This window comes from Providencia sp. (genome assembly GCF_003533305.1).
Taxonomy (GTDB): domain Bacteria; phylum Pseudomonadota; class Gammaproteobacteria; order Enterobacterales; family Enterobacteriaceae; genus Providencia.
The window spans coordinates 1-56528 of the sequence record NZ_DOEH01000019.1; the positions used below are offsets into that span (position 1 = coordinate 1).

Sequence of the window (56528 nt, forward strand, 5' to 3'; positions counted from 1 at the left end):
TCATAGCCTAGAAAAGTATGCTTCATCATCTCCTTGACGCTCTCATCAGTGTGCTTGATGCCGTTATTGCATAAATGCTTGCTGATTTCGGCATACCAAACATGTGAAAGTGAATTCTGAGATAATGACCTGCGATTTTTCCAAGGCTTGATAATGATTCGGTGTGGTTGGTTTGTTGCTAGAACTTCTTTAAGGTGTTGCCATGCGGTATTTTTGGTTGATTCGTGGAAGAGAAAATCTGCTTCCAAGTTAACCTCCTTGCATTGCCCTTATCATTTCAACTAGGCACTTAGAGCCTTCTTTGGCTTCACGAATGAATTGTTTTTTTAATTCCCTGATTTGCTTTCTGGTTGGCTTAGCTTGGAACTTAAAGTGATCTTCATCGCCATGTGCTGATATTTTTAACATCCAAAACCTGCGATTCGTATTGAAGTTAACGTAATAGACCATTGCTTCTACTGGCTCACTCACTGCTAGCTCTCCTGTTCCATGCTGCTATGGCTGTTTGCCTTACCGAATCCCAATCAATAGCGTCTGATTCAGCCTCCGATTGTGGCTCTTCAACTCTCTCGCCAATTACAGTGCAGCTACAATCATCGTTTTTACACTGAACATACCAGCACAGGCGGTTATCTATTAATTCAGCCTCACCGCCGCAAAATGGGCATTTCTTGAGTTCGGTCATAATTTACCCTCGATAACCAAAACAGCGATAACCGCCGCTATTGGGTAAGTGATTATTTTGAAGTAGAAAATTAACATTTCTTTTTTTGTTGGTTTCTTGACTTGAAGTGCTCGCTCTTTCATCTGGCGACCGAGTAATTTTATATACTCGCTACTAATTGGCTTCATCATTCACCCTCTGGCATTGATTGGGGAGTACCACTCCGTTACATCACCCAATATTCTTCTTTTCCCGTTTCGGCTAAAATGAATAAATGTCGGGTTTTTCTCTTCATCGTGAATGAATATAGCTCTAACTATTGCGCCATTGTTCTTAGTGAGGACTACCATATAATCTTTAGGTAATCCCTCACTCACCTTAACCCAATTAGTTCCCTGCATTAGATGCTCCTTAGTCATAAAAATCAGCCTGTTTGCATAAAGTTAATAATCGAATGAATGTCTTACCGCGAGGATGTAATTTCTTTTTTTGATACCCACACTCCCAAAAGAAAGAATCTGTTGATATCCATCCCGCGCATCGATAAGTTCGCCAAGCTAAATTAGCCGCTTGCTTTTCGTAGGCCGCATTCAGCTCTGTTAACGTTGTTCCTTTCATCACTCAACACCTCGCTTAATTGACTGATTTAGCTCTTTAATTCGATTAGCGCACTCTTCCATTTTATCGAGTAATTCAAATACAAGTTTGAAGTCGATATTGTTCATCTAGAAGTCCTTATGATTTGGTGTGTTAAACGTCAGCGCCTTGGAATCGGCGTTGTTGAGGCTTGCTGCTTTGTAGGCAAGCATTAGCGGCTTCCATCTGGTCCACGTCCATAAAGTGTCCATTCTTAAATCGCTGGTATACGGTCCCTGTTTTGCCAAATCGGTTTTTGGTTACGATCACTTCAGCGTATGGGGCTGCTGATGAGTTTTCGTTGTAAACAGCATCACGATAAAGCATGACGATCAGGTCCGCATCTTGCTCAATGCTGCCTGAGTCTCTCAAGTCACCATTAGCGGGCCGCTTGTTAGGTCGCTTCTCAACTTCACGAGATAGCTGACTTAGTGAGATAACTGGCGTTAGTAACTCTTTAGCCATGCCCTTGAGGTTTGATGAGATGTAACCAATCGCCAAATCGTTACGCTCTGCTTTCGGTTTTTCTATCAGGCCCAAGTAATCGACTAGAATTAATGCCAGTGATGGGTATTGCTGCTTGTGACGTTTTGCTATGGCCCTGATTTGGTCCACATCCAATTTACTTGCATCGACAACCCAAACATCCAACTCTTGGACTTGCCCAATGCCGCGAGATACTCTGGCCCATCCTTCATCATCCATTTTTGCAGGGTTTCTCAGTGAAGAAACTGATAGGCCCGATGCTCCGGCAATTTGACGTTCCATAATTTGGCGAGAACTCATTTCCATTGAGAAAATCAGAACACCTTTTTTACGGCCCGTTTGCTTGTCGATTTGTGATGCTACCCCTTCGGTGATCCGCAGGGCCATTTCTGTTTTACCCATTGCCGGACGTGCAGCAATAATCACTAGGTCCACAGGGTTAATACCACCTGTAATCTCATCAAGCTCGTGAATGCCTGTTTTCAGCGTGTCGGATTCATCGCCGTTGGTTAGGCGCTGTTCTAACACTTCAGTAAAATCAGCTATCAGGTCCTTAGTGTGAACCGGTTTAATCTCATCGTTACCGGCCCGTAATTCATTGGCCTTTTTGATTAGTTGGTCCATTGCTTCGGCTGCGGCGTCAATCGTGCCCGATTCGATAACGTGACGGTGTTGGTCCATCAGCTTAATCATTTCACGGCGATTGTGGTTATCAGCAACCATCGTTGCGTAACCTTTCAAGTTTGCTGCGCTTGGGCAATCTTTAGCGGTTTGCATAATATCTGCGAAATGCTTGTCACCCATTGATTCGATGACCATCATTAAATCAATCATGCCGCGCGTCTTAGCTTGCTTTTGAATGACCTTGTAGGTTTCTCGGTAGAAATGGGATCCGAATGCTTCGGGCTTTAAAGTGGCGAGTACATCGGAGGCGTTGAGTGTTAATCCATCTTTCAGCAAGCCACCAATCACACTTGCTTCGATTTGTTGATTGACCATGACTATCTCCCTGTCAGGCTTGGTTTACCTTCGCGAACTGCTGTTAATGTATCTTCTTTGAGAAGGTGATCAATATCAGCGGTCCAGCCACTAGGATTGTCACCGAAATACCAAGGCTTAGCCATTCTCACAAATGCTCTAACGTAGGACCGCCAACCATCAACATTTGGCGTAGCCAGTTTAGATATGATTTTTTTAAATAAGCGCTTCCTTTTGTCATTCAGTACAGTTGCGTGAGGCAATCTATCCCCTACCTCTTCGTTGTAACTAATGAGATATTCATCGTAGTTAATTCTTTGAGATTTTCTCTTGGTAGGTTTAGCCAATTCTCCCCCTTTCACCTCTTGAGGGGTAAGGGGTGTATTATTGTCTTTATTCTCTTTTGTAATAGTGTCTATTGTGGTTAGCAACTTCTGCTTAGTTTCAATTGCAGGTTCTGCTAAGGTTTTCTTAGCAGGTTTAGCTAATGTTTTGCAGAATCCGTTATTTTTGGTTTCCCACTCAGAAAGGTTAGTGTTGATCCCCACTTTCCGACCTTGCTGGATAAGAACTTTTTTATTGATTAACAGGTTTTTAGCTGTTGAGCAGTGAGTGAGATGTTTACGTATCATGGTCTCTAATTGCTCATTGCTGATCCAGTCGACCTTTTTATTAAAGCCGTATGTTTTTCTCCACACAGCCATAATTATGCAAAGCTCTGTCTCACTTAATCCAGAGGCCATTGTGTACTCTAAAATCTCATCTGCTATTCTGGTGTAGCCGTTATCAAGGTCAGCCACTTTGCTCTCCGTGACCTCACTCTGAGGTCTAAAGTCATCAAGATATTTTACTTCTGCTAACATGCTGACCTCCTTGTTGCTTCTTAAACTCTTCGACAAATCGCTTGCCGAAATTCCTGTTATTTGCAGCTGCTACTAATAGTCCATCAGGGCTATCAGGATGCACTCTCTCTTCTTGATTTTGGTTGATAAATCTACGTTTCTTTGCCATAATTAACCTCATCAGTTGTTTTTAAATTAGTTCCAATTGAGCCTCATCGGTTGCAGCCTTTGAGGTTTTTCTTTTTAGCTTCCCGTTGTACTCGAGCATTTTGATAATCTGCTCTGCATAGTCACCTTCGATCACCACATTTCTAGTAGTCTCAGGCATTGATACCGCTTCTTCAGGCAGCCCGTAATGCGCTATAGCCTTACAAGCTAGTTTGAATATCCGATTCTTTTCTCGGCTTGATGCTGTTGGATGTATGCCCATTTCACTTGCAAATAAATTGTTACCCTCATCTAGAACTCTTTTGAAGAAGTAGCTCTCGAGCATTTCAGGCTTGCAGGTGATATTGATAGTTTTTGCGTAGTCCATAATTTATATTCCATTAAATAGTTACAGTTAGTCCGTTGCTCACGATCCTGTGAGTTAAGTTTTGCCGATTGAGGTCAAAGGGCGGAGGCTGATTTTTTAAAGAGCGGTTTGGTAGTTATGCAACTTCTAGTTCAGGCCAGATCTCATGCCAATCGTTAGGCCTTAAATCCTTACGTGTAACATTGCTGTTTGTAGCTATTTCAATTTCAACGCAACGTTTTGGAGAAATTGCGCTAATCCCTGACGCCATTTGAGAGAGGAAAGACTTAGAAACGCCGAGTTTATCGGCTAGCTCCTTAGCTCCTCCCCACTCAAGTGAGTCGATGTATTGCTTTAAATCCATAGTGTCGTACCTCCATTATTTTAAATGTGAGTTTACTAAACACTAAACTTATCGTCAAGCATTTGCTTGTTTAGTCATTACTAATCAAAATAAATAAAATGGACATAAAGAAGATCAGGCAGACCCGCCTAAAAGAATGGTTCAAAGATAAAACTTTGCCGACGAAAGAGAAAAGCTACCTATCTCAATTGATGGGCGGTAACTCTTCGTTTGGTGAAAAGGCAGCAAGAAGATTAGAACAAACATACGGGATGCCAGATGGATTCTTAGATCAAGATAATTCAGTAACATCAATTTCGGACAGTAAATATAAAGAATTAAGCAAAGAGCAAATCGAAATTCTTGAGCTGTATGACAGCCTCCCCAAAGAAGAGGCTCAGAGGTTCCTCAGAGAGATGAAGGCTAAGAAGGCACACTACGATGCAATATTCGAAGAGATGTTGCGTAAGCGTGGATTAGACGCATCTTAGCCAATAGCCTGACGACACGTTTTAGGGTGTGGTTGAGAAATTAGACTGTAACTATTGATATTTTTTAATATATAGGACGTTTAAATGACGGATAAAAGTATTAATGTTAGCCATGTGGTAGTTCATATACTGCATAAAGAGCAACATGAGTCACCATTAATTGAGCTTAGCCCAACCGAAACTAGCGTGACTAAATCATCAAAAAGGCTGATAAGCGATATTAGATCTAAATATTCTAGCCGCGCAAGCAAGGGGTATGGCTCATTTGTAGGTGATGTAGATAATTACCCAATGGAGTCAATGATAAATGACTATATAAATAATACTTTAGATTTCTATAAAACGACCTGTAGAATGATGGACCATCTATTATCACGAGCTGTAGATGAGCCGCTATCAACTGGTGGCTATGTTCTCTTTTCTCATGTTAATACTGATGAAAACGAATATATATTAGTTGCAATAGTAAACTCCAGAACTGGTTCAGCAATCAATGCTAGCTTCGATATTGAAGATAGCGTATATCTTGATATATCAAATTTAAAAGTAGCAGGAAGAATAGACTTAACATCACTAAATAATGGGTCAGATAGATACATTAGCTTTCTCAAGGGGCAGAGTAATATATCTAATTACTTTAAAAAATTCCTTGGCTGCAATGATGTAATGATCGCAAAAAGAGAAACAGAAAAGCTAAGTGATGCGTTAAAATCCTTTGCTGATGAAATGAAGTTAAGTAAAGAAGATAGAGATAGATTCTTTGAAAAATCACATGAGCATTTAAAAGACCTAAACCAAAAGCAGCTTCCAATAAATCTAGAATCTTTCGCAAATGCAGTATGGCCTGACGCACCAGAAAAATTAATTCATAAGCTAAGTGATGAAAATCTAGAGATTTCCGACGGGTTCATCCCTGACGCAGCAACTATCAAGGGATTAGTATCTTTCAAAGGAAAAACCAGCCACTGGGAAATTAAATTTGATAGAGCTGGACTATTGGATGATTCTATTGTCTTTAACGAAAAAAGAAATGAGCTTATACTAAGAAATATACCAGAGTCTCTGCGATTAGAACTCATAAAAGAGGTAAAAAGTGATTGATGATTTTGAGCGGCTAACAAGAATATATAAACAGATGAATTTTAACTATAATTCATCTGAAGTTTCTTTGTTGCTCAATAGCGAAAATGATTGTAATTTCATAAAAAAAATACTTGTATCGCCAAGAGAATACGGTATTGAACTGGCTGACTCCACTGAATCTATAAATGAAATAGTTCAATGTGGAGAATCTATCAATTTGTTAGTTTTCCCCCCAAGGATTGGCTTAGGTAGATTATACAATGGCTATTCTGATTTATTGCGCTCTACTGAAAACCTCTACAAGGAGCCAGTTAAATTTTTTATAAAAGAGAGTAAATTCTTTAATTGCGATACATTCGAGCCTGATTTCATCAAGAACTATAGAGCTATAATCAATTTTTTATCTCTGTTAAAAGATGCATCTGCATATTTTGATGAAAGCAATTGTGAATTGGTGTTTTTTGATCATGATTTATTCAAGATATCGATTCATTATAGTGACAACGATGTCCATAATCTAGATCTTAATGAACTAGAAATGTTATTTTCACTATTCAATGAAGATACGCATAAAGAACAAAAATTAAAGATATTAATAGAAAGTATAAAAACAATAACCGATGAAATACAGCCAGATCTAATACTTAGCTACACCATAAACAATATAAAACTTCTTAAATATCAGTTCGATAAAGGATATCGGATTTTTTCTTCCGCCTTCTCTTATGATAAAGTGATGGATAAGTTAAGAGCAGCTAAAGTTGAAGAGATTGGGAAAATACACAAAACTTTCGCTGATATACAAAACCAAATACTTGGTATCCCTGTGGCTACCATAGTAATAGCGACACAAATGAAGGAAGCAAATCAGTGGGGATACCAATCCATAGTTAACTCTGCTGTACTTTTTGGGTGCTTTATCTTTTCCTTTTTAGTAATTCTTATGCTATGCAACCAATTACAAACCCTGAAAGCCATCAAAGAAGAGCTAAAATATAAGAAAAAACAAGTTAAGAGAGAATATTCATTAATATCTGAAGACATTAATAGCGTTTTTGACAATATATCGACAAGATTAATGATACAAAAAATAGCATTCTATATTATAGGATGCGTTTTGATTATAGGCTTATTATCTACAATAATTATATACTTCTATCTAACAGAAACAGCATGGAATTACATCATAACATTTAGTTGTGATTGATAAGCCTATCCAGCCCTCCCCGCGAGGGCTTTTTTGTGTCCGCAATTCCCCGACAGTGTGATTTTCCTCGCAAGATAAATAATTTTTAAAAATAAATTGAGTTAAATTTCAATTATTTGTTCATCATTTACTAAATTATGTTTAGTAAACACTTGACGATAAGTTTAGTATTCAGTAACCTTTATCACATCAACGGCAAGCAAGACACACCAGCAAGCCATGCTCTTTAAAAATATAGCAGTACGGACAATGACATCTTGTCCAACATTTCACTGAGTGAGTTTTGGGATTGGTCATGAACTCTGTAGCCAAAGGCAAAACAGGAATAGTGGATAGAGCGCCACTGGCCAATCACCAAAACTTATTCAGAGGAGGCAGCATGACAACTTACTTTCAACCGTTAAAAACGTTACCTAAGCAATCAGGTGAGCAGAAAGCAGTAGAAGTTAAACATGTAAACAGTGATTCATATAAAGCGCGTCAATACGCTAGATATGCAGCTTTCAGGGCTAGAAAACTGGAAGCCGAAGAAATTGCTAAAGCTAACTCAGTGAAGGAAAAGAAAGTGCGCCCTGTTCTGTCTTTACGGGTGAAACGGGATCACGCAAGTTTAGATAATCGCTGCTTGAATGACGTGGCTATTTACTCAACCACAAAGTACAGAGAGCAGCCTAAAACAGAGTTTGGGATAACAGCGAGGGCATAACGTGAAATTCATCATCAACTGTCCGGTATGTCATAAAGATTTCGACACAAGAACGCCAGCCATGCATATCAGGCAGCATCATAAAGACGCTACTGACCATGAGCTAGTGAAGATTAGAAACGCTCGCAGGAATGCGATACACGCAAGCAACCACGGCTACGCAAGCCGATTATGAGTGATGGAAGTGTTACAGCAAGGGGATGAATATGCGTCAACCAGTTTATACAAGCACAACGGAGGTACATTTCACATTGTACCGCAAGCCAGAAAGCAATAAGCATGGCGACGAAAGAGGTCGCGTGTGGTTTCATCGATACAGCAACTTTGAAAGATGGTTCTTTAGAGCGCCAAAACTCATTAGAACAATACCTTTTAAATTAATATGAGTTAACTAATTACAGTCCATCAAGGTGGGCTGTGGTGAGTTGATTAATAGATAGGAGATAGAGATATGTGTGATTGCTTTACTAAATTAGGCGATGACATGGAAAGTCGCATCAAAGCAAAACTACCTGAAGGCGCAAGCCTACGGTCTTCTGGCTGGAAACAATCAGGCTTGTTTATGTCTGGTGGCGTCATGTCAGTTAATTATTTCATTGAATACAACGCCAGTTATCAGGAAGTCAAAAAGGACGGCACACCGAAAGCCCGCCTAACAAAGCAGGATTTTCCAGTTACGTTCTCATTCTGCCCTTTCTGTGGCGTGAAATGTGAAAGCAACTAGCATCGTGTTTAGTTAATAACGGAGGGAGTATGACAATGTTTGAAGTTCAGCTTTTTGCATACGGGCAACACTTTCATTTTATTTTCATTCAAGCTGAAGATATGGAAGATGCAGAAGAGCAAGTGAATATTCTAAATTCTATTGATAGTGATGTTAGCTTTCAATTAACAGGGCATTCGAAATAGTTTAGGAGGGAGTATGACAGATAAAACAGGCGGAGCAGCTTTTCCAATTCCAGCAACAGAATTGCATGGCACTGCCACAGGCATGAATTTACGTGATTATCTAGCTGCCAAATGTATGCAAGGTGATTGGGCTGCACAACAAGAAGAGAATGGATTCTTTTCTCATGAATGCACGGATGAGCATTTAGAAAAATTTGCAGCATTCTACTACCGCATGGCAGATGCAATGTTAAAGGCTAGGGGGTGATATGGATTTAAGCATAGTCCAGCGCCGTGGGTTGCAGCTGAATTCTTGGATGGATTTAACATTAAAGATGAGAAATACGGTAGGCACATTGCATTCACTCCGAAACAGAATAACGCCCATCTAATCGCAGCAGCACCTGAGTTATTATCCACACTGCAATTAATCATTAGTTATCACGACGATGGTAACGAAGGGTTGCATCGTGAAGATTTAGAGATGGCACGTAAAGCAATCGCAAAAGCCCTCGGTCAGCAGTAACTCACCACTTAATCATTCATATCGCTATTATATAGTGAGGAATACGCACATAAGGAATTAATTATGAAATTCACAGAAGCAGAAAGTAATCCAATTGCAAATAACAATAAACCAGTTCAAGCCGTAACTATCGGTAAGATAACGATTTCACAGTTTGGCGATGGACAGCTATGGATAGAAGAACCAAGCGGTGAGCATGGCGGCTCATTCAAAGAGTCCGATATCGCTAAATTACTTGAAGAATATCATGCCAAAAACTTCTAAACGCACATAAGGAATAGGAAATGGCAAATGAATTAGTCGTAATTGAGAAGTCGACAGCGCTTGAAGTATTTAAGTCATCGGATAGCGTCGAAGATATCATTCGTAAAGTAGAGCAAGAAGTTAACTCTTTTATTCCTGATGTCACCACTGTTAAAGGTCGCATCGGCTGCCCATGCTGTGGTCACAATGAATTTCACAAGGTTAAAAGCGGAGGTGAATGTGAGATTTGCAGCGGGACAGGCTCAGTTATAGATGCCGAGTTTGCTCAATACTGTAATGAATCCGATTTTGATGTTAACGAACATATTCATATAGCTATAGAAGTAAATAACAGATTTATATCCCTAGGCATCATCTAGCAGTAACCCACCGCACCAACACCAGAACACTTTCAATAACAATCGCTATCAATCGATACGTGAGGGATTTCTTATGCCAAAAATTAACGAATTGAAACGTCAGGAACTCAGCTATCGACTGAATAGCGAGAGCTTCAAGGATGAAGTTAAAAACAAAATTAAGTGGGATTGGATAGCTGTTGTTATCGCCCTACTCATTATTTTAACGCTGATATCGAGGTGACTTATGCCAGTGAATATCCTAACCGATGGCTATAAGCCAGATATAAGCCCTTACAAAAACCACTCGCTAACCATGGAAGGTTACGAACTAAAAAGCTTGCGTGGCGACACTAACGCGATATTTAGGGCAATGGAAAGCCCTTTTGAAGATGTCATTGAGTATGCAGCTAGCAAGGGAACGCTAGATGAACTCATTCAAATGGCAATCGAGAAAAAAGGTAAGGACGCAGCATGAGAATTTCAGAGTATGAAAATTTCGTCACCATTCCAGACCGTGAGCACCTAGCAAATCAGGATGATGAGCTAATAAATGCCACTACTGAATTAATTTGGAATGCCCTTCCCTCTTCAGTCAAAAAGAAAATGACTGAGCAAGAATCAGACGAAGCATGGAAAGCTTGGTTTGAGCTAGCCAAAAGCGAAAGGAGGCTATTGTGAGTACAGCAGTTCAAAAGGTATACGAAATTATTAACCCACTCAAAACGGAATTTGAGCAGGTATGCAGCGAGCCAAGCATAGCATTTAAAAGGGAGTCTGAATTTGCTATGCAGCTATTCGCAAATAACGATTATCTAGCAACTGTCGCTGTGAATAATGTTGTTTCAGTTCGAAGTGCTGTGATGAATATCGCAGCTATCGGTATTAGTTTGAATCCAGCACAAAAACTGGCTTATCTAGTTCCTCGCGATAAAAAAATATGCCTCGATATTAGTTACATGGGGTTGATGCACATCGCCCAGCAATCAGGTGCTATTGACTGGTGCCAATCTAGCATTGTTCGAAACAATGATAATTTCCAGCTCACATCAATAGATACAGCCCCTCGTCACGAATATAACGCCTTTGCTACTCAAGAACAGAGAGGCGAAATTGTTGGCGCTTATACGGTAGTTAAAACGAAAACAGGCGATTACTTAACTCACACAATGGCTATTGCAGATATATACGCAATCCGCGAAAGGTCATCAGCTTGGAAAGCTTGGATATCTAAAAAGGAAAAATGCCCTTGGGTTACAGATGAAGAGCAAATGATCCTGAAAACTGTTGTTAAGCAAGCCGCTAAATACTGGCCTCGCAGGGAGCGACTAGATCAAGCCATTGACTACGTTAACACTGAATCTGGCGAAGGCATCGACTTTAAAAGCGAACAGTCACAACCTCGCGATGTTACGCCAGCCAGTGAACAACAAATGGAAGATATCACAGAACTAATGATTAAGGTCAACGGTGAATGGAGCGACGCATTCATGACATTCATTAGTAAACGATTTAAGCGTCAAATATCACATCCAACTGAGATAACCGCTTTTGAGGCTAATGACATTATCGACATGCTAAGGAAAAAGGCAGAAGGAAAATGATTAACAATGACATCATTCTAAGCAAAACAGGCATCGATTTAACCAAAGTAGAGCAAGGAAGCGAAGAGTGGTTGTCAATAAGGCTAGGCGTTGTGACTTCCTCTGAGGCATGGAAAGTCATATCAAAACCAAGGTCTGGTACTAAATGGTCAGACACAAAGAAAACATATCTAAACACCCTTATTGGTGAAGTTTGCACGGGAGTTTACAAGGAAGTATCAGCAAGGACGCTGGAATGGGGTAAAAACTACGAATTAGAAGCAAGGATGACATTCGAATTTTACACCGGATTAACGGTAAAGGAAGTGCCAATAATATTCAAAGACGAGCAATTACGGATAGCTTGCTCACCAGACGGCATTTGTAGTGACGGCTCAGGATTAGAGCTTAAATGCCCGAATAACACGGACGTATTTATCGACTTAGCATTGAACGGAATCGATGCAATGAAAAAGGAATATGTGGCTCAAGTTCAATATTCCATGTGGGTTACAGGTAAGGATATCTGGCACTTTGCAAATTTTGACCCACGAATGCCAGCAGGGAAAGAAATCGCATATTTCCCTGTTGAGCGTGACGAAAACATGATGAAAGAGTTTGACGAATTAGTACCCGAGTTCATTGAAGTAATGGATCAGGGTTTAAATAAATTAGGTATTCAATTTGGCAACCAGTGGAGATCATATGTCAAACAAGAATCAATGTAGCTTTACAGGCCGCATAGGAAATGACTTGGAATTAAAATATTCAGCAAAAGGCGATGCGGTTTTAAGTATTAACCTTGCAGTATCTAAACAATATAAGGATTCACAAGGTAAAAAGCAGGAAAAAACCACTTGGGTTCGCTTGGTAGCATTTAGGCATCACGCAGATTTTCTTAAAAATTACGCGAAGAAAGGCTCATCGCTTCGAGTTGAGGCAGAATATATTGAGCGAAAATGGCAAGACCAAAATGGAGCAGATAGATATACGTCTGAGTTTTATATTACTGATGTAGAAATAACTAGCGGATGGGCTGAGCAGCAAAGTCAGCAAAATAACCAACAAACTGGATGGGGACAACCTCAGCAACCAGCTCAGCAAAACTTCGAGCCACCACAGGACCTTGAAGATATCCCCTTCTGACCTTTCCCTATGTGATTTAACCAAAGGATATAACCATGAAAACTCTACATGGACGCTGCATCCAACAATGGAAGCGGCGATTCAAGCATATTTGTGATTCGAAGGTTTCACCCTATTTCAGAAAGCGCGACTTAAATGGATTTTGCCGTGAATCTGGCGTCATTACTGCCGATATGATGATTTTAAATATGGCAGAAGGAAATGCCAAATTTGATTTTAGTGGAAAGCGACACGGATGGTCGTCTGAATTTTCAAAGTTCTTTGACGAGAACCGAGAAAAATATATGACCGAAGCTCGTTTGTTTCTCAATGAAGAAGCTACTAACGACGAAATAGACGACTTAATCGAAGAAGAGATTTCAAACTGGAATTAATTCAAGGATATATTTGCAAGGATGCAAACAGGAGATAGATATATGACAAGTAAACTCAAAAAAGAAATAAGCAGCATTATGGATAGAGCAGCAATGGGTAATGCGACCGTCTGTATATTAAATCGCTTCGCCAGCACTGTTCAGGTAGCTGCATTTTTAATTAGCAAAGGCAAAGCAAAAGAAGCTACTGACTGGCTATATGGCGCTTTGGAATGGGACTCCGAGGTTGATATTTTTGGCGACCTGAAAGATAGCGACGGCAATTCAGAAGATGTTCAGACTTGGTTTGACAAGCAAATGGAAGGCGAAATTAGCTTTGCAGAAGCAATTGAATTAATCCGCAAACATTACACCGAACTAGAAAAGCTACGGACAGCTTAATTTAACTCGCAGGGATGCAATGAATAAAAAAAGCCGACACAGGGAGCATCGGCGAGGACTACAAAAATAATTAGAAAGTTCAAATTAACTATAGATTATAAATTAAAAATAGTTATGAATTATTTTAATCCTAGCGATTAAATAGATGCAATGAAGAGGAGTGAATAATGGCAATAGTTCAGTTTTACATAGCTGACAGTAAAGACGAAAACCCATCAGAAATTACCAACAACCTACGCTATGAATTACCAGACGACCATAACTTCAGTGCTGATGATGACCTAGATTTATGCATTGAAGAATGCACTGGATATTATCACCATGACTGTGATGGATGGGAGAGCAGATTTCCATGTTTATTCATGCTCTGGATTGACGATGAATACCTAGGGATATTTGAGGTTGAGCGTGAATTTGAGCCAGTGTTTTCAGCTAAAAAGGTGGAGTGATGAATAAATCATTAACAGACCGTCAAATCGTAGATATAGCTAATGAACTGGCACGTGTTTACTATAAGCGTCTAGGTTATGAAGTGCCATTTGGTTATCGCTTTGACAAAGCCAGTCATCCGCAAGAGATTGCGTTATTCGATATGGCCTGCATTGCTTTTGATGTCCTGCGCGAAACTAGCGTTATGGATGCGTTGAGTAACTTTGAGGATGATGAGTGATGGATAAATCAAGGCAGCAATTTGAAGAGTTTATTAAGTTTCACATGGATGATGCAGAAATAAATAATAAATTCGAAACAGCAAATAAAGGAATGAATTACGCTGACCAACATGTAGATATTATGTGGATTAGCTGGCAAGAATCACGCGAGAGTTTAATTAATAACTTGCCAGAAAGTATTAAATGCCCTACAGCACCAGAATTAATATGGCTACAAGTTGACCCTGAACCAGAGGAGATAAATAAACCGGAGTTTCCAGTTAATTTACGTAGTGATGATGTAACTTGGTGTGCAGGCAGAATTCATCCAACTGACACGTTATATATTCGTGCTGATTTAATTTAAAAGTAAATAACCATGCAAATAATCGGATATGTATTACTCATGCTAATACAGGGTTCTGCTGTGCCTGTTACAGAGCAAATATACACACAGCAAGAATGCGAGACCCGTGCTATGCAGATAATGCAGGTGCGGGATGTTGAAATGGTTTGTGGAGAGGTGATTAGATAATGAAAATAACAATTGAATGTAAAGATAATGAGTATTTGTTTGCTCTTGAAGCAGCAAAAACAATTATCAGTAATAAACCAGATGTTAATGCGTTAGCTGTAGCTACTGGTGATGGAAAAACAGCGTATGGCAAAAAATCGCATGCAGGCAATTACAAAATAACTGTTAAGGATTAATAATGAAATTTAAAGTCGGCGATAAGGTTAAATATATAAACAACCCAAATAATTATACTGGGGTGTTTAATGTGGGCGATAGTCTAGAGATTATTAATATTATTAATATAGTTGGGGAAAAAGCGCCCTTATATGCATGCATTAAAGACAACCCAGAAATATATGAATGTTTTGATGCATACGAACTGGAGTTAATCAATGAAAATTAAATTACTTAATGATGGCGGCTATAGCGGTCATGAAGGATTCGCTTTTACTAAAAAGTTTCCCATTACTGCTAATCTAATGAGAATAGATGGAGGGATAAGTGATGGCCTTGCATACGTATCTGGTGAGGAGATGATTAACATTGGATGTGTGTGTGACCGTGAAGAAGTTTTTAATTCGCCATTTTCTTTTTATATAGGTTACGAATGCGAGATTATCAATGAATAAATACACAGAACTATCTGACTTCGAGATTAATAAAAAGGTTGCTATCTCCATTGGCTTTTCATGTTATTACGGAGACGGTAGTTATACAAGTGGCGGAGGGCTTCGCGCTGCAATTGTGAGAGGGAAAAATCACAATGGTAATTTTATGCTAGGAGGATTCGACCCATGCAACAACCCAGCCGATGCAATGCCGATTATTATTGAGAATAATATCGACCTATTAAATGGTGAAAATATGATGCCTGAATTATTTGGTCATCATAGCACATATACGCTGCATAATTTTAATACACCAATCGCGGCAGATTCACTAAAAGAAGATAAGACTATTTATAGATTGGGCATGGAAGCTTTCTTAATGAAAAAGGATGCGGAGAATGAATAATATAAACATCGGCGATAAAGTAATTCTTATTGATGATGGTCATTCTGATTATTGCGGATATATGGATGGTGATATTTTAACGGTAATTGAAATAAATCCGCTTGATGATTTTAAATATGTTTGCGGAGATGGAGTAAAACATAATTGCCGATTTAAAGAATCTGAAATAGAAAAATACAACCAAATAGCATAGGTGGTCTATGACACCACAAGAGCATGAAAACGGATTGCGAAGTGTGGCTAAAAGGTGCCACACAGAACTAAAGAAATACGACAAACTAACCACCGAATTATCCAAGCAAACAATAAGCAAATACCTTCCAGAATTCACAAACCTATTACCACCCGATAAGAAATTAAAATACACACCTAACATGTGGTTCAATCACTATGTTATGACTATTGATAAGGAGATTAATGATGGATAAATTTTCTCTGTCATTCAGTGAAGCATGCCTATTTATTGGAGTGTCCCCTCCGACGTTAAGAAATTGGATTAAAACAGGAAGATTAATCGCAGCTCAGAAAAACCCACTCAAAAAACAGTCACCCTACTTACTTACTCGGCAAAATTGCATTGCCGCACTAAACAATCCGATCAACACTATTAATGTGAGCGGAGTTGACGCTAAGGAAGGCAATCAATGTCAATATTCAAAAGGGGTTCCGGTTGGTACGCCGACATCACAATCCCGGGCGGTAAAAGAATTAAGCAGTCACTTGGAACGCAGGACAGAAGGCAAGCGCAGGAGTTGCACGACAAATTAAGAGCTGAACTATGGCGAGTTGATAAGTTGGGCGATTATCCAGACGTTATTTTTGAAGAGGCTTGCGTTAGATGGATTGAAGAGAAGTCAGATAAAAAATCATTAGATACAGATAAGAGTTTGATTGGTTTTTGGGTTATGCATTTTGCTGGATTAAATTTAAAGGTAATAACGGCCGCAAAAATTTATGCTGCCGTTAGTAAGATGCAAAATAGAAAGCACTTAGCAAATTGGGAAGCAAAAAAAGAAGCCTGCACTAGAAAAGGCAAGACAATCCCACCATACACCCCTAAACCTGCGTCACAATCAACAAAATCAAGTCATATGGCATTCATGAAATCCTTATTGCGTGCAGCAGAGAGAGAGTGGAAATGGCTAGATAAAGCACCAATAATAAAAGTTAATCAACCTAAAAATAAACGGATTAGATGGTTAGAACCCTACGAAGCACTTCGATTGATAAATGAATGCCCCGAACCATTAAAATCCGTTGTTCAATTTGCATTATCAACAGGGCTACGCAGATCAAACATAATAAATCTGGAATGGCAGCAAATAGACATGCAAAGAAAAGTTGCTTGGATTAATCCAGAAGATAGCAAATCAGGTAAAGCCATTGGAGTGGCGTTAAATGATACATCATGTCAGGTACTGCGTAACCAGATTGGCAACCATCATAAATGGGTGTTTGTACATAGAGAGGCTGCAAATAGAAATGACGGAACAATGACTCCGGAAATCAGAAAAATGAGAGTTGACAATAATCGCTCTTGGAACTCAGCATTAAAAAGAGCTGGAATTGAAGATTTAAGATTTCATGATTTAAGGCACACATGGGCAAGCTGGCTTGTTCAGTCTGGCGTTCCGTTATCAATACTTCAAGAAATGGGAGGGTGGGAGTCAATAGAGATGGTGCGTAGATATGCCCACTTAGCGCCGAATCATTTAACTGAACATGCAAAGCAAATTGACGTCATATTTGATACTTACGTCCCATCTACGTCCCATTTATCAATCAATGACATAGCTAGTGGAGGCTAACACATTGATTTAATTGGTGGGTCGTGGGGGGTTCGAACCCCCGACCAATTGATTAAGAGTCAACTGCTCTACCGACTGAGCTAACAACCCGATGGCAAATATTTAACGCCTATCATTTGGTACAGTCAATGTTATTCTGCTATTTTTATTGTGTAAGTTAATTTTAAGTTGCGAATGTTAAATATATATTTGCTACAGATTGATTTATAACCGCTTCGATTTTAGTAAGCTAACTTTTCCTTACTATAATTGAGATTTATGTCACAATATTTAACGCAAACATAACCACATAAATAAAAAAATATTGTGGCTAAACATCATAAATCACTACCGGATATTTTACTGTATGGAAGAAAATGCGACGTCAAACTCGACTCAGCCCTCAGCTGATCGTAACCAATTACAACGCAGTCTTAGTAACCGCCATATTCAACTAATTGCTATTGGCGGTGCAATTGGTACTGGCCTATTTATGGGCTCAGGTAAAACTATCTCACTCGCTGGGCCCTCTATCATATTCGTTTATATGATAATCGGCTTCATACTATTTTTTGTTATGCGGGCAATGGGAGAATTACTCCTCTCTAATCTCAACTATAAATCATTCAGTGATTTCTCGGCAGACTTAATCGGTCCATGGGCAGGTTTCTTTGTTGGCTGGACGTACTGGTTTTGCTGGGTTATCACCGGTATTGCTGACATTATTGCAATCACAGCCTATGTCAGCTTTTGGGCACCCGACTACCCTGAATGGATAACTTCATTCATCTGTGTCATCACCCTACTAACCTTAAACTTAGTTTCTGTCCGACTCTTTGGTGAAATGGAATTTTGGTTTGCTATGATCAAAATAATTGCCATTATTGCTTTAATTGCAGTCGGTGGGACTCTCATTGCAATAAACTTCCAATCACCGGCCGGTCATACTGCTTCATTAAGTAACATCTGGAATGATGGTGGTATGTTCCCTATGGGGATCAGCGGCTTTTTTGCCGGTTTCCAAATTGCTATATTTGCCTTTGTCGGAATTGAGCTAGTTGGTACTGCGGCAGCAGAAACGCGTGACCCAGAAAAATCACTTCCTAAAGCTATTAATGCCATACCTATTCGTATCATTGCATTTTATGTATTGTCTTTAATTGTCATTATGGCAGTTACGCCATGGCGCACAATTTTAGCCGACAAAAGCCCATTTGTAGAAATGTTTGTCCTAATCAGTTTACCTGCCGCGGCAAGTATCGTGAATTTTGTTGTACTAACCTCAGCAGCTTCATCAGCTAATAGCGGTGTTTTTTCAACTAGTCGTATGCTATTTGGCCTTTCCAAAGAAGGTGATGCGCCAAAACAGTTTAGCCAGTTATCGAAAAAAGCAGTTCCAGCAACTGGACTAATTTTTACCTGTATCTGTTTGAGTTTTGGTATCGTTCTAATCTATTTTATCCCCGATATCATGCATGCCTTTACATTGGTGACGACGGTATCTGCGATATTATTTATGTTTGTTTGGAGCATGATCTTATACAGCTATCTCAATTTCCGGAAAAGACGCCCTGAACTACATAAAGCTTCGCGTTACAAAATGCCAGCAGGTATCATAATGTCTTGGGTTAGCTTAGCCTTTTTTGCTTTTATGATTGTACTACTCGCATTCCAGCACGATACTCGGCAAGCGCTGATTGCTACGCCTGTTTGGTTTATTATCCTATTTGTTGGCTACCAAATTGTTAAAAGACGTAAAGTAAGTTAAGTTGATTGAATGAATGACAAAAAGGCCAGCGAGTTGAAAATAATTCGCTGGCCTTTTAAGTGATATATTCTGAATATGTTAACTTATCATCTATTTAACTTTATATTCAGCTTCCGCTTCATCAAAACGAGCCTGTGCAATAGCACTTGGCGCTTTAGTTATCATACTGACCACAACTATTGCAATCGCGGCAAATAAGAAGCCTGGAATAATTTCGTATAAATCAAACCACTTATACTTCATCCATACTAATACTGTAATGGCACCAACAAGCATTCCAGCCAAGGCACCAGTTCTGGTCATCCGTTTCCAAGTGACCGACAGTAAAACCACTGGACCAAAGGCAGCACCAAATCCAGCCCACGCATTACTCACTAAAGACAAAACCTTATTGTTAGGGTCGCGAGCAATATAAATCGCAATAGCAGCAACGAGCAATACCATGCAGCGTCCGACCCAAACTAACTCTTTTTGGCTAGCATTTTTACGAACAAAGGGCTTATATAAATCTTCTGTTAACGCACTTGCACAAACGAGTAATTGGCAACTCAACGTACTCATTACTGCGGCTAAAATTGCAGACAATAAAATACCCGCGATCCATGGATTAAACAGAATTCCAGCTAACTCCATAAAAATACGTTCATTATTTTTTATTACCGCGCCAGCTTGGCCCGGATTCATTTCAAAATAACCAATACCGAAGAAACCAACCGCAATTGTGCCGCCAAGACATAACACCATCCATGTCATACTAATACGCCTAGCTGAACGAATGGTACGATGTGAATCTGCGGCCATAAAACGCGCTAAAATATGTGGCTGCCCAAAATAACCTAAACCCCATCCTAATAATGAAAGAATGGCGATAAAGTTCATGCCTTTAAACATATCCAGATATTCAGGATTTTTTGCCTTAATAACTTCAATAGAAGTATCAATACCACCCATAGATAAAATGACCACAATCGGCGTCAATATCAGCGCGAAAATCATCAGTGACGCTTGAACAGTATCCGTCCAACTGACTGCAAGGAAACCACCTAAGAATGTATAGGCAATAGTTGCTAATGCACCAAGCCACATGGCTTTTTCATAACTGATGTTAAAGGTGCTTTCAAATAATAAGCCCCCTGCAACAACCCCTGAAGCGCAGTAAATCGTAAAGAAAACTAAAATAACGACCGCTGAAATAATACGCAGAATTTTACTATTATCTTCAAAACGGCTTGTAAAGTAGTCCGGCAATGTCAATGCATTGTTATTTTTTTCTGTTTGTACACGCAAACGACCCGCGACAAATAACCAATTCAAATAGGCGCCTAAACTCAAACCAATGGCTATCCAACTTTCAGAAATACCCGCAATAAAAATAGCGCCGGGTAACCCCATCAGTAACCAGCCACTCATATCAGAAGCTCCGGCAGAAAGTGCGGTAACAACACTTCCTAAACTGCGTCCTCCAAGAATGTAATCATCAAAGTTTTTTGTTGAACGATAAGCAAGGTAGCCTATCAGCAACATGCCAAAAATATATACGATGAACGTGATGATCATCGGAGTACTTACATTCATCCGTTGTCTCCATAGAATTACTTATTAGTGAGTTATCTTTATAAAAATCATTGATAACTTGTCACTATATGATGTGGCACATAATTGCACAGTTGCAATTTTTTCATGCTCATCATTTATGTTGTGATTGTTTGCGTTGCACTTATTTTATTAGCTTAACCAGCACATGCTAAACAAAGTCACATGTAATTAACAAGAAATTAACCGAATTTTATTCTATAAATAGAAGCCATATCACAAATGTTAAAGTTATAAGTTAAATTATCAATTAATTGATTAACTAATCCCTCAACCTTACAAAGGTTATAATTAACTGATATACATATATAATTATTATTTTAGGCTGATAAAAACAAGCGTTGTTTCACATTTTAGCTACAATCATGATTAACAATGTTGCACAAAGTTGCAACACTGAGATAATGTTGTGTAACTTTTCTATTTTAAATACTGATGAATTAGAGGAATTAAGATGAGTAGCACAACAACTATGGGTGTAAGACTTGATGAAGCAACTCGAGAACGCATTAAAGCGGCCGCTCAACGTCTTGATCGCACCTCACATTGGTTGATCAAACAAGCTATCTATACTTATTTAGAACAACTCGATAATGAACAATTTATGCCTGAGTTGTCAGCCAATATGGATGCTAAAGATAACCAATCGATTAATGAAGACTTAGCTGTAGAGACCCATTATCAGCCATTCTTAGATTTCGCAGAACATATTTTACCTCAATCTGTAAAACGCTCAGCCATCACTTCCGCATACCGTATTCCAGAAACCCAAGCCGTATCCATGCTATTGCAGCAAGCGCAACTCCCCCCAGAGCAAGCAGAAGCAGCGCATAAGCTGGCTTATTCCATCGCTGAAAAATTACGTAATCAAAAAAGCAGCACAGGTCGAGCTGGATTAGTACAAGGGCTATTACAAGAGTTCTCGCTTTCCTCTCAAGAAGGCGTGGCGCTAATGTGCCTCGCTGAAGCCCTGCTCCGTATTCCAGATAAAGCCACTCGTGATGCACTTATTCGTGATAAAATCAGTAATGGAAATTGGCAATCCCATTTAGGTCAAAGTAGCTCTATGTTTGTTAATGCAGCAACATGGGGATTACTGTTTACCGGCAAGCTAGTATCAACACATAATGAAGCCAAATTGTCTTCATCATTAAACCGTATTCTAAGTAAAAGTGGTGAACCCTTGGTACGCAAAGGCGTTGATATGGCGATGCGTTTGATGGGTGAGCAATTTGTTACTGGTGAGACTATCGCTCAAGCCTTAGCCAATGCGCGTAAATTAGAAGACAAAGGCTTCCGCTATTCTTATGACATGCTCGGTGAAGCGGCTTTAACCGAAAAAGATGCTCAAGATTATATGGTGTCTTATCAACAAGCTATCCATGCAATCGGCAAAGCATCTAACGGCCGCGGTATTTATGAAGGCCCGGGTATTTCAATCAAACTTTCAGCATTACACCCTCGCTATAGCCGTGCGCAATATGATCGTGTCATGGATGAACTCTATCCACGCTTATTGTCTTTGGTACTACAAGCCCATCAATATGATATTGGTATTAATATTGATGCGGAAGAAGCTGACCGTTTAGAGATTTCTTTAGATTTACTCGAAAAACTGTGCTTTGAGCCGCAGTTGGCAGGCTGGAATGGTATTGGTTTTGTCATTCAGGCGTATCAAAAACGCTGTCCATTTGTCATTGATTCTATTATTAATCTTGCACAGCGTAGCAACCGCCGCTTAATGATCCGTTTAGTTAAAGGTGCGTACTGGGATAGCGAAATTAAGCAGGCTCAAGTTGATGGGCTCGAAGGCTATCCAGTTTATACTCGTAAAGTGTATACTGACGTTTCCTATATTGCCTGCGCTCGTAAACTACTCTCTGCCCCTAACTTAATTTATCCTCAATTTGCAACTCATAACGCACATACGCTTTCGGCTATTTATCAATTAGCAGGTCAAAACTATTACCCAGGTCAATATGAATTCCAATGTTTGCATGGCATGGGTGAACCATTGTACGAACAAGTCGTGGGTAAAGTTGCTGATGGCAAGTTAAATCGCCCATGCCGTATTTATGCACCCGTTGGTACCCATGAAACACTATTAGCCTATTTAGTTCGTCGACTATTGGAAAATGGTGCCAATACATCCTTTGTTAACCGTATTGCAGATGGCACAATTCCTTTAGATGAGCTTGTAGCGGATCCGGTTAAAGATGTTATTGAACTGGCAAAAACAGAAGGCCAAATAGGTTTACCACATCCGAAAATAGCATTGCCTCGAGATTTATATGGAAAACGCCGAGTCAATTCAATGGGTCTTGACCTGTCGAATGAACACCGCTTAGCATCTTTATCCAGTGCACTATTGACTGCCGCAATGCAGGAAAAAATAGCCGCACCATTATTAGGTGCAGACTTCCAATCAGAGCAACCTACACCTGAAGCGATAGCTATCATCAACCCCGCTTGCCATCGTGATATTGTTGGTCATGTACGAGAAGCCACTGAGCAAGAAGCCAATCATGCATTAAATATTGCGAACGATGCGGGCGCAATTTGGTTTGCAACCCCACCATCTGAACGGGCAGCTATTTTATTGCGTGCAGCCGATCTTATGGAACAACAGTTGCAGCCACTTCTAGATGTGCTAGTTCGCGAAGCAGGAAAAACCTATGAGAATGCAATTTCAGAAATCAGAGAAGCAGTTGATTTCTTAAATTATTATGCAACTCAAGTTCGCGACGACTTTGATAACAATACCCATCGTCCTCTTGGCCCAGTGGTTTGCATTAGCCCTTGGAACTTCCCGCTAGCCATTTTTACGGGACAAATTGCAGCGGCGCTCGCAGCTGGTAACCCTGTACTTGCAAAGCCTGCGGAGCAAACACCACTGATTGGCGCAATTGCGGTTTCAATTTTACACCAAGCAGGTATTCCAACAGATGTGCTGCAATTCCTACCCGGAAAAGGCGAAACTATTGGTGCAAAACTGGTGGGTGACGAACGTGTTCGCGGCGTAATGTTTACGGGTTCAACAGAAGTTGCCGGACTATTACAGCGCAATATTGCAGGTAGACTTGATGCACAAGGTCGCCCGACCCCTCTCATCGCGGAAACGGGCGGGCTGAATGCGATGATAGTAGATTCATCAGCACTCACCGAACAGGTTGTCACTGATGTTGTTGCATCAGCATTTGATAGCGCAGGTCAACGTTGCTCAGCCTTGCGTATTCTTTGTATTCAAGATGACGTCGCCGAACGTACAATCCGTATGTTAAAAGGGGCGATGGAAGAGTGCAGAATGGGTAATCCAGAGCATCTTTCGACCGATATTGGCCCAGTTATTGATAAGGAAGCCAAAGAAAATATTGAACAGCATATTCAGCAAATGCGCAGCAAAGGCAAAATGGTATTCCAAGCTGCTTTTGAAAACAAAGATGATCAGCAAGAGCAAATGGAAGGAACCTTTGTTAAGCCAACATTGATTGAGCTTGATGATGTCAGTGAATTGAAAAAAGAAGTTTTTGGCCCTGTTCTACATGTCGTTCGCTACAAGCGTGAAGATCTCGAGTCAATTGTTAATCAAATCAATGCTACAGGTTATGGACTAACTTTAGGTGTTCATACCCGTATTGACGAAACAATCAATCAAGTTATTGCCATAGCTAAAGTCGGCAACTTATATGTTAACCGTAATATGGTCGGTGCTGTCGTTGGTGTGCAACCATTTGGTGGTGAAGGTTTATCGGGTACCGGACCAAAAGCAGGTGGTCCACTGTATCTATATCGCTTACTGAGTGAACGTCCAGAAAATGCAGTTTGTCACACGCTAGAAAGACAAGATAGTGAATTGCCAATGGATGCAAGTGCACGCTCCCAGTTACTAATGCCTTTTGATGAACTCTCTTTATGGGCACAAAAACACGATCAACTAATTGAACCTACGGTTATCGAACAATTTTCTCGTCTCACACAAGCGGGAACTTCTCGTTTATTACCGGGACCTACAGGTGAACGAAATACCTATACCCTACGCCCTCGCGGAACGATACTGTGTATTAGTGATAATGAAAAAGATTGTTTAGTCCAATTGGCAGCAGTATTAGCAAGTGGTTGCCAATCACTGTGGCCTGAAGATGAACTTCATCAGAAACTATTTAAGTCACTACCAGAAAAAGTGCGCAATACTATTGCATTGACAAAAAACTGGCAAGAATTTCAAGGGCAAATTGAAGGGGTTATTTATCACGGAGATAGCGACCAACTAAAAGACATTTGCCAAGCGGTTACAACACGTAAAGGACCAATAATTTCTGTTCAAGGTTTTGAGCGTGGAGAAACGAATTTACGTATAGAACGACTTGTTCATGAACGATCATTAAGCGTAAATACGGCAGCAGCAGGTGGAAATGCTAGCCTCATGACAATAGGTTAAAATGCAAAGACCTGAACCTATTTAATTAGGTTCAGGTCATACTTTATATTACTCACTCTCTCCCCTATTCATTCCAACGTATTAATCTCTTAATTTTAATTAATCATTCACCAATATTAAAAAAAATTTTATTTTTTAATAAAAAAAATAGCATGATTAAATCAAACAAAAAAATTAATTAAGGTTGAGAAAATTTGAGTGTACCTAAAACGGCAAAAGGTGTCCAAAGGACACCAATTTCATTATTAACAAGAAAAAATTAGATTAACCGCCTAATTTTTATTATGTTTTAATGTCTATTAGTTCTTTTCTGATTCCCAATATAAATACTGCTCATACTTACGTAAGGCAATATTATAATTACTGAATGCAGAATCAGTCATTTTTTCACTTAATTGCTCTTGAACCTTGCTTGCAGCAAATTCTTTCATCGAGAAATTAGATGAAGACAGCAGTTCGTCTAAACGGCGTAGACGGACAACATATTCACGAACGGTACTATGGCTCATCTCAGTCTGTAAGAACAAATACTGTTTAAATGACATAATATCAAAATAATCAGTATTGCTATTGCAGTAAATTTCACTACAAAAACGACAAAGTGCAGTAAATTTACCCTGCAGCTCTACCCACGCGCTCTCATCGACTAATTCAGTCATATCAGCGATAGCTTCTTTATTTAAGATGTCATCGTTGAATACTAAAGAAATACGATCAAGCGTCTTGTGACAATGTGCACAATGAGTTTGGCTGTGTTTAAAATCTTTGATGTAACGGCTCAGTGGCCGTTTCTTTACAATAGAAGCAGACATAATGGTAAAGCCCTGTGTGTAAGTCTAAATATAAAATTGTAACAATATAAATCTTGTTACATACATGTCATGCCCATAGCATTAATAAAATGTCTACTATGTTGCATAGTGATACGACCTAAGCCGCATCTATTTTTCTTACTTTCCCTTTAGGCGAATATTCATCCTGAGAATGTAATGTAAGAAATTTTATTTCCCTTTGTCTGACACATTCTAACTCGTCTATCACTCTTTGGCGAATTTCTACAACGAGTAAATTTTGATACGAATTTGATTTAGCGTCAACTAAGAAAAAATATTTATTGTTAATTATGTACACATAATTTTAACCTAAGATTCCGATTCTCGATCGGCCTAAGGGGGAAGACTTTACCTGATAATTCGAGTTTCGTACAAAGGAAATTTGATTTAAAAATCAATCTTATACTCATACAAAGGTTTAAATCGTAAATTTGTGATTCAGCTCACTTTTCTCTTCTATAATAGCATCTTAAATGTACAGCTTATAATTCTGACAATATTGAATAGGCAGACATATGCCGAATTACGTAAAAAATAATTTACACTTTTCATTTTTTATTCTGTATTTACTGCATATACAAAAAAGTTATAAATATGAGTGAAATTGTTATAACACTCTAAAATTTCAGTTTATATCTGAAATGCGCTCATAATATTTAGTTATTTTTACTTAGTGAACAGTTTGTTTGTCATATGGCAAAATAGTTAGAATACGTATCTACTACATAACAACGCCATAACTAAAATCAGATTGAAAAACAAAAAACCAACATACTGATAACGAGAAATAAGATAAAAGCTACTATTTAATATTTTTATAGAGTGATATTTTTATATTATGCCATTTAAGACACTATCACTAATAAAGTAATAGCTTAACTCATTGATTTAAAAGCCATTTAACACGAACAATAATACATGAAAATCATATCTTACTTTTAGGATTTGTTACAATTGATATTAAAAACTTCTCTTATATACTTTGTTTTGCAATATTTATAACTAAATAATTTAAAAGGTTGATTATGAAAAAGTTAATTTTAGCTTGTAGTATGGGGTTATTGGCACTGACAATCACTGCTTGTTCTGAAGAAGAAAAGAAAAGTGAAGTTGCTGGTGCAACTGAAACTTGTAATGCTTACTTCGCAGAAGTTGATAGTTTAATTGCAAAAGCTTCAGAAAATCCGCAAGCAAAAGCGCAGTTAGATGCGATGAAAGGTCAATTGGAAGAAGGCAAAAAACAAGTTGCAGCACTGCCTAAAGATCAACAAGACCAAGCCTGTCAGCAAGGTATTGATGCAATGAAACAAATGAAAACTGCTTTAGGTCTGTAATAAGCCGAATTCAGTTTAGTACACGAAAGAGTCATATTTTGGCTCTTTCTGTTTAAACCTATTCCTCTTTATGCATTGTTATACAATCCATTCTATAAATACCCATCTTATTATCTAATAAAAAATTAGTATCTAAAATAAAAAGTCATACATTATAACTCACTGATTTATTATCATTTATTTTATAATCAAAGACAAATAAATATGAAACATTAAGTCTAACTCGCTTATAATATCTAAATAGATTATCAATAATAAGCAGTAGAGACACGCATGTCCCTACTGCCTCATTTTTATTTTATAACCACGTTCCAAATCGTTTTATATAAAACTGTTTCATTAACTGAGCCACAACACAATAGCTTACTAATGTTAAAACAAGCCATGGGAAATACTCAATAGGTAAAGGCTGCAATCCAATCATTTCACCAAATGAAGAAAATGGAATATAAAGTCCTAACGCCATCACAATTCCGGTTGTTAATAATACAGGCAAGGCAGCTGTACTTTGAATAAATGGAATTTTTTGTGTTCGTAACATATGAACGACCAGTGTTTGCGATAACAGTCCTTCAACAAACCATCCTGATTGGAAAAGAGCCTCATGTGATATATTGTTAGCTTCAAATACATACCACATAAGCGCAAATGTTGTGATATCAAAAATAGAAGATGTTGGGCCAATCCAAATCATAAAGCGGCCGATATTTTTTGAATCCCATTTACGAGGACGTTTTAAAAATTCTTTATCCATTTTATCCCAAGGTAATGCTAATTGGGACATATCGTACAATAAGTTTTGAACCAATAAATGAATCGCTAACATCGGTAAGAAAGGAATAAATGCACTAGCAATTAAGACTGAAAATACATTCCCGAAGTTTGAGCTCGCCGTCATATTCAAATACTTAATAATATTACCGAACGTCTCTCTTCCTTTGATTACCCCCTGCTCTAAAACCATTAAATCCTTTTCAAGCAAAATAATATCCGCTGATTCTTTCGCAATATCGGTTGCTGTATCGACAGATATTCCCACATCAGCATCGCGCAAAGCGGGTGCATCATTGATACCATCACCTAAAAATCCAACTGTGTGCCCATTAGCTTGTAATCGTTTCAGTATTCTCGATTTTTGTAATGGTGTTAGCTTACAAAAAACAGAAACTTGCTCAACCCTTTGACTCAGCTCCTCGTCACTGAGCACCTCTACTTCGAGTCCACTCATAATTTCACTGACATTTAACCCAACATCATGGCAAATTTTTTCAGTAATAATCGCGTTATCACCAGTAAGTACTTTTACTGTCACCCCATTTTCACGTAATGCGGCAATGGCTTTTATAGCACTTTCCTTTGCAGGATCAAGAAACGTTAAAATACCTTGTAATTCAAGTTGTTGTTCTACCTTGGCAGATAAAGGTAAATGCGCTTCTGAATTATTCAGCACCCGAGTTGCAAGTAATAAAACACGAAAACCTTGTTTATTATAGTGACTAACAAGTTCTGTTATTTTCTCTCTTGCAGATCCATCTAAAGAGCATAACTCACCATTTTGTTGATAATATTGGCATGCAGCAAGCATCTCTTCTGCTGCACCCTTACAAATTAATAAGGCATCTCCTTCTGGAGTCATAACTGAAACCGATAGCTTGCGACGAATAAAATCAAAAGGAAGCTCATCAATTTTTTGATAGCCTTTTAATTGCTCAATCTTTTCGTTGCCTCTGCCACGACGAACAATAGCTTGATCCATCATGTTCTTAGCACCACTTTGATGGAAACTATTTAGCCATGCTAACTGCAAAACCTTATTATCGATTTGCCCATAGCTATCCAGATAGTGTTCTAAAATAATACGATCTTGCGTTAATGTGCCGGTTTTATCCGTGCATAGCACATCCATTGCCCCAAAGTTTTGAATTGCATTTAATCTTTTAACAATCACTTTGTGCTTAGACATTGCGATTGCACCCTTCGCAAGATTCGAACTCACGATCATAGGTAGCATTTCAGGCGTTAAACCAACAGCAACCGCCAATGAGAATAGCGTCGCTTCAAACCAATCTCCTTTCGTAAATCCATTGATTAATAAAACAATTGGAACCATGACTAGCATGAATCTTATTAACAACCAACTCACACTATTGACGCCACGATCAAACGCGGTCTGAGCCCGACTACCAACAATTGATTTAGCCAACGATCCTAAATACGTTTTTCCACCTGTAGCAACCACTATTCCTCTCGCTGTCCCACTTGTGACATTCGTTCCCATCAAACAAATATTAGAGATCTCTAATAATTCATTCTCTGAAGGAGAGATAGCATCACTACTTTTGGCAGTTATATCCCCAAGCGTGTCATATTTTTCAACTGGGATGGATTCTCCCGTTAAAATTGCTTGGCTAATAAATAAATCTCTTGATTCAACTAACTTGAGATCGGCAGGCACCATATCTCCGGCAGATAATAAAACAATATCACCAGAAACAAGGCATTTGATAGGCACTTCTTTACGCGTGGAGCGGCCAGTTTTACTATCTCGTCGAAAAACAGTTGCGGTAGTTCGAACTAAAGATTTCAATGCTTCTGCGGCTTTATTCGTTCTATACTCTTGCCAAAATCGTAATAAACCACTCAGAAGAACCATGGTGACGATAATAATAACGCCAGTTAAATCAGTTTCTTCTCCATGACGCTCTGGAATGAGAAAATCAGTAAAGAAACTCACCACAGCTAATATGATTAATACAAAAATAAAAGGATTTTTAAATGAGGAAATTAGTTGTTTCCAAGCTGGAGGGGCTTTTTCATGAGCAACTTCATTTTCACCTTCAGTCACCAAGCGATCTAAAGCTTCGTTTTCAGATAACCCAAGCATGTTAGTTTGATACTCATTGAGCACTTGCTCGATGCTTTTACTCGCTTGTTCGCCAACAATATATTTTTGACGTGCAGGCATTTTCACGCTTTTGCGTTGATGTCTTAATTCAGTCATAACATTATCTCGAATACAGCACTATGTGCTTTTTCAAATGCTATCTAACTGAAAAAGAATTATATTTTCAGCTAGATAGCGTCGTTTTATATCTCCATGACGGAGGGTGGTCGTCCATTTCGGCTCCTATAGTTAATTAACTTTCGGCATTCAAGCAGGTAGCTCTGATGCCACTTTCCAATTGATAGCACTAACACTTTGTTCAAGACTAATACGGCATACCAATGCTTCTATTTCTTTTTGCTCCGCTGGTGTCGCAAGGAATTCAGCGCAAACTTCTAATTGTTCCGGTTTTAAAGTATCAGCACTACTGAGAGATTGCAGGCGGATATGTAATCCATTAATTGCTTGTAAAATCAATGTTCTAACTAAAATCTCATCATTTTGATGACACATTACTCGCATTTTGTAACGCTGCTCTACATCAAGCGCTTGCTGCTGAGGTTGTCGATTAATACGTGATGCCGCTTCTCTTAACAAAATATTGGCGCAAAGGATTAACAACGTTGCCATCCATGCTAAGGAATATTGACCAAGGCCACATAAAACACCAATTCCAGCGGAACACCAAAGCGTTGCAGCTGTGTTCAAACCGCGAATATTCATTCCTTCACGCATGATCACTCCGGCCCCTAGAAAGCCAATACCCGACACTACTTGTGCCGCAATACGACCTGGGCTATCAGGTGATGTTGTCACTGAACTCAGAATAAAAACGGCCGCGCCTGTGGCAACTAACGCATTGGTTCGCAGACCAGCCATACGTTGGCGCCATTGACGTTCAGCCCCAATTAATGCCCCCATACACATAGCGGCAATTAGATTTAAAATATCAGGAGTAAAAAGCATAATTGCTCCTCCAAAAATGAATTGGATAGCGATATATATACTTAATTAAAAGCATATAGCCTAATTATTGAATAACAGCGTTATTCGAATACTATTAGCTATTGCCTGGAGGGAATAAAGAATAAAAATAGATCAACATAATACTCACCCAATACAGCCGTAGTGAATTACTCATAAAAATGAAATAATACTCATATAAATATTAGGGGTATGCGTGATAGGAATATCAGACACCGCCCGCCATAGTGGCAAGCAGTTAAAAGAAAAGACGATTAATTACTTGCCATACATTAAGTTTTTAGTACAACTCTGACTGTCCAATTAATAATCTCCGTAATAAAAGCTGAGCTGAGTATAGAGGCGTAATTTTTGTAAGTAAAGAATAAAATGTTAATAAATAGAATATTATTAATCTCTTTATTTATTCTTATTCATCTATTGGTGTAACAAAAATACCTTCAGTACTTTCTTTTTCATTAAAGAACCAAATACCACCTGGATATTCAGGTAATGAAATTAAATACATAACCCCTTCATTAAAAGGTTCAATCAATAGTATTGTCCCTTCGCGACGCGCTTGCCCATCAGTTTTAACATAAACGCGATCATTAATTTTCATAATATAAAAATCCTCCAATTTAAAGTTAACCTAAGACTGTCAATGTAGCGCATACGAAAAAGCCCGTCATTAAAAATGACGGGCTTTAGAAAATTAGTTACGTAATTTAGCTTAGATAGCGTTTACGTTAGCAGCTGCTGGACCTTTAGCACCATTTTCGATGGTGAATTCAACTTGCTGGCCTTCTGCCAGAGTTTTGAAACCAGCGCCTTGAATGGCTGAGAAGTGTACGAATACGTCTTTGCTACCATCAGCTGGAGTGATGAAACCGAAGCCTTTAGACTCGTTGAACCACTTAACTTGACCTTTCATTTTGTCGGACATTTGCACTTTTCCTATATAACATCAAAAAAACTTGCCTTTTGGCATAATATGGCCAGAGTCAGCTATTTAATAGGGAAGTACCAAGATATTGTGTCAGGATAAAAAATCATCAATAACAATAATGCTACTGACAACATTCTTCTTTATAACTCACTAACTTAGTCATCGTACATCAAATAGGACTGCTAAACAGGCCGACGTTTATTAACTCATGAGTAAAAGATAATAGCAACTATTTTATACCCACAAAGTATAATTTTTTGCTATTTTTTCGACTAGGTCACTTTTCACTTTTTTCATTAACAATGAATTTGCATTTTATTGATAATTTAAAGAATTTTTTAAATTTCACTGTGAAAAAAATCTAAAAATGTCAGTAAGAAAAATCTGATACAATGACAATCACATTAAATATTTTTTTTAACTGATATATAACAATTTCACCTACACATGATACCCTCATAGCATAGATGTTCTACTAGAGAGCTATCACATATGAATATTATCAAACAAATACTTATAGAAGATTTGCAAACCATCAACGAGAATGAAAAACGTGATGGAAAACCTTATTTCAATAGTCAATTTCTGATCGGTCATCCCTATTTATGTATTGGTATGGTTGCCGCTTACATTCCATTAGCTATTATCCTTTGGTACGCACCTTACTTTGGCCCCTATTGGACACTGGGTATCACCCTATTATTCTTAATATTAACGAGCGTATTATTATTTGATGTTAAGCCTGTTTACCATTTTGACGATATCGGTATTCTTGATTTACGCGTCTGCTATAATGGTGAGTGGTTTGTCACTGAACCCGTATCTGATAATGCCATTAGTAAAATACTTGATTCAAAAGAAGTTAATAGTTCAATCAAGCAAGAAATTTCTCGTTTATTAGCATTAAAAGGGACAATTTCGTTTTACGATATTTATCACATTGCTTTTCCTGAGGTTTCAGCACCCGAACAAGCAAAACTTGCTACTCAAAATTAAGTTATATCAATCAACTAGCGTAAAAATCAGTCATAATGAGCAACGAATAAGCATCTGAAATTTTTTTATGTTTTTATCGTTGACAGCCTGAGGCGATGTCGTTAATATCCGCCTCGTTCTCAGGAACAAAGTAATTCCTCCATAGTTCAGTCGGTAGAACGGCGGACTGTTAATCCGTATGTCGCTGGTTCAAGTCCAGCTGGAGGAGCCAAATTTAAGAAGCCTGCCTTGTGCGGGCTTTTTGTTGTCTATCGTTTGCATTACGATTTAAAAATACCGCCTCCCCTTGCTAGACGTGGATCTCTAGCTATTATATTTTCAACTTTGTTATTATTTCATTATTACGACTTAATTTTTCTTCTCAATCTTATAAGCCTGCTTTATAACTTCTACTTTTTCATCTCTTTGGCTCAATTTCTCTACTTAGCGCCACTGCATGCCATCACTCGTTATTCCTTTTTATTTAATAACTTCGGCGATTAAGGAATGTTCTCATCTATATTCATATCCATCTTCGAATAGATAACATCCTAATTGCTTACTTAACACCCACTTAGTCATTTTTTTTATTTTTATGCTTTACAAGTGAAAGCAGGATGGGTAATATGCGCCTCGTTCTCAGGAACAATGCAATTCCTCCATAGTTCAGTCGGTAGAACGGCGGACTGTTAATCCGTATGTCGCTGGTTCGAGTCCAGCTGGAGGAGCCAAATTTAAGAAGCCTGCCTTGTGCAGGCTTTTTGTTATTTGCAGTTTTTCGAAATAATATTGTTTGAAAAATTGCACGTAGCAAAACCCACGTAACAAACCAACAAATTTAATCTAGCTAAAGCGCCTCTCACGCTAAAATACCTCCGTCAACCTCCCCTCTGATTTTATTTTACCTACCTCTATTTATAATTTACCGTTAAACATCAGGTTGTTGTTTCCATTTTATTATCATTTTTATATTCCCATAATACTTTTCGATGAAACTTCCGACAATTCGAGCAGATAACAGGCAGTCAGTGCAATTTTGTTGTTTTCCCCTTTGACATTAAAGGTGGAGGACGCTAATATCCTCTACGTATTAAGGAGTTCCTCCATAGTTCAGTCGGTAGAACGGCGGACTGTTAATCCGTATGTCGCTGGTTCGAGTCCAGCTGGAGGAGCCAACTTAATATATCCTTTCTATTATTCTTACGTTATAAATCCTGTTGACTACCTTATTTAAAGTTCACCTCAACCAAAACAATAAATCTCACATACCCTTCAAAAATGATTAATTAACATAGCTATTTTTTTACTTTCGCTTTATCATTCTTTCCCGGCCTGAGCACTCGGTTTATAAGTTAAAATTTATAATCCAGCTCAAACTCATATCCTACCTTTACGGAGCCGGTTTAATGACAACTGTAACTACCCTAACGATCCGCCGCCCAGACGATTGGCATGTTCATTTTCGTGACGATGAAATGTTAAAGACTGTTGTGCCGTTTACGAGTCAGTTTTTTGGTCGAGCCATTGTCATGCCTAACCTTGTCCCACCCATCACCACGATTGAAGCCGCCAAAGCATACCGTGAGCGCATCATACAGGCAGTCCCTACGGGACACCAATTTACACCATTAATGACCTGCTACCTCACAGACAGCGCTGATGCTAACGAAATAATCAAAGGCTTTCATGAAGGCGTCTTTGCAGCTTGTAAACTCTATCCTGCGAATGCAACTACTAACTCTAGTCACGGCGTCTCTGATATCAAAAAAATATATCCTGTGCTCGCTGCTATGGAACAAGCTGGCATGCCATTGCTTATCCATGGAGAAGTCACCGCAAGTCACATTGATATTTTTGACCGAGAAGCGCTATTTATTGAGCAAGTCATGTTGCCACTAAGGGGCCAATTTCCGCAATTAAAAGTTGTTTTTGAACATATTACAACCAAGGAAGCCGCCCAGTATGTCTTAGAAGCTAATGAGTTCACTGCTGCGACGCTCACACCACAACATTTGATGTTTAACCGCAACCACTTGCTTGTTGGTGGTGTTAGGCCACACTTGTTCTGCTTGCCTATTTTAAAACGTAATATTCACCAAGTAGCACTACGTGAAGCAGTCGCTTCCGGTTGTGACCGTTTCTTCCTCGGAACGGATACCGCGCCACATATTCAATCACGTAAAGAGTCTTCTTGTGGCTGTGCGGGTGTATTTAACTCCCCGACTGCACTGCAAGCTTATGCAACAGTATTTGAAGAACTCGGTGCATTAGCCCACTTTGAAGCTTTCTGTTCATTGAATGGACCTAAATTCTACGGCCTCCCAGTTAATGAAGGCCATATCACGCTCACAAGAACCGAAAGTATCACTTGCGAGTCGATTCACTGTGATAATGATAAATTAATTCCATTCTTAGCAGGTGAAGACTCTCGTTGGTCTATCTCTATTACTAACGCATAATTTAATAGGGGGAGTTGAATAAGCTTCCCTTAATTTCTTTGAACGACATCACTTTATTTTTGCATTTACTGTCATTAATGTGAAAAATGATCTTTATTTGCTATCTTATTAGCCAAATCCTCTTATACTCAATATTGCTCGTTGTAAGCACTTTGCTCTTAGTCAGTTATAGATATTAATTATTTATCACGCCGTTTGATTAGGAGGTTTTCATGAATAGAAAAGATGATGTGATCCAAACCCACCCCGTTGTTGGCTGGGACATCAGTACTGTTGATGCATACGATGCAATGATGTTACGTCTGCATTATCTCCCAGAAAAAAATGAAAATATTGAGAGTGCCATTGTTGATAAAACAATGTGGTTAACAACAGATATCGCTAAACAACTTATTAATATTCTTCAAGCAGGTATTGATAAAATTGAATCTGGCGAATATATACAGCTTAATATCAAAAAACACTAGTTGCCTAAATAGGTATTTGGCTAAAATCAAATACCTAATTCCAATCAATACAACTAAAATATTCACCATAAAAATAGTAACATGAGATATTTACTGTTTTTATTAATATTTAATAATAATTAGCTAAGAATTAATTTAAAATAAAGACACTATTGATTATTTTTATTATTACTTAGTTGACTTCCATATCATTTTCAATTTATTGTAACACTCTTTCTGAACAAGGATGTTCCCTATGCGAATATTAGTTATTGATGAGTGTTATTACACCCGACTTGGTATTACTGAATATTTATCTTCTAATGAAAAATTAGAGTTTATTAGTACAGGGTGCATTGATGAAGCGATTACATTTATAAATGATATACCTCCAAGTATTGTGCTAGTTAATTTAACCTATTACTGTCATTATTCAAATTATTGTCCAACGTTAAAAAAATTATTAAATAATTCAGCAAATATTCGTTTCTATATCTATATAAATGCCACCTACCCATCAACCGATAGGCCATTGTTATTAAAAGATAATTTTTTCATTATGTCTAAAAACATTATTATTCAAACGCTCGATAAAGTCGTCAAAGATCCAGAACAAATAGAGCAAATAACCAAGCTTGCAAATAATATTGACTCATCTATATTCACAGCGAAAGAGCAAAATATTATTAACAACTGGATGAATGAAACGCCCAATCATATTATCTCTCGAAAGTTAGGCATTAGTAATAGTACGGTTTATTCACAAAAAAGACATATCACTTCTAAAGTTTTCGTGAAAAATAGAATTGAACTTTTTTTTATATACAATGTTTTTAAATATTTGTATTAAAAAAGCCCTTATAATAAGGGCTAAAATATAGATAAACTAAATCATTTATTATTATTTAATAAGCCATCGGATAAACGGTGGCGTGATTTATTAAAGATTTGGTTACTAACCTCACGTCCTGCACGACGAGCACGTTGTTGTTCTTCAGGCAACTTCATTTCTTCAGTGCAAGAAACACTACAACACCCTTCATATTTTTCAGCACAGCTTGGGCATTGAATAAACAATAAATGGCAACCATCATTGCTACAGTTCGTATGAGAGTCACATGGTTCACCGCATTGATGGCACTGTGCTAACATATCTTCTGTTATGCGTTCGCCCATACGGTTATCAAAAACAAAGTTTTTACCTTTAAATTTCAAGGGTAAACCTTGTTCTTTCGCTTTACGTGCGTACTCAATAATACCACCTTCAACGTGGTAAACATTTTTAAAACCATTATGTAGCATATAAGCACTGGCTTTCTCACAACGAATGCCGCCAGTACAATACATCACCACATTCTTGTCTTTTTGCTGCTGTAACATTTCAACAGCCATTGGAAGCTGTTCTCTGAAAGTATCTGATGGCACTTCAAGTGCATTTTCAAAATGGCCAACTTCATATTCGTAATGATTACGCATATCAACGAAGACCGTATTCGGATCATCAATCATGTCGTTGACTTGATGCGCTTTCAAATACTGCCCTGTATTGGATGGATCAAACGTCTCATCATCAATACCATCAGCAACAACACGGTCACGCACCTTCATGCGTAATACCCAAAATGATTTTCCATCATCATCAATTGCAATATTTAACCGTAAATTGTTTAAGACAGGGTCTGTACCATAAATCACTTCACGCAATGCATTCACATTGGATTCAGGTACACTGATTTGCGCATTAATACCCTCTTTCGCAATATATACACGACCAAAAACATTCAAACCTTTAAATTGCTGATACCAATTATTACGAAATGCAGCAGGATCTTGAATATTAAAATACTTATAAAAAGAGATAGTTGTACGTGGCTCACTTTCAGCCAACATGCGTTCTTTAAGAATTTTGTTTGAGACTTGATTATGTAACACTGGCATGGTGTTCTCATTTCCTTTATAACTTGATAATATTTAACGATTTAATATCAATGCGCCCATAAATTGTCCACATTTGATCATTCCTAATATTATCGCTGTAATTATGTTAATAAAAAACCTTTTTTTTGAAAGGTTATTGTTAGCAGAAATCATCATAGGTTAATTATAGGCGTGACTTATGAATCATGCCCTATCGCTGAACATGAACAAAAACTGTTTGTCATTTAATAGTGATATTTTTATACACTGATATATTTATTGCTCATCACTGTTATGTTATAACATGCTATCCCATGTGCAATTAACTAATGATAATGATTAAATTAACTTTTTTCCTTTTGATGCTTTTTTGTTTAACGTCGACAAAAACTATTGCTCATCCGCATAGTTTTATTGATATGAGAATAGCGATTGATACTCAGCAAGATAATTATTCAGGGATAACTTATATCTGGAAAATGGATCCGATGACTTCAGCCGATATAGCTTATGAACTCAAAGGGATAAAAAATGATGATCCGCGCTGGAAAAAACAAGAAGCCATCATTATGGCTAATATTTTGGTACAAAATTATTTCACGGATTTTTATTATCAAAATAAAAAAGTAAAATTTAAAACAATCCCAAATAGCTATCGTTTACAAAAAGACGGTTTTCAGCTGGTATTCACATTCAGTACCTCATTAGCACAACCTTTACCTATCGCTAATTCACTGGTTGAAATATTAACTTATGATCCAACGTTCTATGTCAGTATGACTTATCAAAACAAACAACAAATCGACGTTCCTTTAGAAATCGCAGCTCATTGTAATGTCATATTGAAAGAAGCAGAAATTACCGATGCTATGCGTAGTTACGCATTTTCTTTAGATACCGACCAATCTCCAGATGAAGATCTTGCGCTTGGTAAACAATTTGCTCAAAGGGTTAATATTCAATGTCCTTAACTTCTTCACAAGCAAAAAAATCAACTAAGTCTATCTATATCTATTTGATAATAATTGTTTTAATAGGTTACAGTGCTTGGGAAATTTATCAGTATTGGGGAGTTTGGTTGCAACAAAGTGTGATTTGGCAAAAAGAACTCAATCAAGGGTTAGCAACCTTATTACAAGCCACTTCAACCGACCCTCTATACGCAGGCAGTACACTCGTTGCCGTCAGTTTTTTATATGGTTTGCTACATGCACTGGGGCCAGGCCATGGGAAATTAATCATCACCACCTATATTGCAACGCAATCCACCTATTTAAAACAAAGCGTTATTATCAGTTTGCTCGCATCACTACTACAAGGTTTTGTTGCTATTTTACTGGTTTCATTTGTGCTAATTATATTTCAACTTTCAACACAACATTTAAATCTTGCCAGTCGATATGCTGAACAACTTAGCTATGCTTTTGTTATTATTTTAGGTCTTATTCTGTGTTTGACTGCGATACGTCAATGGTGGCGTGAAAGTAGAACAAAAACATACCGTTTTCATCATTTACAACCTATACCCTCTTCAAACAAGCCTATCTCACTAATCAACAGTCAAGTTTTATCAGTAAATTCAGTACAATGTGATTGTGGCCATAAACATGTTGTGCAAGAGGAAGATTTACAACAGAACCTAAAAGCAAAAATATTCATTATATTATCTATGGGACTGCGCCCCTGCTCTGGCGCCTTATTAGTCTTGCTGTTTTCTTATGTGATTGATGCTTATATCTGGGGAATTATTGCCGCTTTAGCTATGGCTGTAGGGACCGCGATCACTATTTGTGCCATTGCTATATTTGTTCATTTTATGCGCTACAGCGCCTTACGAGTTTCTCAGTCAAAAGGCATCTATTTGCATCCCTATTGGCGTATTGCACTCAGGCTAGTCGCAGGTATTATTTTTGTACTAATTGGTGTATTGATGTACCAAAGTTTGATGATGAGTGAAGTGGTTTCGCCTTTCCTTTCACCACGAACTTTCTGATAGTAGCGAAAAAAGGGAGGGCTCCCCCTCCCCGGCACTTGCCGAATTTACGATGCGGTAGCCACATCGTATTTGCGCAATGTCAACTGCTTAAAATAAGGGCTGCAACCGTCTATGGCTATGCAGGGCAATATAGGTAACAACCCTTTACTACTTCATTACTACTAACTAATAAGCTCAATACGTGCTGGCAAACCTTGTCTAACTGAAGCGCCCGATACCCAATCTAACCAAGTATTGGCGACCTCACGTGTTGGATCCGCAAAACCTAAATCATTTAAGTTGATACCTGAGCCATTTGCCTTATTCATTGGCATTGGATTACCATCTAAATAGTGCTGCTTAGCGCCCATTTCGGTATGTCCATAACCATGTTCAATAGCAAGCACACCAGGCATCACTCCATCCAATACACTGATTTGAGCTTCTCCATGACCACCTGGCGTCGTGATACGAACCCAATCACCGTGTTTAACCCCCATTTTAGCAGCATCATCTGGATGAATAGCCACTAAGTTTGTTGGTTTCACATGTCGTAAGCGCTCAATCATCGTCGTTGAGCTACTCATCACATGCGATTTAAATGACATCATTTTTAATGGCCACTCTTGCGGTGGGAACACTTTATTGACATCGTCACCGTTTGCCATACGTGGTGGGTAGTAGGTTGGACAGCCGCTGTAGCGTTCGCCAGTAATAGCATGACGGTTAATCGCGACAGTTGGATTCCAAATTTGTAGTCCTTTTTTCCATTGTGGGCCTGTTGCATCACCATCCCACGATTTCTCGTATGGTGCAAAACGACCACCACGGGTATAAATATAAGCAACGCGACGCACCTCTTCAGGTTTTAATGTACGCGTCATTTCAGGTAGAATTCGAGCTACACCACTAATTTGAATATCTTCTGTCGCCGCCTCTGGCGCGGGTTTTTCACCTAACCATGCCATATTTGCTGCAACACGCAGGTAATAGTCTTCTGCACTGTTTAATGGATATTTATTACCGTCCATGTCTTCAATTACGTCATCACCAAAACCGGGCAAATTCAGCGCTTTTGCGACTGCAATACAGAAAGTTTCCATCGAAACCGGCTGACCATCAGCAGTTTTAGCTGTACGTGATTCAACAATTGGCCAACGTGCAGTACTGGCTTTAACCTGAACACCTGCCCAAGGTGCGCTAAATCCCCAACTTTCAAAGTTATGAGTATCCGGCACAATGTAGTCCGCCAGTGCCGTCGTTTCATTCATGAAAGCATCAATACCAATAATCAATGGTAGATGTTTTGGATCTTTCAGTTTTTCTTCCATTACCTGACGAATACCTGCAATACCATATACAGGGTTAGTCATATTAGTAATCCACGCTTTGAGAGAATACGGATATCCCATCAATGCTGAAGCCAATTGCTCAGTAAGCTGACCTTTAGCAAACGGATACCAAGGTGCTTTCGCCGGATATGGCTGTTCACCTGCGGCAATGCGTGCTTTAAATTCATCTGATTTTTCATAGACTTCATTACTGCGCGATAATACGACACCTTTAGGTTTCACTTTACCTTGATAGCTGGCCATTTTGTAACGAGGACCATCATTTTCCCCGTTAAATTTGCCGCCACCTACTGAAACACCACCTTTAAGGTTTAAATTGCCAATTAATGCATTGAGCATAATAACTGACCATGCTGTGTAGAAGCCGTTGCCGCCCATCATTCCACCATGTGAAATAACGGCCGCTTTTCTATCATAAGAAGTAAGTGCTTTACCCAGTGATTCAATCGTTTTCACTGGAACTTGGCAGCGTTCGCTATATTCTTCAAGAGTCATGCGATTTGCTGCTTCTTTAAGGCACTGGAAGCTGGACTTTACTGTTACTTCACTACCATCGTGTAACGTTACAGAACGCGTCACAAACAGGTCTGCATTCGTCACATCATCAGCAAGTTTTAGTTCACCTGATGCGTCTTGGACTAAAAAGGCTTTCTCATCTTCACCTTCTCCAGTCATATATGATGAAATTAATAACTTACCTGCTAATGGATGCGCGTCATCGGTAATCACTAAGTGAGTTGAGTTAGTCCAACTTTTCTCACCTGCCTCTTCCATGGTTTTTTCACTTGGTACACTCAGATATTGCGCATTGTAACGTTCATTCTCGATAATCCAACGGATCATCCCCATCACTAACGCCGCATCGGTTCCCGGTTGAACAGGAACCCAGTGCCCATGATCATTTGCCAGCGTTGTCGTTAAAGGCAATGCTGGTGCGACAACCACATAATTAAATGAATCACGCAAACGTGCAGTCGCGAGTTGGCGGCCTTGACGCTTAAACGGGTTTCCTGACTGTGCTGGCGAAGTGCCAATAAATAAGGCAAAACGGACATGATCCCAATCTGGTTTAACGTGAGCATTTTTATCCAGATCATCCATTAATGCACCTGAGCCCGCACGATATGCAAGACCACAATAGGCACCATGAGCACCAAAATTTTTACTACCAAAACCATTTTGAGCGAAGCGACGAATAAAGCCATCGCGCCCATCGTCACCAGCATTGGTGACTAATAATTGATTCGCTTTTGGACCCAATTTAGGCTGCGTTGGATCTAAAGGCGTTTCAAGGTCACGGATAGCTCTTAGTCCATCCACATGACCTTCACCAAATAGATTTCCTCCCTCAACCACTTCTTTAATCAACTGCTCAAAGCTGATACGTTCCCATTTACCTTCTCCGCGTTTACCTACGCGTTTCATCGGCTCAAGGATACGTAGTGGGCTAGTTAAACCCTCCATCAAAGTGGCGCCGCGAGCACAGGCTGTCGAACGATGTTCGAGTCCACTCTCTCCGCTCATTTTTGTAAATGCAGTTTTCAGCGGCATTCCATAAGGAAAATGTTTTTCATGGGAAAGTGGATGATAAGGATTACCCGCTATCCGCAGCACTTCGTTTTTAGCGGTATCGACACGGGCACGAATACCACATTGAGTCCAACAACCAAAGCATTGAGTCATTGCGATGACTTGTTCAGGATTTTCCTGCCAGCCATTAGCTGCCTGTCCTTCCGGACGTAAAGAGTTACCGTTAATCCTATCAAGTGTGACTTTACCAGAAGTACCGTTAACTAAGCCATCCACTGCACGTTTGGCAACATCGCGGTAGCTCGCACCAAATAACGCGATACCACCGACAACTAAACCACCTTTAAGCCATTGACGTCTTGAGAATTTAGCCATGTTGTACTCTCCTTGCAAACCAACGAACACCTTCACGAACAATAATGATTAACGCTATCCACAAACCGAATGTCCCAATGATTGCCATCAATCCATCAGAGCCAAGCGGGAAATGATATGGGTTTGCAATAATGTTATATTTTGGTACCGCTTGAACTTCCATCAGGAAAATCCAACGTAATACCCAAGCCAATGCCATCGAAACTAGTGCAAGTACAGTAATGTAAGGTACTGAGCGAGTGGCTTTAACATTACAAACCGACATAACAAATGCCGCTGCCCATAATGCGCAAACGCCGATTAACATCCACCAGCCTGAGCTTGCAAGTGTTAATTGCTGACGTACCGCCATGCCGGAAATGGTATCGCCTGACAGCCACAACGCAAAACACACCACGAACAGAAGTAATGTAATCACTTGGAAACGCGCTAAGCGATTTTGATATTGAGGCTCACGACGTGCACCAAGGCTCACTAACGCAGGTAGCACTTGCAGCGCGCTAAGGAACATGAGAACGGGTATCCACCAGCTAAACCAAATTGGTCGTGCATTCAATACTGATGCTTCGCGTCCGGTATATAACAATAGTCCAATCGCAGAAAGTGCCGCTAATAACGCAATCCAACGGGTCGCCTTAAACTCTTTTTTCCAAACCAGTTTCACAATTAACGCGACAAAATATAATCCCATAAATGTGGTGAATAATGGCAGCAATACAGAGCCCCACCACATCCAAGACCAAAAAGTAGGATGCGCATAGAAATGCCAAACCCTGGCGGTTTGATGCAAATCTGCGGTTAATGCCAATGGTGCAGTAATCCCCATCGTGATAGCGATAAAAGCAGAAATCATTTCTAAACGGCCATTTTCACTTTTATTTTGCCAATGGAGATAACAAGCATAAAGCACCGCGCAAGACGCAATACCAATGAAGAAGAAATATTGTACTGCCCAAGGTAGCCAAAAGAATTCTTGTGGCTGAGCCATTATTTCTGAAATATAAGTCACTTGGCCATTCATCAGAACACCTCCTGCCATAATGCGGGTTGACCTTTATCTTCTAATGGCTGAACAAATGCGTCATCCAGACCGATATAAAAGACTTGTGGTAAGGTGCCACTTTCTGGTTTCAGCACTTTAATTTCAGCTTCATGCTCAGTGAGCATTTTACGAATAGTGCTATTAGGGTCTTTAAGATCACCGATAATACGTGCACCGCCCACACAAGATTCAACGCAAGCAGGCAATAATCCGACCTCTAAGCGATGGGCGCAAAATGTGCATTTATCTGCAGTTTGTGTTGAATGGTTGATAAAACGGGCATCGTAAGGGCAGGCTTGTACGCAATAGGCACAACCCACACAGCGTTCGTTATCAACGACGACAATGCCATCTTCACGCTGGAAGGTTGCTTGCACTGGGCAAACCGGTACACAAGGTGGATTATCACAATGATTACAAAGGCGCGGTAGCAGAACGTTAGTCAACCCTTCTTCGCCTTTCACTGCAACTTGATACTGGTTAACTGTCGTTCTAAATTGTCCTTGAGGTGTCTGGTTTTCAACTGAACAGCTCACGGTACAAGATTGGCAGCCAATGCAACGACGTAAGTCGATGAGCATTCCATAACGTTTATCTGGATTACCTTCTCGACGCGTTGGGGAAAGGCTAAAACCAGCTTCTGCAATCGGAATTAACGATGCACCAGCGGTTACAGCCCCTATTTGTTGTAGAAATTTTCGTTTACTCAGATCCATAATCGGCTCCAGTATTGACATTGCTAATGCAAAAATAAAAGTTAATTATCAATATGTTATTGGTTTTAAAAGTTTTATTGGCTATTGATGTAGCCTATTTTAGATAACCGTCGAAATTCTTATTTCTCTTTAAAGTCGGTGTGCTATCTTTGTTTCTCATAAACCCCAAATTATTCAAGATGCTTACTAGTATGCTGCTTGAAATATGATGGGAATGGCTTCATTGTAGGGAGAGACGAACGCCCCCCCTATTGTGGTTTACCACATACCTATCGCTAAATTGATCTAACGCAACGAATAACCTAAATATGTTAAAAAAATCATCTATGCCGTTGTATCACATACTAATAATAGTGCTGCTAATGTGGTCAATACCGACTATGGCTGCTCAATGGACAATTGGCGTGCTCGCCTTGCGTGGCCCAAGTTCAACCCAATTACATTGGCAGTCATTAATTGATACACTAAATGAATCCATTCCTGGTGAACGCTTCACGTTGCAACCGCTCAATCTTGATGAAATGAAAGACGCTATTTCTCATCAAAAAATTGATTTTTTACTGACGAATCCCGCACAATTTATTCAATTAGATAGTCGATATCATCTGCGTTGGTTACTTTCGTTGCGTTCAGATGTCGAGCCGAATAGCACTACTCGCAATGTGATTGGTAGCCTGATATTGGTGCGAGCAGATAGCGATATTAAAGATGTGAACCACTTGATAGGAAAAAAGGTCGGTGCAATTTCACCAGATGCTTTTGGTGGTTACTTGTTAGGTTACAAGGTATTACGCGATATGGGATATGATGCTGAGAAAGATTTCCGAATGCAATTTCTCGGTTTTCCTGCGGATGCCTTACTGTATGCTTTACGTGATAGTTCGCTGTCAGCCGCTATCGTTCCTGTTTGTTTGTTGGAGAACATGGATAGCGAAGGATTGATTGATAAACAGCAATTTCGCCCATTAATTCAACATTCAAGTTCACTCTCTTGCCTCACCAGCACAGAGTTATATCCTAATTGGTCCTTTGCGGCATTAAGTGGAGTCCCTGATAATCTGGTCGATAAGGTGACGAAAACGTTACTTTCCACAGATAATACGACAATGCGTTGGGGAGCACCCGCTTCAGTGACTCAAGTCGAAACCTTATTGCGTGATGTTAATCAACATCCACAGCAACGCCAAGTTTGGCAAGATATTGTCAGTTGGACGATACAACACCAAATCACTATTAGTATTATTGCGTTATTTTTTATTTTGTTAGGGATCAATCATGTCTGGATTGCTTTTCTAGTCAGGCGTCGCAGTCGCCAACTCGAAGTTGCCCACAACCGCCTGCGTCAGCAGGAAGCTAATTTACAAAAAGCTCAGCGTTTGAATATCTTAGGTGAAATGGCATCCGGCTTTGCCCATGAACTAAATCAGCCATTATCTGCCATTCGAAATTACGCTCAGGGCTGTATTTTACGTCTGAAAAAAGAATCTGATGACCACCCGCTTATTGGCGCGCTCACTAAAATTGATCATCAGGCGCAGCGTGGTGCGGATATCATTCGTAACTTACGCCTTTGGGCAGGAAAGCCAAATCATGATTCAAGCCAACAACTCAATCAGCAGTCAGTCAAACAAACCATCAACCATATTTGGCAACTATTGCAAGTTGAACAATATGGCTCAGGTACACAATTATTATTGCCTGATACTGATGATGTTATGCTTAAATTACCCGAGACATTGCTCGACCAGTTACTTTCCAATTTAATTAGCAATAGCCTACAAGCTGGTGCTAACACCTTAAGTTTTGAGTTCCATTTTGCTCAAGACCGCTTTTTATTAGTATTGCAAGATGATGCTGGTGGGATGCAATCTGAGCAATTAGAACAAGGCATTACCCCTTTTGCGACAACAAAAAAGGAAGGTTTAGGACTTGGGCTAGTTATTTGCCAGAGACTTATCCAAAGTCAAGGCGGTGACATTCGGATTGAAAATAATATCACTGATGACGGCCTTAATGGCTTAAGGGTGACGTTAATTTTCAGCTATCCTTAATTTTTCCGTCAATAGCGCATGTTTTGCCACACAATTGATAACATTCACCTTGGTGATGTGTGACAATCATAAGCTGAATATTTTCAATAATATGTGAAACCACACAATAATCGATAACATGACTCTGTGAGGTAATAATCAATGCCCGTTATTCATCTGGTGGATGACGACACCGATGTCACCGATGCCTGCCAATTTTTACTCGAAACACTTGGTTATTCGGTTACTGTTTGGAATGATAGCGAACAATTTATTCAGCAAGCATCACTTCATCAAGAAGGTATTGTCTTACTTGATATGAGAATGCCTAAACTTGATGGACGGCAAATTCATCATCTACTTAAAGAGCAACAAAGTACGCTTGCAGTTATTTTTCTTTCCGGTCATGGGGATATTCCTATGGCTGTCGAACAAGTCAAACTCGGGGCGATTGATTTTCTGCAAAAACCTATTGATAGCCAACAACTGGCTATAACACTTGAACATGCACATTTGCAGACCGCCAAAGCCACCGAGCGTTACCTAATTAAACAGCGTTATGAAACCCTGACGCCAAGAGAAAAAGATATCTGTAAATATGTTCTGCAAGGCTTAATCAATCGTGAAATTGCAGATATCGCTTGTGTCTCTGTTCGTACCGTTGAAGTACATCGTTCACGAGTTATGGACAAAATGGCAGTACGAAATTTAGCTGAATTAATGATCACCTTACAAACTGCTCATATTTTAAATGAATAATTTGTTATAATTACCACATTATCGATAACCTGCTATTGCTTTGATAGCAAACAACTCTATATCGGAATCTAATGATACAGGCACCAACGTTTAAACTCAGTTTTCTACACCCTCGTTACTGGCTCACTTGGTTTGGTACAGGTGTACTTTATGTCCTCGTGTTACTGCCTTACCCAGTTATTTACTGGATAGGGACACGTTTAGGTCGCCTATCCAAACATTTTCTAAAAAAACGTGCCTTAATTGCTAACCGTAATTTGCAATTGTGTTTTCCAGACATGAGCGAAGAAGAACGTCGCCAAATGGTCGATAAAAATTTTGAATCTGTCGGTATGGGCGTATTTGAAACGGGCATGGCTTGGTTTTGGCCTGACTGGCGTGCACGCCGCTGGTGCAAAATAGACGGCCTACAGAATATGAAGGAAGCGCAAAAAACCGGACGCGGCATTATCGTTGTGGGCATCCATTTCTTGACCCTCGAACTTGGTGGGCGAATGTTTGGTATGCATAACCCGGGAAATGGCGTTTACCGCCCGAATGATAATCCAGTCTACGACTGGCTTCAAACCAGAGGCCGCCGACGTTCTAACGATGTCATGATTGACCGCAAAGATCCTAAAAGTATGGTACGCATTTTACGACAAGGTAAAATTCTATGGTATGCCCCTGACCATGATTATGGGCCGCGTAACAGTGTTTTTGTACCATTTTTTGCCGTCAAAGATACTGCCACAACAACCGGTACATCAATATTAGTCCGAATGGCTAACCCGTTAATGATCCCTTTTACACTGCGTCGTATGCCTGCTGGTAAAGGTTATGAACTACTTATCCAGCCTGCTGTTGATGGTTTTCCTAAAGATGATGAAGTCGCAACCGCAGCCATGATGAATAAGCTCATTGAAAAAGAAATTTTAAGAGCACCTGAACAATATATGTGGCTACATCGTCGCTTCAAAACACGACCGGAAGGAGAGCCCTCCTTATATGGTGATTTGCATCATTAAATCGATGAAGCGGCCGTTAGTCATATAACCGCCGTTTCGTTCTTAAGGAATAAGTTAGGAGTCTATGCTTAACAGGAATACTTACTGGAAACGTAATTTGTATGTCGTATGGTTCGGTTGTTTTTTAACTGGCGCGGCATTTAGCCTGATCATGCCTTTTCTCCCCTTATATATTGAAGAACTCGGCGTAACTAACCACGCCTCATTAAGCCTATGGACTGGTGCAGTTTTTAGCATCACGTTTCTATTCTCTGCGATTGCAGCCCCATTTTGGGGGCGATTATCTGACCGAAAAGGTCGAAAACTCATGTTATTGCGCTCAGCCCTTGGTATGGCTATCGTCATGGTGCTCATCGGTTTTGCGCAAAATATCTGGCAACTACTCATCCTCAGAGCCATTTTAGGTCTTCTAGGGGGCTTTGTTCCCAATGCCAATGCGTTGATAGCAACTCAAATACCGATTAAAAAAAGCGGCTGGGCAATGGGCGTACTTGCCACAGGTGCAGTGAGTGGCGCATTGATAGGTCCATTGATTGGTGGCTTACTCGCTGACCAATATGGTCTGCGCCCGGTATTTTTCATCACCGCCAGCGTATTATTCATTTGCTTTTTTGTGACATTATTTTATGTTCGCGAACGTTTTACACCCGTTTCTCGTAAAGATGCCTTAACTGGCAAACAGGTTTTTGCTTCTTTACGTAATAAAAACTTAGTCATTAGTTTATTTTTTACCACCATGATTATTCAAGCAGCAATGGGATCAGTAAATCCGGTAGTCACCCTCTATGTTCGAGAACTCTCTGATTCCATCGAAAACTTGGCGTTTGTCAGTGGTATGATAGCTTCCATTCCTGGTGTTGCAGCACTGATAGCAGCCCCTATGCTAGGTAAGCTTAGCGATAGAATAGGACCTGAAAAGGTCTTGTTGGCAGTATTAGGCGCATCAATATTTGTTCTTTTCCCGATGGGACTCGTCAGTAATTATTGGGAACTTGGTGCTTTACGCTTTTTACTCGGTGCTTTAAATGCTGCACTGTTACCCGCGGTACAAACTTTAATTTTGTACAATATTTCCCATCAAGTTACTGGACGGATATTTAGCTATAACCAAGCACTACGAGACGTCGGTAATGTTACCGGACCGTTAATGGGATCTCTGGTCGCCGCGACTTATGGGTTTAGAGCTGTATTCTTTTTTAGTGCAATATTGGTACTCATTAATCTCATTTACTCATGGTCGGTTATCAGAAAACAATCTGATGGCCTTCGTGCTGAGCCCAGTGAATAATCGTTAAGTGAACAATAAATGAACTGATATTCTTTGCGTAAAACCCTAGCTATTTATAGGTATTACAGCATTTTATGCATAAGTCTATCTTTTATCTCTCTAGTGCATTGTTTTTATTATACTTAATCGATTCAAAATTCTTGCTTTTATTGTCAACTAAAATCCTGTATTGTCCCCTACCTTATAGTGAAAAATGAGAGTTACATCGAACTTTCACCTTAAAACTACATATATTGCAATAAATTTATTCTGCTTATAGATGATTCTATAATAATGTATGTTAAAAATATGTTTACACCCTGAAAGTTAACATATCTATATATTGACACCTAAGCACTTAGCTTGGTGTTTTTTATCAGACACACATCTCAAGAGATAATTTATCGGAGTTCTCAGATGAATAATTCTGCGACTAAAACAAAAACATTTTTCGGGCATCCGTACCCACTAAGTTCACTTTTCCTCACTGAAATGTGGGAAAGATTTTCTTTCTATGGCGTTCGTCCACTACTCATTCTGTTTATGAGTGCCGCATTACTTCAAGGCGGTATGGAGCTGCCTATTGAACAAGCCTCAGCGATTGTGGGTATCTTTGCAGGTGGCGTCTACATTACGTCATTACCGGGCGGCTGGTTAGCCGATAACTGGTTAGGTCAACGTAGAGCCGTTTGGTACGGTTCTCTCATCATTGCACTTGGTCACTTGTCTATTGCCATGTCTGCAATTTTAACCAACACCTTCTTCTTTGTGGGCCTTTTACTGATTGTGTTAGGTACAGGACTGTTTAAAACCTGTATCACCGTAATGGTTGGTACTTTGTATAAAAAAGAAGATACTCGCCGTGACGGTGGTTTCTCACTATTTTATATGGGTATTAATATGGGGTCATTTATTGCCCCTCTCATTATTGGCCCTTTGCATGAAAAATATGGCTGGCACATTGGCTTTGGTCTTGGTGGCCTAGGCATGTTAATTGCGCTGTTAGTCTTCCGTTTTTATGCAATCCCACAAATGCGCCGTTATGACAAAGAAGTTGGATTAGATTCAACGTGGAACCGCCCTACTGTACAACGTAAAAATGTCGGTAAATGGGTCTCTTTGGTGATGGTACTGCTCGCTGCATTAGTTATTTTAATCGACAATGGTACGATCCCATTTAATGCCTCAATGATAGCGAAGAGTTCGGCTTACATTATCTCAACATGTGTCGGTATCTATTTCGTATTTATGTTCTTCTTTGCAGGTTTAAATAGCAGTGAGCGCTCGCGTTTATTGGCCTGTTTAATCCTGTTAGTTGCCGCAGCATTCTTCTGGTCAGCATTCGAACAAAAACCGACTTCATTTAATATTTTTGCTCGCGATTATACTGATAGGCAAATGGGTGATTTCGAAATCCCAACGATCTGGTTCCAAGCGATTAATGCGCTGTTCATTATTATATTAGCTCCACTGTTCAGCTGGTTCTGGCCATCATTGGCTAAACGCAACATGAACCCGAGCAGTATGTCAAAATTTGTAGTCGGTATTTTATTTGCGGCGGGTGGCTTTGCGGTGATGATGGTGGCAGCAAACCACGTTCTCGCAACACAAACGGGCGTATCGCCATTTTGGTTAGTGGGTAGTATTTTATTACTGACTCTTGGTGAGTTGTGCCTTAGCCCGATTGGTTTGGCTACAATGACCTTATTAGCGCCACATAAAATGCGTGGACAAGTTATGGGGTTATGGTTCTGTGCCAGTGCGTTAGGTAATCTAGCGGCGGGGATCATGGGTGGAAATATCCGTAAAGATCAACTGGATTCAATGCCTGAGCTGTTCTCCCATGTCTCAATCGCATTAATCATCTGTGCGATTGTTTTGGCTATATTGATAATACCAGTTAGAAATATGCTTAAAAATGCGGATAAAAACGAAGCGAAAGCGAGCTAATCCACGTTAATATTCACTGCTCGATAACCTGTACTGGGCTATTGAGCAGTGTAATTCTATATTTATCATTTATATCTACGCTATAATCTTCCAATACATCAATGATGCCCAACCTCAAAGGATAGATTGTATGAGCGTATTTTCACTTCCTGTTTACTATGTTGACGCCTTCACTGATACCCTATTTCAAGGTAATCCAGCAGCCGTTGTTTTACTCGAAAAGTGGCTACCTGATGAACAACTTATTTCTATTGCGGCTGAAATCAACTTATCTGAAACCGCATTTTTAGTGGGCGTTCACATACGTTGGTTCACGCCGATTATGGAGGTCAAACTTTGTGGTCACGCTACTTTAGCTGCATCTTTTGTACTCACTAAGATTATGCACCATCCTGATAATCCAATTATTTTTCAATCAATTTCAGGTGAATTAACCGTCTCGGAAACTGAAAATACCTTTACTCTCGATTTTCCTATTCTTGAGTGTAAACTTGCAGAGAGTGCGCAATACCCTCAATTAACTAAAATTTTAGGTGTTGAAATTGAACAATTATGGTTGGCTAAAGACCGCTATATTTGTTTTTTATCTACCGTAGAACACGTTAAAAACTGCCAACCTGACATGCTGAAACTGTCACAACTTCCTTTACCAGGCTTAACAATTACCGCAAAAAGTGACAATAACAAAGTCGATTTTGTTTCGCGTTATTTTGCACCTGCAAAAGGCGTTAATGAAGATCCTGTCACAGGAACTTCCCATTGTGCAATTGCCCCACTTTGGGCTAAAAGGTTAAATAAAAACAGCTTAGTTGGCCATCAAATATCTGCTCGTGGTGGATTAGTCAAATGTGATATCGAAAATGAACGCGTAAAGCTAACAGGCAAAGCGACTTTATTTTTAAGTGGAACGATTCATATTTGATTAATTGCTGAATTTATTTGTGATGAGTATTACACTGACTCATCAATGTGAATAAGCTATATAATACATAAAATAATTTTAAGGTTTAAACATGTCTCCAGATGTTGAAGATACAATCGCACAAAAAATTGAACAATCTATCACCTGCGTATCGAAAGTTATTTTTCCAACGACAACCAATCATCATAGTACCCTCTTTGGAGGCACAGCTTTAGCTTGGATGGATGAAGTTTCTTTTATCACTGCCACTCGTTTTTCTCGCAAGCGCCTAGTGACCGTTTCTACAGAAAAAATTAATTTTACCCATCCAATTCCTTCTGGCACCATCGTGGAATTGATCGGCAAAGTCAGCCGAGTGGGTAGAACCAGCCTTGCAGTCAATGTCTCCATTTTTCTAGAAGACATGTATTCCGAGGGGCGCGAAGAGGTGATCCATGGCCAGTTTAACTTTGTAGCGGTTGATGATAACGGTAAACCAACACCATTGTTTGAATGATATATAAAAATGCAAAAAGTGTGTGCTAAATTAACTTGCACACACTTTTTTTGTTTTACGCTATCACGATAAATTCTCTTACATCATCAACGGTTAAGCGAAGGCCAAGAATGGTGAGATACATAATAAAATCCCAGTAAAAATAATTAGATATAAAGAGGCGCCTTTATACTTATGCAACATTGGGACTTTATAAACTAAATACGCTGGAATTAAACAACCGACCATCCCAAAAATTGGGCTACAGATTGAAGTAAAGCTCAGTACTGGTGCATTAAGAATAATCGCTCCCCATGCAAGTAGCACTGCAAATACCATAATACCATTTTTAACCCACTCATCTTTAATGCGTTCAACTGGCATCATTCGTTGTAAAATATTCATCACAATACCTTGGGTCGCCTCACGGAATCCGAGATAAACACCAAAGAATGCGGTCATTACAGCGAAAATATTCAGCATGACACTCACAACGGTGACCCAACCACCCGGAAAGAATTTAGCGGCAATGGCTAAAGCAGAAATATTTTGTTCGTAAGCTTTAACTGCCTCTTCATGCCCCATCGCTAAAGTAAAAGAAACCGCGTAGAAAAATACCGTGCAAAACAAGATACCAAATGCAATATTCATCGCACGCAGCGCTTTATAGCGCGCCACTTCTCTATTCGTATTTTGGCTGCGAAATGAAATAACCATTGGACTCAATGTTTGAATAAACAGTATTGAAGTCAGTGTAAACGGTAACGTAATAACCGCTTCTTTTAATAAACGCCCTACTGGTGGTAAAGAACCAGCATTATATAGATGCCACATTCCTATCATTGAAACACCCAATGCGGCGACAACAAACAATTTAGTCAATACCATAAAACTTGATAGCTTAAAGAGTAACTTTTCACCTCGAGATGAAATCGCCACTAAAATGCAGATTAGAACCAAACCATACCACGATGTTTCTGATAATAATCCTTCGGTCACACCAAAAGTCTGTAAATATGACGCACTGTCATTTGTAATCGCCGTAGAATAAACAAACATCCAAATGACGAGCATCACAAAATAAAGTGCGCCTAAAAGCATTCCCCAGTTTTTACCTAAATAACCACTAATCACACTTGGATAATCTTTACACTCAGGTGACTCAGCGAGTGTGTTAATAAATAAACGTTGAAACAAATACATTGCAGGATAGCCGACAACAGATGAAAGCAAAAACACCCATAACCCCATTAATCCGACTTGCACAGGCAGAAATACGATCCCTGCCCCAATTGCCATACCAATACTCATGATGACCCAACCTGCGTCAGTACCATCAAATTTAGTCGCTTCGCGCCATTGTTCTTGAGTCATACCTGCTCGAGATGCCGCTGTAGAGCCGTTTTTTCTTTCATTGTTATCTATCGTTGGGATCGTTGCCATAATTTTTCACTCAATATTTAAGTTTGTGATGAAAAGCTTTTTTTGATTTTAAAATACGGTTTAATAGTTATTTATATTAATAACCTTAGTTATTCGCAGGCTTTTATCATGTTCAAATCATAAAGGATATGTAGGAGAAAAAACGACTCTTTATTAGCCTGCAAAATGGGCTATTTATAGAAAATTTTTCTCTATTAAGTGAATTAAGACAAAAATATCTCTATCTAGAAGAGGAAATAAAACTTGTTCACCAAACCGTAACCCAACAAAAACTAACTTATTGTTTTTAAACATTTAATTGATATTAACTGGAGTTTTCACTTATTAACAATTTCAACAATCATAAATTTAATACGTGCTAAATATCACAGTATTATATGATAACTAATATTAAGTATCGCAATAACTCTGTACTTTGTAACAATTATGTGATTTTTTAGAATAAATCACTATATGGGTATTTTACATATAATTTATACTTTAATTGTTCCTATATGAATGCGCTAAAGCTTTTTTTTCATTGTGACTAAGTTAATTTGCTACTCATTTTTGAATTATTTTAGAAATTGACTTCAATAATTAATTCAGCATTGTAGCTCAGCCCATTTAAAAACTCTCATAATGTGTATCTATTATTACATATTGATATTTATCAAATATCGTCGTAAAGTATTGGATAATAAATTGATCGTCGTAACTTGCTATTAACCTCCCTAAATTATTAAAATGGGCGTTTAATTCAATAAGATATTCATAATCTAATCTTATTAATTTTTATTCGCATTTTAAACTAAGGCTGATTAATAAAAAGCAGTAAACAATACGTTAAAAATCAATTAACAATTAGATTTTAACAGTCATTGCTTATTAAAAATACTTATCACCAACAGAAGACATTAAAAATATCATGTTCAGAATTTTTTCATTAATTTTACTGTTTATTTTCTCTATTAATCTTAGTTTTGCTGCGGTTCCTAAAGAAACATTAAAACTAATAGAACAAGAAGCCCAAAAAGGTGATGTTAAAGCACAAGTGATGCTTGGAATTGGCTATTATTTAGGAACAGAAATCAAACAAGATTATCCTAAAGCAAAAAAATGGCTAACCATGGCCTCTAACAAGGGAAACTCAGACGCACAACTTTTCCTTGGCGATATGTATTTAAATGGTAATGGTGTTGAAGTTAGCCTTGAAACAGCGATGGGATGGTTTGAAAAATCCGCAAATAAAGGTAATGCCGAAGCGCTAAACTATATGGGTCAGTTTTACTACCAAGGTATTGGAGTCAAACAAAATTATATTACGGCCTTTGAATGGTTTAAAAAGTCGGCCGATAAAAAATTTCCACCCGCACAATACCAAGTTGGGAAAATGCTTCAAGATGGTGAAGGAACCGAAATTAACGAAAAATCAGCATCAGAATATTTAGCGTTAGCCTGTAAAGCGGGTCTCAAAGAGGCATGCACTAAGCCGTAACACAAAATAAATAATCCAATTGATACTAATAATACAAACTATTTTTCATCTTTATAGGCAATACGCTTACCCATGCGTTTTGCCTACTCAAAAATAAATACTTCAAATTTCACACTAAAATATTAAATAACATACACTTGATCACACCTTTCGTTCTAAAATTTATTATTATTAATTTATTAACAATTATTATCATAATTCATGATATTGTTCTAAACTTATAATATAAAA

67 protein-coding genes, 4 tRNA genes and 1 pseudogene are annotated in these 56528 nt (G+C 38.9%); 48 read left to right on the forward strand and 24 right to left on the reverse strand.

The features are described from left to right. From DD649_RS11650 to DD649_RS11700, 11 genes are all read right to left on the reverse strand, one after another. Positions 1-248, reverse strand: a 248-nt coding sequence (locus tag DD649_RS11650; protein WP_294107190.1) for a recombination protein NinB, incomplete at its 3' end; no start/stop codon positions are given. A gap of 1 nt (position 249) precedes the next feature. Further along, on the reverse strand, positions 250-471 hold the full coding sequence (locus DD649_RS11655) for a hypothetical protein (protein WP_294107191.1): 222 nt from the start codon (positions 469-471) through the stop codon (positions 250-252). Beyond that, positions 464-685 carry a Lar family restriction alleviation protein gene (locus tag DD649_RS11660; protein ID WP_336430780.1) on the reverse strand — a complete coding sequence of 74 codons (222 nt, stop codon included), beginning with the start codon at positions 683-685 and terminating at the stop codon, positions 464-466. Before DD649_RS11660 ends, DD649_RS11655 begins: the two co-directional genes overlap by 8 nt. Then, positions 682-855 carry a hypothetical protein gene (locus tag DD649_RS20100; RefSeq protein WP_336430781.1) on the reverse strand — a complete coding sequence of 58 codons (174 nt, stop codon included), beginning with the start codon at positions 853-855 and terminating at the stop codon, positions 682-684. The genes DD649_RS11660 and DD649_RS20100 overlap by 4 nt, the downstream gene beginning before the upstream one ends. After that, positions 856-1065, reverse strand: a complete 210-nt coding sequence (locus DD649_RS20105) for a hypothetical protein (protein WP_336430782.1) — start codon at positions 1063-1065, stop codon at positions 856-858. Positions 1066-1075: 10 nt separating this feature from the next. Continuing rightward, entirely contained in the window at positions 1076-1282 is a 207-nt protein-coding gene (locus DD649_RS11670; protein ID WP_294107194.1) for a hypothetical protein, read from the reverse strand. A gap of 132 nt (positions 1283-1414) precedes the next feature. Next, positions 1415-2785, reverse strand: a complete 1371-nt coding sequence (locus DD649_RS11680; protein ID WP_294107196.1) for a replicative DNA helicase — start codon at positions 2783-2785, stop codon at positions 1415-1417. Positions 2786-2787: 2 nt separating this feature from the next. Next, positions 2788-3627 (reverse strand): replication protein, encoded by an 840-nt coding sequence (locus tag DD649_RS11685; RefSeq protein ID WP_336430783.1) that lies wholly within the window; start codon positions 3625-3627, stop codon positions 2788-2790. After that, a complete protein-coding gene (locus DD649_RS11690) occupies positions 3602-3775 on the reverse strand; it encodes a hypothetical protein (RefSeq protein WP_265494553.1) in 174 nt (57 codons plus the stop codon). Before DD649_RS11690 ends, DD649_RS11685 begins: the two co-directional genes overlap by 26 nt. 21 nt (positions 3776-3796) lie before the next feature. Next, entirely contained in the window at positions 3797-4141 is a 345-nt protein-coding gene (locus tag DD649_RS11695; protein ID WP_294107198.1) for a hypothetical protein, read from the reverse strand. Between the two features lie 115 nt (positions 4142-4256). After that, entirely contained in the window at positions 4257-4484 is a 228-nt protein-coding gene (locus tag DD649_RS11700) for a YdaS family helix-turn-helix protein (protein ID WP_294107199.1), read from the reverse strand. A 98-nt stretch (positions 4485-4582) separates the two neighbouring features. On the opposite strand from DD649_RS11700, the gene DD649_RS11705 reads away from it, so the two are divergent. The 4 genes from DD649_RS11705 (at position 4583) to DD649_RS11720 (ending at position 7950) form a co-directional block, all read left to right on the forward strand. Beyond that, complete coding sequence (locus tag DD649_RS11705) at positions 4583-4954, forward strand: hypothetical protein (RefSeq protein ID WP_294107200.1); 372 nt, start codon at positions 4583-4585, stop codon at positions 4952-4954. A gap of 84 nt (positions 4955-5038) precedes the next feature. After that, on the forward strand, positions 5039-6055 hold the full coding sequence (locus DD649_RS11710; protein ID WP_336430784.1) for a nucleoid-associated protein: 1017 nt from the start codon (positions 5039-5041) through the stop codon (positions 6053-6055). Further along, positions 6048-7244 carry a hypothetical protein gene (locus tag DD649_RS11715; RefSeq protein ID WP_336430785.1) on the forward strand — a complete coding sequence of 399 codons (1197 nt, stop codon included), beginning with the start codon at positions 6048-6050 and terminating at the stop codon, positions 7242-7244. The genes DD649_RS11710 and DD649_RS11715 overlap by 8 nt, the downstream gene beginning before the upstream one ends. Before the next feature lie 295 nt (positions 7245-7539). Beyond that, complete coding sequence (locus DD649_RS11720; RefSeq protein ID WP_294107203.1) at positions 7540-7950, forward strand: hypothetical protein; 411 nt, start codon at positions 7540-7542, stop codon at positions 7948-7950. Positions 7951-8063: 113 nt separating this feature from the next. Here DD649_RS11720 and DD649_RS11725 read toward each other — a convergent pair whose 3' ends face one another. Further along, entirely contained in the window at positions 8064-8261 is a 198-nt protein-coding gene (locus DD649_RS11725; RefSeq protein WP_294107204.1) for a hypothetical protein, read from the reverse strand. A gap of 173 nt (positions 8262-8434) precedes the next feature. On the opposite strand from DD649_RS11725, the gene DD649_RS11730 reads away from it, so the two are divergent. From DD649_RS11730 to DD649_RS11835, 24 genes and pseudogenes are all read left to right on the forward strand, one after another. Beyond that, positions 8435-8674, forward strand: coding sequence for a hypothetical protein (locus DD649_RS11730; RefSeq protein ID WP_154636493.1), 240 nt, complete (start codon positions 8435-8437; stop codon positions 8672-8674). Between the two features lie 29 nt (positions 8675-8703). Next, on the forward strand, positions 8704-8859 hold the full coding sequence (locus tag DD649_RS11735; RefSeq protein WP_294107205.1) for a hypothetical protein: 156 nt from the start codon (positions 8704-8706) through the stop codon (positions 8857-8859). Between the two features lie 13 nt (positions 8860-8872). Then, positions 8873-9106, forward strand: a complete 234-nt coding sequence (locus DD649_RS20110) for a hypothetical protein (protein WP_336430786.1) — start codon at positions 8873-8875, stop codon at positions 9104-9106. Positions 9107-9151: 45 nt separating this feature from the next. Beyond that, entirely contained in the window at positions 9152-9364 is a 213-nt protein-coding gene (locus DD649_RS20115; RefSeq protein WP_336430787.1) for a hypothetical protein, read from the forward strand. A 63-nt stretch (positions 9365-9427) separates the two neighbouring features. Further along, positions 9428-9628: a hypothetical protein gene (locus DD649_RS11745; protein ID WP_294104713.1), complete on the forward strand. Its 201-nt coding sequence runs from the start codon at positions 9428-9430 to the stop codon at positions 9626-9628. A 20-nt stretch (positions 9629-9648) separates the two neighbouring features. Continuing rightward, positions 9649-9789: pseudogene (locus tag DD649_RS20120) on the forward strand (cell envelope biogenesis protein TolA); the annotation flags it as partial. Between the two features lie 271 nt (positions 9790-10060). Then, positions 10061-10210, forward strand: coding sequence for a hypothetical protein (locus tag DD649_RS20125; protein ID WP_165568291.1), 150 nt, complete (start codon positions 10061-10063; stop codon positions 10208-10210). Between the two features lie 3 nt (positions 10211-10213). After that, a complete protein-coding gene (locus DD649_RS20130; RefSeq protein WP_336430788.1) occupies positions 10214-10444 on the forward strand; it encodes a hypothetical protein in 231 nt (76 codons plus the stop codon). Continuing rightward, positions 10441-10647 carry a hypothetical protein gene (locus DD649_RS20135; protein WP_336430789.1) on the forward strand — a complete coding sequence of 69 codons (207 nt, stop codon included), beginning with the start codon at positions 10441-10443 and terminating at the stop codon, positions 10645-10647. Before DD649_RS20130 ends, DD649_RS20135 begins: the two co-directional genes overlap by 4 nt. Continuing rightward, positions 10644-11570: a RecT family recombinase gene (locus DD649_RS11760; RefSeq protein ID WP_336430790.1), complete on the forward strand. Its 927-nt coding sequence runs from the start codon at positions 10644-10646 to the stop codon at positions 11568-11570. The genes DD649_RS20135 and DD649_RS11760 overlap by 4 nt, the downstream gene beginning before the upstream one ends. Continuing rightward, on the forward strand, positions 11570-12277 hold the full coding sequence (locus DD649_RS11765; RefSeq protein WP_294107327.1) for a lambda exonuclease family protein: 708 nt from the start codon (positions 11570-11572) through the stop codon (positions 12275-12277). Before DD649_RS11760 ends, DD649_RS11765 begins: the two co-directional genes overlap by 1 nt. Continuing rightward, positions 12255-12695, forward strand: coding sequence for a single-stranded DNA-binding protein (ssb, locus tag DD649_RS11770; protein ID WP_336430791.1), 441 nt, complete (start codon positions 12255-12257; stop codon positions 12693-12695). The genes DD649_RS11765 and ssb overlap by 23 nt, the downstream gene beginning before the upstream one ends. A 35-nt stretch (positions 12696-12730) precedes the next feature. Continuing rightward, entirely contained in the window at positions 12731-13069 is a 339-nt protein-coding gene (locus tag DD649_RS11775; protein WP_294107211.1) for a hypothetical protein, read from the forward strand. Positions 13070-13111: 42 nt separating this feature from the next. After that, the gene (locus tag DD649_RS11780) at positions 13112-13450 is read left to right on the forward strand and encodes a hypothetical protein (protein WP_294107212.1); all 339 of its coding nucleotides are present in this window, start codon (positions 13112-13114) and stop codon (positions 13448-13450) included. A 167-nt stretch (positions 13451-13617) separates the two neighbouring features. Next, complete coding sequence (locus DD649_RS11785; RefSeq protein ID WP_336430792.1) at positions 13618-13899, forward strand: hypothetical protein; 282 nt, start codon at positions 13618-13620, stop codon at positions 13897-13899. Further along, positions 13899-14120, forward strand: coding sequence for a hypothetical protein (locus tag DD649_RS11790; RefSeq protein WP_336430793.1), 222 nt, complete (start codon positions 13899-13901; stop codon positions 14118-14120). The genes DD649_RS11785 and DD649_RS11790 overlap by 1 nt, the downstream gene beginning before the upstream one ends. Beyond that, positions 14120-14467 (forward strand): hypothetical protein, encoded by a 348-nt coding sequence (locus DD649_RS11795; RefSeq protein WP_294107215.1) that lies wholly within the window; start codon positions 14120-14122, stop codon positions 14465-14467. Before DD649_RS11790 ends, DD649_RS11795 begins: the two co-directional genes overlap by 1 nt. Positions 14468-14634: 167 nt before the next feature. After that, complete coding sequence (locus DD649_RS11805; protein ID WP_004916560.1) at positions 14635-14811, forward strand: hypothetical protein; 177 nt, start codon at positions 14635-14637, stop codon at positions 14809-14811. A 2-nt stretch (positions 14812-14813) separates the two neighbouring features. Then, a complete protein-coding gene (locus DD649_RS11810; RefSeq protein WP_294107217.1) occupies positions 14814-15020 on the forward strand; it encodes a hypothetical protein in 207 nt (68 codons plus the stop codon). Then, a complete protein-coding gene (locus DD649_RS11815) occupies positions 15010-15246 on the forward strand; it encodes a hypothetical protein (RefSeq protein WP_294107218.1) in 237 nt (78 codons plus the stop codon). Before DD649_RS11810 ends, DD649_RS11815 begins: the two co-directional genes overlap by 11 nt. Further along, positions 15239-15631: a phage protein NinX family protein gene (locus DD649_RS11820; protein WP_294107219.1), complete on the forward strand. Its 393-nt coding sequence runs from the start codon at positions 15239-15241 to the stop codon at positions 15629-15631. Before DD649_RS11815 ends, DD649_RS11820 begins: the two co-directional genes overlap by 8 nt. After that, positions 15624-15824 carry a hypothetical protein gene (locus DD649_RS11825; RefSeq protein ID WP_294107220.1) on the forward strand — a complete coding sequence of 67 codons (201 nt, stop codon included), beginning with the start codon at positions 15624-15626 and terminating at the stop codon, positions 15822-15824. Before DD649_RS11820 ends, DD649_RS11825 begins: the two co-directional genes overlap by 8 nt. A 227-nt stretch (positions 15825-16051) precedes the next feature. Beyond that, a complete protein-coding gene (locus DD649_RS11830; RefSeq protein ID WP_294107221.1) occupies positions 16052-16399 on the forward strand; it encodes a helix-turn-helix domain-containing protein in 348 nt (115 codons plus the stop codon). Beyond that, a complete protein-coding gene (locus DD649_RS11835) occupies positions 16282-17439 on the forward strand; it encodes a site-specific integrase (protein WP_294107328.1) in 1158 nt (385 codons plus the stop codon). Before DD649_RS11830 ends, DD649_RS11835 begins: the two co-directional genes overlap by 118 nt. Positions 17440-17453: 14 nt before the next feature. Here the strand turns inward: DD649_RS11835 and DD649_RS11840 are convergent. Further along, positions 17454-17529 (reverse strand) — tRNA-Lys (locus DD649_RS11840). A gap of 256 nt (positions 17530-17785) precedes the next feature. On the opposite strand from DD649_RS11840, the gene cycA reads away from it, so the two are divergent. After that, a complete protein-coding gene (cycA, locus tag DD649_RS11845; RefSeq protein ID WP_294107222.1) occupies positions 17786-19186 on the forward strand; it encodes a D-serine/D-alanine/glycine transporter in 1401 nt (466 codons plus the stop codon). Between the two features lie 90 nt (positions 19187-19276). Here the strand turns inward: cycA and putP are convergent, their stop codons facing one another. Then, positions 19277-20761, reverse strand: a complete 1485-nt coding sequence (gene putP, locus DD649_RS11850; RefSeq protein ID WP_294107223.1) for a sodium/proline symporter PutP — start codon at positions 20759-20761, stop codon at positions 19277-19279. Between the two features lie 472 nt (positions 20762-21233). Between putP and putA the strand changes: the two genes are divergently transcribed. Beyond that, entirely contained in the window at positions 21234-25217 is a 3984-nt protein-coding gene (gene putA / locus DD649_RS11855; RefSeq protein WP_294107224.1) for a trifunctional transcriptional regulator/proline dehydrogenase/L-glutamate gamma-semialdehyde dehydrogenase, read from the forward strand. A 299-nt stretch (positions 25218-25516) separates the two neighbouring features. Here the strand turns inward: putA and fliZ are convergent, their stop codons facing one another. Next, a complete protein-coding gene (gene fliZ, locus DD649_RS11860) occupies positions 25517-26029 on the reverse strand; it encodes a flagella biosynthesis regulatory protein FliZ (RefSeq protein ID WP_294107225.1) in 513 nt (170 codons plus the stop codon). Positions 26030-27075: 1046 nt separating this feature from the next. Here fliZ and DD649_RS11865 point away from each other — a divergent pair. After that, positions 27076-27384, forward strand: a complete 309-nt coding sequence (locus tag DD649_RS11865; RefSeq protein ID WP_294107226.1) for a DUF5339 domain-containing protein — start codon at positions 27076-27078, stop codon at positions 27382-27384. A 298-nt stretch (positions 27385-27682) separates the two neighbouring features. Here the strand turns inward: DD649_RS11865 and mgtA are convergent, their stop codons facing one another. The 4 genes from mgtA to cspE form a co-directional block, all read right to left on the reverse strand. Beyond that, positions 27683-30385: a magnesium-translocating P-type ATPase gene (gene mgtA / locus DD649_RS11870; protein WP_294107227.1), complete on the reverse strand. Its 2703-nt coding sequence runs from the start codon at positions 30383-30385 to the stop codon at positions 27683-27685. A 150-nt stretch (positions 30386-30535) separates the two neighbouring features. Beyond that, positions 30536-31234: an MgtC family protein gene (locus DD649_RS11875; RefSeq protein ID WP_336430794.1), complete on the reverse strand. Its 699-nt coding sequence runs from the start codon at positions 31232-31234 to the stop codon at positions 30536-30538. Between the two features lie 427 nt (positions 31235-31661). Further along, entirely contained in the window at positions 31662-31853 is a 192-nt protein-coding gene (dsrB, locus tag DD649_RS11880) for a protein DsrB (protein WP_294107229.1), read from the reverse strand. A gap of 111 nt (positions 31854-31964) precedes the next feature. Then, on the reverse strand, positions 31965-32177 hold the full coding sequence (gene cspE, locus DD649_RS11885) for a transcription antiterminator/RNA stability regulator CspE (protein WP_294107230.1): 213 nt from the start codon (positions 32175-32177) through the stop codon (positions 31965-31967). Positions 32178-32672: 495 nt separating this feature from the next. Between cspE and DD649_RS11890 the strand changes: the two genes are divergently transcribed. The 7 genes from DD649_RS11890 (at position 32673) to DD649_RS11920 (ending at position 36910) form a co-directional block, all read left to right on the forward strand. Beyond that, positions 32673-33176 (forward strand): YlaC family protein, encoded by a 504-nt coding sequence (locus DD649_RS11890; RefSeq protein ID WP_294107231.1) that lies wholly within the window; start codon positions 32673-32675, stop codon positions 33174-33176. Between the two features lie 135 nt (positions 33177-33311). Beyond that, a tRNA-Asn gene (locus DD649_RS11895) sits at positions 33312-33387 on the forward strand. A gap of 423 nt (positions 33388-33810) precedes the next feature. Next, a tRNA-Asn gene (locus DD649_RS11900) sits at positions 33811-33886 on the forward strand. A gap of 368 nt (positions 33887-34254) precedes the next feature. Further along, positions 34255-34330 (forward strand) — tRNA-Asn (locus DD649_RS11905). 231 nt (positions 34331-34561) lie between these two features. Continuing rightward, positions 34562-35614 (forward strand): dihydroorotase, encoded by a 1053-nt coding sequence (pyrC, locus tag DD649_RS11910; RefSeq protein ID WP_294107232.1) that lies wholly within the window; start codon positions 34562-34564, stop codon positions 35612-35614. Between the two features lie 212 nt (positions 35615-35826). After that, a complete protein-coding gene (gene bssS / locus DD649_RS11915) occupies positions 35827-36081 on the forward strand; it encodes a biofilm formation regulator BssS (RefSeq protein WP_294107233.1) in 255 nt (84 codons plus the stop codon). Between the two features lie 235 nt (positions 36082-36316). Next, positions 36317-36910 carry a LuxR C-terminal-related transcriptional regulator gene (locus DD649_RS11920; protein ID WP_294107234.1) on the forward strand — a complete coding sequence of 198 codons (594 nt, stop codon included), beginning with the start codon at positions 36317-36319 and terminating at the stop codon, positions 36908-36910. A 41-nt stretch (positions 36911-36951) separates the two neighbouring features. Here DD649_RS11920 and DD649_RS11925 read toward each other — a convergent pair whose 3' ends face one another. Next, positions 36952-37998: a rhodanese-related sulfurtransferase gene (locus tag DD649_RS11925; protein WP_336430795.1), complete on the reverse strand. Its 1047-nt coding sequence runs from the start codon at positions 37996-37998 to the stop codon at positions 36952-36954. 341 nt (positions 37999-38339) lie between these two features. Here DD649_RS11925 and DD649_RS11930 point away from each other — a divergent pair, with 341 nt between their 5' ends. Both DD649_RS11930 and DD649_RS11935 read left to right on the forward strand, forming a co-directional pair. After that, on the forward strand, positions 38340-38948 hold the full coding sequence (locus DD649_RS11930) for a DUF1007 family protein (protein WP_294107329.1): 609 nt from the start codon (positions 38340-38342) through the stop codon (positions 38946-38948). Next, positions 38939-39970 carry a nickel/cobalt transporter gene (locus DD649_RS11935; RefSeq protein WP_336430796.1) on the forward strand — a complete coding sequence of 344 codons (1032 nt, stop codon included), beginning with the start codon at positions 38939-38941 and terminating at the stop codon, positions 39968-39970. The genes DD649_RS11930 and DD649_RS11935 overlap by 10 nt, the downstream gene beginning before the upstream one ends. A gap of 164 nt (positions 39971-40134) precedes the next feature. Here the strand turns inward: DD649_RS11935 and ttrA are convergent, their stop codons facing one another. From ttrA to ttrB, 3 genes are read right to left on the reverse strand one after another with little or no spacing between them, the layout of a single operon-like run. Continuing rightward, a complete protein-coding gene (gene ttrA / locus DD649_RS11940) occupies positions 40135-43209 on the reverse strand; it encodes a tetrathionate reductase subunit TtrA (RefSeq protein WP_294107237.1) in 3075 nt (1024 codons plus the stop codon). Beyond that, positions 43202-44230 (reverse strand): tetrathionate reductase subunit TtrC, encoded by a 1029-nt coding sequence (ttrC, locus tag DD649_RS11945; RefSeq protein ID WP_294107238.1) that lies wholly within the window; start codon positions 44228-44230, stop codon positions 43202-43204. The genes ttrA and ttrC overlap by 8 nt, the downstream gene beginning before the upstream one ends. Next, entirely contained in the window at positions 44230-44967 is a 738-nt protein-coding gene (gene ttrB / locus DD649_RS11950) for a tetrathionate reductase subunit TtrB (protein WP_336430797.1), read from the reverse strand. The genes ttrC and ttrB overlap by 1 nt, the downstream gene beginning before the upstream one ends. 326 nt (positions 44968-45293) lie before the next feature. Between ttrB and ttrS the strand changes: the two genes are divergently transcribed. The 7 genes from ttrS to DD649_RS11985 all read left to right on the forward strand — a co-directional run bounded on the left by ttrS (position 45294) and on the right by DD649_RS11985 (position 53398). After that, positions 45294-47018, forward strand: coding sequence for a tetrathionate respiration histidine kinase TtrS (gene ttrS, locus DD649_RS11955; protein ID WP_294107330.1), 1725 nt, complete (start codon positions 45294-45296; stop codon positions 47016-47018). Between the two features lie 141 nt (positions 47019-47159). Beyond that, positions 47160-47756 carry a tetrathionate respiration response regulator TtrR gene (ttrR, locus tag DD649_RS11960; protein ID WP_294107240.1) on the forward strand — a complete coding sequence of 199 codons (597 nt, stop codon included), beginning with the start codon at positions 47160-47162 and terminating at the stop codon, positions 47754-47756. 71 nt (positions 47757-47827) lie between these two features. After that, positions 47828-48763, forward strand: coding sequence for a Kdo(2)-lipid IV(A) acyltransferase (locus tag DD649_RS11965; RefSeq protein ID WP_294107241.1), 936 nt, complete (start codon positions 47828-47830; stop codon positions 48761-48763). Between the two features lie 64 nt (positions 48764-48827). Continuing rightward, positions 48828-50051 carry a multidrug efflux MFS transporter MdtG gene (gene mdtG, locus DD649_RS11970; protein ID WP_294107242.1) on the forward strand — a complete coding sequence of 408 codons (1224 nt, stop codon included), beginning with the start codon at positions 48828-48830 and terminating at the stop codon, positions 50049-50051. A 396-nt stretch (positions 50052-50447) separates the two neighbouring features. Then, a complete protein-coding gene (locus DD649_RS11975; RefSeq protein WP_294107243.1) occupies positions 50448-51980 on the forward strand; it encodes a peptide MFS transporter in 1533 nt (510 codons plus the stop codon). Between the two features lie 130 nt (positions 51981-52110). Beyond that, the gene (locus tag DD649_RS11980) at positions 52111-52902 is read left to right on the forward strand and encodes a PhzF family phenazine biosynthesis protein (protein WP_336430798.1); all 792 of its coding nucleotides are present in this window, start codon (positions 52111-52113) and stop codon (positions 52900-52902) included. A gap of 91 nt (positions 52903-52993) precedes the next feature. Beyond that, the gene (locus tag DD649_RS11985) at positions 52994-53398 is read left to right on the forward strand and encodes an acyl-CoA thioesterase (protein WP_336430799.1); all 405 of its coding nucleotides are present in this window, start codon (positions 52994-52996) and stop codon (positions 53396-53398) included. Positions 53399-53491: 93 nt separating this feature from the next. Here DD649_RS11985 and DD649_RS11990 read toward each other — a convergent pair whose 3' ends face one another. Next, positions 53492-54820, reverse strand: a complete 1329-nt coding sequence (locus DD649_RS11990) for a hypothetical protein (RefSeq protein ID WP_294107244.1) — start codon at positions 54818-54820, stop codon at positions 53492-53494. A 907-nt stretch (positions 54821-55727) separates the two neighbouring features. Between DD649_RS11990 and DD649_RS11995 the strand changes: the two genes are divergently transcribed. Then, entirely contained in the window at positions 55728-56297 is a 570-nt protein-coding gene (locus DD649_RS11995; RefSeq protein WP_294107245.1) for a tetratricopeptide repeat protein, read from the forward strand. Positions 56298-56528: the final 231 nt, after the last annotated feature.

What these genes read in the sequence shown, in the direction of transcription:
- DD649_RS11995 (WP_294107245.1), top strand. Translation starts at nt 55,728, where the DNA reads ATGTTCAGAATTTTTTCATTAATTTTACTGTTTATTTTCTCTATTAAT.
- DD649_RS11685 (WP_336430783.1), bottom strand. Translation starts at nt 3,627, where the DNA reads ATGTTAGCAGAAGTAAAATATCTTGATGACTTTAGACCTCAGAGTGAG.
- DD649_RS20130 (WP_336430788.1), top strand. Translation starts at nt 10,214, where the DNA reads ATGCCAGTGAATATCCTAACCGATGGCTATAAGCCAGATATAAGCCCT.
- fliZ (WP_294107225.1), bottom strand. Translation starts at nt 26,029, where the DNA reads ATGTCTGCTTCTATTGTAAAGAAACGGCCACTGAGCCGTTACATCAAA.
- DD649_RS11695 (WP_294107198.1), bottom strand. Translation starts at nt 4,141, where the DNA reads ATGGACTACGCAAAAACTATCAATATCACCTGCAAGCCTGAAATGCTC.
- DD649_RS11980 (WP_336430798.1), top strand. Translation starts at nt 52,111, where the DNA reads ATGAGCGTATTTTCACTTCCTGTTTACTATGTTGACGCCTTCACTGAT.
- ssb (WP_336430791.1), top strand. Translation starts at nt 12,255, where the DNA reads ATGTCAAACAAGAATCAATGTAGCTTTACAGGCCGCATAGGAAATGAC.
- DD649_RS11805 (WP_004916560.1), top strand. Translation starts at nt 14,635, where the DNA reads ATGAAAATAACAATTGAATGTAAAGATAATGAGTATTTGTTTGCTCTT.
- DD649_RS11825 (WP_294107220.1), top strand. Translation starts at nt 15,624, where the DNA reads ATGAATAATATAAACATCGGCGATAAAGTAATTCTTATTGATGATGGT.
- DD649_RS11745 (WP_294104713.1), top strand. Translation starts at nt 9,428, where the DNA reads ATGAAATTCACAGAAGCAGAAAGTAATCCAATTGCAAATAACAATAAA.
- bssS (WP_294107233.1), top strand. Translation starts at nt 35,827, where the DNA reads ATGAATAGAAAAGATGATGTGATCCAAACCCACCCCGTTGTTGGCTGG.
- DD649_RS11975 (WP_294107243.1), top strand. Translation starts at nt 50,448, where the DNA reads ATGAATAATTCTGCGACTAAAACAAAAACATTTTTCGGGCATCCGTAC.
- DD649_RS11875 (WP_336430794.1), bottom strand. Translation starts at nt 31,234, where the DNA reads ATGCTTTTTACTCCTGATATTTTAAATCTAATTGCCGCTATGTGTATG.
- DD649_RS20100 (WP_336430781.1), bottom strand. Translation starts at nt 855, where the DNA reads ATGATGAAGCCAATTAGTAGCGAGTATATAAAATTACTCGGTCGCCAG.
- cycA (WP_294107222.1), top strand. Translation starts at nt 17,786, where the DNA reads ATGGAAGAAAATGCGACGTCAAACTCGACTCAGCCCTCAGCTGATCGT.
- DD649_RS11810 (WP_294107217.1), top strand. Translation starts at nt 14,814, where the DNA reads ATGAAATTTAAAGTCGGCGATAAGGTTAAATATATAAACAACCCAAAT.
- ttrB (WP_336430797.1), bottom strand. Translation starts at nt 44,967, where the DNA reads ATGGATCTGAGTAAACGAAAATTTCTACAACAAATAGGGGCTGTAACC.
- DD649_RS11690 (WP_265494553.1), bottom strand. Translation starts at nt 3,775, where the DNA reads ATGGCAAAGAAACGTAGATTTATCAACCAAAATCAAGAAGAGAGAGTG.
- DD649_RS11720 (WP_294107203.1), top strand. Translation starts at nt 7,540, where the DNA reads ATGAACTCTGTAGCCAAAGGCAAAACAGGAATAGTGGATAGAGCGCCA.
- DD649_RS11775 (WP_294107211.1), top strand. Translation starts at nt 12,731, where the DNA reads ATGAAAACTCTACATGGACGCTGCATCCAACAATGGAAGCGGCGATTC.
- DD649_RS11925 (WP_336430795.1), bottom strand. Translation starts at nt 37,998, where the DNA reads ATGCCAGTGTTACATAATCAAGTCTCAAACAAAATTCTTAAAGAACGC.
- DD649_RS11965 (WP_294107241.1), top strand. Translation starts at nt 47,828, where the DNA reads ATGATACAGGCACCAACGTTTAAACTCAGTTTTCTACACCCTCGTTAC.
- DD649_RS11790 (WP_336430793.1), top strand. Translation starts at nt 13,899, where the DNA reads ATGAATAAATCATTAACAGACCGTCAAATCGTAGATATAGCTAATGAA.
- DD649_RS11920 (WP_294107234.1), top strand. Translation starts at nt 36,317, where the DNA reads ATGCGAATATTAGTTATTGATGAGTGTTATTACACCCGACTTGGTATT.
- DD649_RS11830 (WP_294107221.1), top strand. Translation starts at nt 16,052, where the DNA reads ATGGATAAATTTTCTCTGTCATTCAGTGAAGCATGCCTATTTATTGGA.
- DD649_RS11735 (WP_294107205.1), top strand. Translation starts at nt 8,704, where the DNA reads ATGACAATGTTTGAAGTTCAGCTTTTTGCATACGGGCAACACTTTCAT.
- DD649_RS20135 (WP_336430789.1), top strand. Translation starts at nt 10,441, where the DNA reads ATGAGAATTTCAGAGTATGAAAATTTCGTCACCATTCCAGACCGTGAG.
- ttrC (WP_294107238.1), bottom strand. Translation starts at nt 44,230, where the DNA reads ATGAATGGCCAAGTGACTTATATTTCAGAAATAATGGCTCAGCCACAA.
- DD649_RS11680 (WP_294107196.1), bottom strand. Translation starts at nt 2,785, where the DNA reads ATGGTCAATCAACAAATCGAAGCAAGTGTGATTGGTGGCTTGCTGAAA.
- dsrB (WP_294107229.1), bottom strand. Translation starts at nt 31,853, where the DNA reads ATGAAAATTAATGATCGCGTTTATGTTAAAACTGATGGGCAAGCGCGT.
- DD649_RS11935 (WP_336430796.1), top strand. Translation starts at nt 38,939, where the DNA reads ATGTCCTTAACTTCTTCACAAGCAAAAAAATCAACTAAGTCTATCTAT.
- ttrS (WP_294107330.1), top strand. Translation starts at nt 45,294, where the DNA reads ATGCCGTTGTATCACATACTAATAATAGTGCTGCTAATGTGGTCAATA.
- cspE (WP_294107230.1), bottom strand. Translation starts at nt 32,177, where the DNA reads ATGTCCGACAAAATGAAAGGTCAAGTTAAGTGGTTCAACGAGTCTAAA.
- ttrR (WP_294107240.1), top strand. Translation starts at nt 47,160, where the DNA reads ATGCCCGTTATTCATCTGGTGGATGACGACACCGATGTCACCGATGCC.
- putP (WP_294107223.1), bottom strand. Translation starts at nt 20,761, where the DNA reads ATGAATGTAAGTACTCCGATGATCATCACGTTCATCGTATATATTTTT.
- DD649_RS20105 (WP_336430782.1), bottom strand. Translation starts at nt 1,065, where the DNA reads ATGCAGGGAACTAATTGGGTTAAGGTGAGTGAGGGATTACCTAAAGAT.
- DD649_RS11780 (WP_294107212.1), top strand. Translation starts at nt 13,112, where the DNA reads ATGACAAGTAAACTCAAAAAAGAAATAAGCAGCATTATGGATAGAGCA.
- DD649_RS11725 (WP_294107204.1), bottom strand. Translation starts at nt 8,261, where the DNA reads ATGAAACCACACGCGACCTCTTTCGTCGCCATGCTTATTGCTTTCTGG.
- DD649_RS20110 (WP_336430786.1), top strand. Translation starts at nt 8,873, where the DNA reads ATGACAGATAAAACAGGCGGAGCAGCTTTTCCAATTCCAGCAACAGAA.
- DD649_RS11710 (WP_336430784.1), top strand. Translation starts at nt 5,039, where the DNA reads ATGACGGATAAAAGTATTAATGTTAGCCATGTGGTAGTTCATATACTG.
- DD649_RS11795 (WP_294107215.1), top strand. Translation starts at nt 14,120, where the DNA reads ATGGATAAATCAAGGCAGCAATTTGAAGAGTTTATTAAGTTTCACATG.
- DD649_RS11820 (WP_294107219.1), top strand. Translation starts at nt 15,239, where the DNA reads ATGAATAAATACACAGAACTATCTGACTTCGAGATTAATAAAAAGGTT.
- DD649_RS11705 (WP_294107200.1), top strand. Translation starts at nt 4,583, where the DNA reads ATGGACATAAAGAAGATCAGGCAGACCCGCCTAAAAGAATGGTTCAAA.
- pyrC (WP_294107232.1), top strand. Translation starts at nt 34,562, where the DNA reads ATGACAACTGTAACTACCCTAACGATCCGCCGCCCAGACGATTGGCAT.
- DD649_RS11990 (WP_294107244.1), bottom strand. Translation starts at nt 54,820, where the DNA reads ATGGCAACGATCCCAACGATAGATAACAATGAAAGAAAAAACGGCTCT.
- DD649_RS11890 (WP_294107231.1), top strand. Translation starts at nt 32,673, where the DNA reads ATGAATATTATCAAACAAATACTTATAGAAGATTTGCAAACCATCAAC.
- DD649_RS11815 (WP_294107218.1), top strand. Translation starts at nt 15,010, where the DNA reads ATGAAAATTAAATTACTTAATGATGGCGGCTATAGCGGTCATGAAGGA.
- DD649_RS11660 (WP_336430780.1), bottom strand. Translation starts at nt 685, where the DNA reads ATGACCGAACTCAAGAAATGCCCATTTTGCGGCGGTGAGGCTGAATTA.
- DD649_RS20125 (WP_165568291.1), top strand. Translation starts at nt 10,061, where the DNA reads ATGCCAAAAATTAACGAATTGAAACGTCAGGAACTCAGCTATCGACTG.
- ttrA (WP_294107237.1), bottom strand. Translation starts at nt 43,209, where the DNA reads ATGGCTAAATTCTCAAGACGTCAATGGCTTAAAGGTGGTTTAGTTGTC.
- DD649_RS11670 (WP_294107194.1), bottom strand. Translation starts at nt 1,282, where the DNA reads ATGAAAGGAACAACGTTAACAGAGCTGAATGCGGCCTACGAAAAGCAA.
- DD649_RS11785 (WP_336430792.1), top strand. Translation starts at nt 13,618, where the DNA reads ATGGCAATAGTTCAGTTTTACATAGCTGACAGTAAAGACGAAAACCCA.
- DD649_RS11730 (WP_154636493.1), top strand. Translation starts at nt 8,435, where the DNA reads ATGGAAAGTCGCATCAAAGCAAAACTACCTGAAGGCGCAAGCCTACGG.
- mgtA (WP_294107227.1), bottom strand. Translation starts at nt 30,385, where the DNA reads ATGACTGAATTAAGACATCAACGCAAAAGCGTGAAAATGCCTGCACGT.
- DD649_RS11865 (WP_294107226.1), top strand. Translation starts at nt 27,076, where the DNA reads ATGAAAAAGTTAATTTTAGCTTGTAGTATGGGGTTATTGGCACTGACA.
- DD649_RS11985 (WP_336430799.1), top strand. Translation starts at nt 52,994, where the DNA reads ATGTCTCCAGATGTTGAAGATACAATCGCACAAAAAATTGAACAATCT.
- mdtG (WP_294107242.1), top strand. Translation starts at nt 48,828, where the DNA reads ATGCTTAACAGGAATACTTACTGGAAACGTAATTTGTATGTCGTATGG.
- DD649_RS11930 (WP_294107329.1), top strand. Translation starts at nt 38,340, where the DNA reads ATGCTTTTTTGTTTAACGTCGACAAAAACTATTGCTCATCCGCATAGT.
- DD649_RS11700 (WP_294107199.1), bottom strand. Translation starts at nt 4,484, where the DNA reads ATGGATTTAAAGCAATACATCGACTCACTTGAGTGGGGAGGAGCTAAG.
- putA (WP_294107224.1), top strand. Translation starts at nt 21,234, where the DNA reads ATGAGTAGCACAACAACTATGGGTGTAAGACTTGATGAAGCAACTCGA.